The sequence below is a fragment of the Paludibacterium purpuratum genome (genome assembly GCF_004363805.1).
In the GTDB taxonomy this organism is placed as follows: domain Bacteria; phylum Pseudomonadota; class Gammaproteobacteria; order Burkholderiales; family Chromobacteriaceae; genus Paludibacterium; species Paludibacterium purpuratum.
This window is the reverse complement of record NZ_SNZP01000019.1, coordinates 1-57,671: the sequence shown is the minus strand read 5'-3', so window position 1 is coordinate 57,671 and position 57,671 is coordinate 1. Positions and strand designations below refer to the sequence as shown.

The window sequence follows — 57,671 nt, the reverse complement described above, 5'->3', positions numbered from 1 at the left end:
TATGGCGACGAGGAGCTGACTTTCGGTCCGGAATACCTGATTCCCAAGCCATTCGACCCGCGCCTGATCGTCAAGATCGCCCCCGCCGTGGCACGCGCAGCCATGGCGTCCGGCGTCGCCACCCGGCCGATCGCCGACATGGAAGCCTACATCGACAAGCTGGCGCAATTCGTCTACAAGACCAACCTGTTCATGAAGCCCGTCTTCACGCAGGCACGCAAAGACCGCAAGCGTGTCGTGCTCTCCGAGGGTGAGGACGAACGCGTATTGCACGCCACCCAGGAAATCGTCGCGCAAGGTTTGGCCCAGCCGATATTGATCGGTCGTCGCAGCGTGGTGGAAAAGCGCATCGAAAAACTCGGTCTGAAGCTGACCATCGACCAGGACTTCGAACTGGTCGACAACGCCTCCGATCCGCGCTTCAACGACTACTGGAAAGAGTACTATCAGCTCATGCAGCGGCGCGGTATTTCGCAAGAGCAAGCGCGTCGCCGCATGATCGGCCAGACGACGCTGATCGGTGCGATGATGGTACGGCGCGGCGATGCCGACGCGCTGATCTGCGGCACCTTTGGCGCCTACCGCCACCACTTCGAGATCATCGAGGACGTACTGGGGTACAACAACCCGCAGAAGCTCGCCTGCGCGATGAATGCGTTGATGCTACCCAACGGCAACATTTTCATCACCGACACCTACGTCAACCCCTCGCCCAACGCCGAGCAACTGGCGGGCATCACCGAAATGGCCGCCCAGTCGATGAAGCGCTTCGGCATCGTGCCCAAGGTGGCCCTGCTGTCCAACTCCAGCTTCGGCACGGTCAACTGCCCGTCGGCGCAGAAGATGCGCGATGCACTGGCACTGATCCAGGCACACCACCCCGGCCTGGAAGTGGATGGCGAGATGCAGGGCGACGCGGCATTGGTCGAAAACATCCGCCAGCAAGCCATGCCGGAAAACAATCTAAAGGGATCGGCCAACCTGCTCGTCATGCCGAACATCGAATCGGCCAATATCTCCTACAACCTGCTCCGCGTCTCGGCGTCCGACGGCGTGACCATCGGCCCGATTCTGATGGGCGTCGCCAAACCGGTGCACATCCTGACGCCGATCTCATCGGCACGCCGCATCATCAACATGGTGGCGCTAGCCTGCGTGGACGCACAAACCGCCGGCTAACCCGCCGCGCCCCCACCCTACTGCAATGCAAAAAGGAGGCCTAGCCTCCTTTTTTTATTCCATCATGTTTACCACCGGCACATTCATTACAGTTGAGAATTATTTTCACCTGTCGCACTACTCTTAACAGATAATAAAAAATGCAAATAACATAAAGGTTACTCATGAATCATATACAGTCCAATCAGGATCAGCGTAAGCGCGTCCTGGCCATCCTCTCGGCGTCCTCGGGCAACTTCGTCGAATGGTTCGACTTCTATGTCTACGCCTTCTGTGCCATCTACTTCGCCCCGACCTTCTTCCCCGCAGCCAACCCGACGGTCCAATTGCTCAATACCGCGGGCGTCTTCGCCGTCGGCTTTCTGATGCGACCGATCGGCGGCTGGCTATTCGGTAGACTGGCCGACCGCCACGGCCGAAAAAAATCCTTGGTCGCCTCAATCCTCATGATGTGCATGGGATCGCTGGTGATTGCCTGCCTGCCAGGCTACGGCACCATCGGCATTTGGGCACCGATCTTGCTGCTGCTGGCCCGTCTATTGCAGGGACTATCCGTCGGTGGGGAATATGGCACCACGGCAACCTATATGAGCGAGGTCGCCGCAGCCGGTAGGCGGGGATTTTATTCTTCTTTCCAATACGTCACATTGATAGGCGGCCAACTGATGGCCGTACTAATCATCGTGATCCTGCAGCATCTGCTCAGCGAGCCGGCACTCAAAAGCTGGGGCTGGCGCATTCCCTTCGTGCTCGGCGCATTGACTGCCTTAGTGTCCCTCTGGCTGCGCCGCAGCCTGACGGAAACCGCAGCGCCCAACGCTAGCAACAACCGGGATGCCGGCAGCCTGCGCGTGCTACTGCGCGACCACAAAGGCGCATTCCTCACCGTCCTCGGCTTTACCGCTGGCGGTTCGCTCAGTTTCTACACCTTCACCACCTACATGCAGAAATACCTGGTCAATAGCGCGCACATGCCGATCGGCACCGCAAGCACCATCATGACCGTCTGCCTGCTGGTCTACATGTTGGCGCAACCGCTGTTCGGCGCACTGTCGGATCGCATTGGTCGCCGCGCCAGCATGCTACTGTTCGGCGGGCTGGGCGCACTACTGACCCTGCCCTTGCTGAGCGCCCTGCACCACATAACGAGCCCGCTTCTGGCCTTTTGTCTTATCACCCTGGCCCTGGGCATCATCAGCTTCTACACCTCGATTGCCGGCATCGTCAAAGCCGAGCTCTTTCCGGTCGAGGTACGGGCGCTGGGCGTCGGACTCTCCTACGCCATCGCCAATGCTTTATTCGGCGGTTCGGCGGAATTCGTCGCCCTAGGGCTAAAAACCGCGGGACGAGAGGAAGTTTTCTTCTGGTACGTCACCGCCATGCTGATCGTCAGCTTCCTGGCCAGTCTACGACTGCCCCGGAAACCGCCGCACCTCAATTAGGCCGACGCGCCCCAGACCGGAAAGCATCGAGCGCAGCGGGGAAACACGCCAGCGTGCGCTCGAGCACCCCCTGTACCTGCGAGATCGCCATGCCGTAATTGGTCATCGGCACATTCTGCCGTCCAGCCAGATACTGCCGGTGCAGAACCATCTTGCGCGTCACCATGCAGCCGCCGCACTGCACGACCAAGGCGTACGGCGACAAATCATCCGGGAAATCTTTTCCGGCAACGACGTCGGTCTGCAGATCGCCGCCGGCGAACTGACGCAGCCAGCGCGGAATTTTCACCCGGCCGATATCGTCGGCCAGCGAATGATGCGAGCACGACTCGGTGATCAAAACCCGATCCCCGGGACGCAGCGCATTGATCGCACCCGCACCGTGCGCCAGCCGAATCATATCGCCCTTGAAGCGAGACATCAGAATCGAGAAGGTCGTCAGCGGAATTTCCGGCGGCGTATCGGCCGAAGCCTTCAACACCACCTGCGAATCGCACACCACGATGCGCGGCCGTACCGTCATCTTCGAAAGCGTATCGGCCAATTCGCGTTCCTTGACCACCACGCAACTGGCATCGCTGTCGAGCACATCGCGGATCGTCTGCACTTGCGGCAGAATCAACCGCCCCTTGGGCGCCCCAAGATCGATCGGCACCACCAACACCACCGTATCGCCCGGCGACAGCAAATCGCCGATCAACCGCGGCTCGTCGACCGGATTTTCCGGCGCCAAGTGAAACAGCGCCTCCTTGATCTGATCCAGCGCCTGAGCCTCGGTCGCGCTGGCCCGCACATGCACGACCTTATCCCGATCGAGCTCGGCCAGGCACTCGGTCGGCGGCGCGCCCAGATCGCATTTATTGAACACCAGCAAAAACGGCGTCTTGCGCTCGGTCAACAGCGCCATCACATCGCGCTCGTAGTCGGTGAGCCCCTCGGGCGTCGCCACCACGATGCCTAGATCGACTCGATCCAGCACCTGCAGCGAACGTTGCTTGCGCATCTCGCCCACGGCGCCGACGTCGTCGAGCCCGGCGGTATCGACAAACACAATCGGCCCCAGGGGCGCCATCTCCAGTGTTTTTTCCACCGGGTCGGTGGTGGTGCCCGCCAGATCCGACACGATAGACACCGATTGGCCGACTAGCGCGTTCATCAATGAGGACTTACCGACATTGCGCCGGCCGAATAGTCCGATATGCAGTCGCAGTCCCTTGGGCGTATCTTGCATGATGTCACTCCTTATTTCGGCTCGCGCGGCTGGCCGCGAAAACCCAACGCGGTCATGGCCGCCGGCGACAAGGCCTGCGCCAGCGCCTCTTCCGACAACAACTGCCGTTCGCGCACCACCTCCGCAATCGAACGTCCCGTGTCCTGTGCGTGCTTGGCCAGTGCCGCGGCGGCTTCATAGCCGATCAACGGCACCAGCGCCGTGACCGTCGACAACGATGCATCGACATGTGCGCGGCAAGCCGCTTCATCCACCTGGATGCCCTCGATGCAACGCTGGCGGAACATCCGATTGGCGCGGCACAGTAACGACAGCGAGCCCAACAGCGCATGCGCCACCAGCGGCAGGAAGGCATTGAGCTCCAACTGCCCCGACTGCGCCGCTAGCGTAATGGCGGTATCGTTGGCGATCACCTGCATCGCCGCCTGCGCCGTCGCCTCGCAGATCACCGGATTGACCTTGCCCGGCATGATGCTCGATCCAACCTGCATCGCCGGCAACCTCAATTCGCCGAGACCGGCGCGCGGCCCGGAAGCCAGGAGCCGCAGATCCGCGGAGATCTTCAGCAGATTGACGGCGTGCGCTTTGAGAATGCCGGACACCTCGACGAACACGTCGGCGTTTTGCGTCGCGTCCACCAGATTTTCGGCACGGGCGAGGCCCATACCGGTCTCCTCGCGCAAACGCTCGACCACGGCGAAGATATACTCGCGCGGTGCGGTCATGCCGGTACCGATCGCCGTGCCTCCCAGGTTCACCACCCGCAGCCGTTCCTCGCACTTCGACACCCGCCAACGATCGCGCGATAAACCCTCGGCCCAGGCCGAGAACGCGGCAGCCATGCTCATCGGACAAGCATCCTGCAATTGCGTACGGCCGATCTTCACCACATGGGCGAATTCGCCCTCCTTGCGCTGAAACGCCATCTGCAATTCGGAAATATCGACGTGAAGCTGGCGCAGCAGGCCGATGGCCGCCACCTTGAGCGCGGTCGGATAGGTATCGTTGGTCGACTGGTGCAGGTTGACGTGATCGATCGGATGGGCCAATCGATACTCGCCGCGCCGGCCGCCAAGCAACTCCTCGGCGCGGTTGGCCAAGACCTCGTTGACGTTCATATTGAGCGAAGTGCCTGCCCCGCCCTGCAATGCGTCGACCACGATCGCTTCGCGCCATTGGCCGGCGGCCAGCTCGTGCGCCGCACGCACGACGGCATCGGCCACCTCGGGCGCCAGATAACCCAAAGCCGCGTTGGTACGCGCACAGGCGACTTTCACCTGGGCGAACGCGGACACCAGCTCCGCGGCAACGCCCTGCCCGCTGAGCTGGAAATTGTCGCGTGCCCGCGCGGCGTGCGCCCCGTAGAGCGCGTCGGCCGGCAATTCGACGCTTCCCAGCGAATCGCTTTCAACGCGCGTCGCCATGGTCGTCTCAGCAATAAATGTCGCGACGGCCGTTGCGGATCATATTCAGCATCTTCTCGGCGTTGCGGCGGGTTTTCGGATCCATCTTGTCCAGCGACTGCACGATGGCACTCTCGCCGGCGGCTTGCGTGGCCGGTTCGGCATAATCGCACAGGTACTCCTGCAGCGTGGTCACCGCGTTAGGATCGCACTTACGCTTGATCAAGCCCGGCTTGGCCAGATCCATGAAATCCTTGCCGGTGCGTCCCATGCGGTAGCAGGCGGTACAGAAAGACGGAATAAAGCCGGTCGAGGCCAATTCGCGCACAACCTCCTCCAACGAACGGTGATCGCCCAACTGGAACTGCTCGGTCGACGTGGCATCGGCGGCATAACCGCCCGGATTGGTACGGCTGCCGGCGGAAATTTGCGAAATACCGAGCGCGATGGCCTCGCGACGCATCTCGGCCGACTCGCGCGTAGACAGGATCAGACCGGTATACGGCACGGCCAGACGCAAGATGGCGACCAGCTTCTTGAAGTCCTCGTCCGTCACGGCATACGGCGGCGCGCTGGCGAAGTCGGAACCTTCAGCCGGCTCGATACGCGGCACACTGATGGTATGCGCGCCCACGCCGAAACGTTCCTCCAGATGCGCGATGTGCTGCATCAGGCTCATCAGTTCGAAACGCCAATCGTACAGGCCGAACAAGGCGCCCAGCCCCACATCGTCGATGCCGGCTTGCATGGCGCGATCCATCGCACTGGCACGCCAGTCGAAATCCGCCTTTTTGCCGCGCAGATGCACTTCGGCATAGGTCGGACGGTGATAGGTCTCCTGGAACAACTGGTAGGTGCCGATCTCGCGCGCCTTCAGCGCCTGGAACTCTTCGAGCGTGAGCGGCGCAACATTGACGTTCAAGCGACGGATATTCCCGTTCTTGTGTTCGACCGAATACACCGCATCGATGGCGTCGAGCACGTAGTTGAAACCGCCGTTGGCTGCCGAATAGCCCTCGCCGGCCACCAGCAGCACCCGCTTCTGGCCCTGGTCGATCAGGCACAATGCCTCTTGCTTGATCTCCTCCATATCCAACGCATGGCGCTGGATGGACTTGTTCGAGGCACGGAATGCGCAATAGCTGCATTCGTTGCCGCAGACATTGGAAATGTACAGCGGCGCGAACAACACCATGCGCTTGCCGTAGATTTCCTCTTTGACGTAGCGCGCGGTGCCATACAGTTCATCACGCAATGCGTCGTCATCGATGCAGGCGAGCGTCGCCACATCGTCGAAATTCAGCCCCTGCAATTCGCGGGCCTTGGCCAGCACCGCACGGACGTGCGCCGGGTCGCGATTGGGGTTCTTCAGGGCATTCTCGACCACTTCCGGGTCGAGCCAACTTGCCTGGGTATCGTGAATGTGCGTCATGTTTTACTCCAATATGATGATCTTCGAGAATCCCCGTCCAGCCGGGCCCTCGAGGCCCCGCGCCCTGACCGGGCGACGGGGCGGGCCTCTCATTACGTCGCCACGCGCTTAAACATCGGTCTCGCGCGGTTTAGCCTGGTAATGCGTATGCAGCAGATCGTGCGAAGCATGCGATAGCGGTTCGCCCAGGAAATCCTGGTACAGCTTCTGCACCTGCTGGTTATTGTGCGACTGGCGCGCGCCGGTCTTGCGGTCGATGGCATACAGCCCCTTGCGCCGCGCCTCGGCATGCTTCAGATAGCCCTTCTTGCTGCGTAGATGACCGCCGCCGTCGATACAACCGCCCGGGCAGGCCATGACCTCGATGAAGTCATACTTGACCGAACCGTCCAGCACGGCCTGCGCCACCTGCGCCGCCCCCTTCAGACCATGCACCATCGCCACGTTGAGCGTGCCGACCTGGCCGCCCACTTCGATGGTGGCTTCGCGTACACGGTCGAAGCCGCGCACGTCGTGCACTTCGATGCCGTCCAACTCCTTGCCGTTGGCCACAAAGTACAAGGTACGGATTGCCGCCTCCATCACACCGCCGGTGGTACCGAAAATCACCCCGGCGCCGGTGTACTCGCTCATCAACGGATCATCGAAAGCCGAAGGTTCGAGCTCGGCCAGATTGACGCCTTCGCGGCGCAACAACCGGGCGAATTCGCGAATGGTCAGCACGACATCGACGTCCGGCACGCCGTCCTTCGCCAACTCCGGCCGTGCCGCTTCCTGTTTCTTGGCGGTACAGGGCATGATCGATACCACACGGATGTGCTTGGCATCGATATCCATCTTCTTGGCCAGGTAAGTCTTGGCCAGCGAGCCCAGGCACTGCTGCGGCGAGCGGGTCGAAGACACCATCGGCAGGATGCCCGGGAAATGCTTCTCGGCGAAATCCACCCAGCCCGGACAACAGGAGGTGAACGTCGTGCCGCGGCCTTCCAGCACACGGCCCAGCACTTCGTTGCCCTCTTCCATGATGACCAGGTCGGCGGCGAAATTGGTGTCGAGAATCACATCGGCGCCGATGGCACGCAATGCCGACACCACTTGGCCTTCGACGTTGGTACCGGCCGGCAGACCGAACTCCTGACCGAAGCCGACGCGGATCGCCGGCGCGATCTGGAACACCGTCACGATTTCCGGATCGATCAGGTAATTCAGCACGGCCTGGGTCTGATCGTTTTCCGCCAAAGCGCCGGTCGGACACACCATCACGCACTGGCCGCAAGACACGCAGTCCGACTGACGACGACCTTCGCCGCCGTTAAGCACGATGGCCGTCTCGGCACCGCGCCCCACCAGACTCAATGCGTCCACGCCCTGGATATCGCGGCACATGGCCACGCAACGCATACAACGGATACAGCGGCTCGGGTCGAAACGGATCGCCTCGTCGGTGCCTTCGCACACCGAGGTCACACCAGGCTTGGCGATGGTACAAGCCGACTGGCGCACGCCGACCGCTTCGGCCACGTCCAACAATTCGCAATCGCCGTGGCGCGAACAGGCGGCACAATCCTGGTTGTGCTCGGCCATGATCAGCTCCACCTGCACACGGCGCATGTCCTGCACCGCCTGGGTGCGGGTCATCACTTGCAGACCGTCCTGCATCGGCGTATCGCATGCGGTGACGAACTCCGAGGTTGCCGAACCTTCGCGCTTCACTTCCACCAGACAGACGCGACAGGTTCCCGGGGCATGGCCCTGGTCATGCAACTCGCACAAAGTCGGGATGAACACGCCGTTCTTGCGCGCCACCTGCAGGATCGATTCCTGCGCTTCGAACGAACATTCCTTGTTATTGATCTGTGCTTTCATAATCTTTCAACCATTATGCGAATTCGACGGCGCAGGCGGTTTCGGCCAGCGGGTTCTCGGTCACCACCAGATAGTGGCGGTAACAACGCAGGCAGCGCTCGGCTTCCAGATAGGCGTCGCGTTGCGTCAGCGCGAGCTCCACCTCGGTGAAGTTGCCGATGCGGTCTTCGACCTCCTGCTCCGGCACCGGCTGGCGCCCCTTCGGCATCACATCGCGCTGCAGGCACTCGTTGTTGAGCAACTTATTGGCGGCGATCAACTGCTGCATGCGCTGCTCCGGCAATACCGACGGCTGCTGGCCCTGCAGATGCTGCAGGATGCTGATAGCGGCACGTTCGCCGTGCGCCATCGCCTGGATCAAGGTCTGTGGCCCGAGCACACAATCGCCGCCGGCGAACACGCCCGGACGCGAAGTAACCATCGTATCCTTGTCGGCCACAACGCATCCCCAGCGATCGGTCTCGATACCGTCGGCGTCAACGAGCGTCGCACGGTCCACTTGCTGGCCGATGGCGGCAATCACCACGTCGCAATTCAGTCGATGCTCGGAGCCTTCCACGGCTTCCACGCTGCGGCGGCCACGGGCGTCCACTTCGGTCTGACGCATGTCGACCACTTCCACGCCCACCACTTTGCCGTTATCCGAAATCAGCCGCGACGGGTTGGTCAGGCAATGGAACACCACGCCCTCCTTCTCGGACGCCTCGATTTCCTCGTGATCGGCCGGCATGTCGGCCACGGTTCGGCGATACACCAAATGCACCTTCTTGGCGCCCAAGCGCAGCGCCGAGCGTACACAGTCCATCGCCACGTTACCGCCGCCGACCACGATCACTTCGCCCTTCACTTCGAACGGCACACCGTCCTCGACACGATCGTGTACCGCCTTGAGGAAATCGATGCCGGAGAAATAGCCCTTGAGCGAGGGATCTTCATCCACGACGCCCAAAAGCGTGCCGCGGCTGGCGCCGTAACCCAGGAACACACTGTCGTAGCCCTGTGCGAACAGATCGTCGAGCGCGAAGTCGGTGCCCAACTTCTTGCCATAGACCATCTGGCCGCCCAGGCCGACGATGGCGCCCTCGGTTTCGGCCTTGAGAACATCCTTGGGCAGGCGGTAGCTGGGAATCCCCACCGAGGCCATGCCGCCCGCCTTGTGCTGCATGTCGATCACATCGACATCCACCCCGCGCTTGAGCAACTGGTAGGCACAGGTCACACCGGCCGGACCGGCACCGACCACCGCCACCTTCTTCTTGGTAGGCAACACCGGGGTGACGCGTTCTTTACCGAAAAACGGCTTGCCGGTGTCGTAGGCCTTGTCCGAGGCAAAGCGCTTAAGCATCTTGATTGCCAGCGCCCCTTCGGCATCCTGGCGCCGACAGGCCGATTCGCAGAAACGCACGCACACACGACCACAGGAAGCGGCCATCGGGTACTTTTCGAGGATGACCTCCATCGCCTGGGTATTGCGGCCGGCACGGATACCGTCGATATAACGCGGCACATCCAGGCGCGACGGACAGGCCTCGATACAGGGCGCCGTGGTGTAGATCACGCCGTTTTGCTCGCCCACGGGCGTCTTGGGCGTGAATTCGCTCGGGAAATGAGTCAACGCGTCAAGCAGTGCCCGTCCGGAGGATTGGCCCAGACCGCACAGCGACGTGGTGGCCAACAGATGCGCCAGCATGCGCAGATTATGCAGGCCGCCCGCAGGGGCCTCGCCGCGCCGCAAAACGTCGAGCTGGTCGCGCAGCTCCACCGTGCCGACCCGGCACGGCGTGCACTTGCCGCAAGATTCGTCGGCGGCGCGCGCCAGATATTGCCAGAAAGCACCGGCCAAATTGGCTTGTTCGTCGAACACCATGAAACCGCGGTCGGCGACAAAAACCTTAACCGGATTACCGGGGGCGAACGCCTCGAATCCGGTCAAACCCGGGATGGTCGCATCGTCAGAAACGGATTGTTTTCGCAAGTCGTAGACCTTGCCATCCCAAACCCCATACACCAAAGTTTCCAATTTTTCCTCCAGACCTGGATTGCTGTGCCCGGCACGCCGGGGCGATTTTTTAATGCACTAATCTCTTGGCAACCGCATCAATCCTGCTTCAGATGCAGTTGGATAATCTTGTCGGTGCGCACATTCGGATGGCGCGGCACGGCCGGTGCCTGGGGCGACTCGACCGGCAAATCGTTGCGACGGGCAAAGTGCACCGAATCGCCCCAATGGTGATAACGGATGAAGCGATTGACCGAAGCGATGCGGCCTTCCAAACAGGTGGCGCATTGGCCGGCGCTGTCTTCCAAACACGGCTTGCCGTCATACAAGGTGTACTGCTTGCGCACCGCCAGCGGTGTGACCTGCGGCATGATCACATTGGCGCCGAAACGCAGGCCGCGCTCTCGACCGACCGGGTCGAGCGCCTGCAGTGCGGTGGTGGCGGCGATATTCACATCGCCCAGCGTCAACCTGGCCAATGCGATCATCTTGAAAGCCAGATCCAAACGCTCGGCCACCGGCGCCACCGGCAACGACGCCGGCATGGCGGCAGCCCCATGCGGGATGTACGGCCCCATGCCGAGCATGTCGATATCCAGGGAACGGAAGAACAGCAAGTCATCGGCCAACTGCGTCAATGTCTGACCGGGAATGCCGATCATCACGCCGGTGCCGACCTGGAAGCCAACCTCGCGCAGCGTCTTCAGACATTGCAGGCGGGTTTCGAAGCGCTGTTGTGCCGGGTGGATCAGGGCGAACAACTCGGGCGAAGACGTTTCCATGCGCAGCAGATAGCGGTGAGCGCCGGCGTCGAACAACCGCTGATAGTCGTCGCGCGACTGTTCGCCGACGCACAAGGTGATGCCGACACCGTCCGGCTGTCGCGCCGAGCGCGTGGCTTGTTTGATGGCGCGCACATTGGCCGCCAGTCGGTCGATGAACTGTGCATCGCGCCGCTCGCCCGATTGCAACACCACCGAGCCATAGCCCATTTCGGCGCACCAGCGCGCCGAGGCGACGATCTCATCGTCGGTCAGGGTATAACGCTCGACTTTTCGGTTATGTTTACGGATGCCGCAGTACAGACAGTCGCTGATACAGACATTGGAGAATTCGATCAGGCCGCGCAGGCTGACACCGGCGCCGACCTTGTCGAGCAAGGTGGCCTCGGCCGCGGCGCGCAAGGTTTCCAACGCCTCGGCGTCTTGCGTGCCGAGCACGCGCACCAGGTCATCGCGTTGCCACTCGCCCGCCTGCACGATGCGCTCGATATCCGCCTTCAGTGCCGCCACCATGACTGTCCTTCCCTGCCTCGACCGAGGGATGCCGACGCCGCGAGGCCGAACGTGGCATGTTCGTTTGCGCGCATCAGTGCCTCCGCAGAGAGACGCGCAACGCGATTCATTCTGAACGGTAACGAGCCCTCAAGGGCCCGGTTTCAGACGTGATACCCGTTGAAACCGACAGAGCGCCGCTAGCGCGGCGATGAACAGAAAGGGCGAGACACGCAGAAAAGCCGCCAGCTCCGGCATCATGTTCGCTAACGAACATTGGCGAACATCGACGCCGATCTGACTTCATTATCGAACAGCCATTACGGCAACTCTTTGATCCTGATCATTCCTTGTATGCCAAATTCAAGGCATTTGGCATTGAATCCGAACCGTGGATTCGCTCCCGCACTCGACGCCTCAAACCGGTTGCAATCCGCCAAGGCAAGCAGCGCGTGCCATACACGGCAGAAGCCGCTACGGCGGCCCGATCGCACGCTGCGCTTGGCACATGAATCCATGCGCACAATGCATCAGCTGGCCAAAAAAAATGGAGTAGCCTAGCGGCATCGAAATTACGTCATGAGTCGGCCCGATTAAACCCATTGGCATAACAGCGGATTTCCCGGCCGACCGAATACATCATGATCAAGTTTGAGCGCGCAGCCCAATGTCCAGGCTGCAAGTATTTGCAGGCCGTCCAGTCCGACCCTCAGGCGCCGTGGCACACCGTTGCGCTGCTGGACGCCGACGCTCCACCGGTACTGCTATTCCCAGTGCCCGCGATCAAAAAAACCGATCCGGTGATTTTGCGCGAAAAACATATTCCATTCGCACCATCCATCCATACCTACATCAATTAAACGGAGACTCAAATGGGTTCCAAATTTCCGCCCGTGGACATGCCGATCGACGCCAAGGTCAAAACGCGCCTGACCGAACAAGACATCCTGGCCGACCCGCTGTTGAACAAGGGCACCGCTTTTACCGAAGAGGAACGCGCCGAGTTGGGTCTGCACGGCCTGTTGCCGCCGAATGTCATGACGCTGGAAGAACAGGTGTCGCGCCGCATGGAAGCCCTGCGCGGACTGCCGACGGACTTCGATCGCTATGTCATGCTGCGCGAACTGCAAGACAGCAACGAAACGCTGTACTACGCGGTCATCACCCAACACATCGAAGAAATGCTGCCGGTCATCTACACCCCGACCGTCGGCGCCGGTTGCCAGCGCTTCAGCCACATCTACCGCAAGCCGCGCGGCCTGTTCCTCAGCTACCCGCATAAGGGCCTGATCCGCAAGATCCTGGCCAACCCGCGCTTCGACAATATCGAAGCCATCGTCGTCACCGACGGCGAGCGCATTCTCGGCCTGGGCGACCAGGGCGCCGGCGGCATGGGCATCCCTATCGGCAAAATGGCGCTCTACACCGCCTGCGGCGGCCTGCACCCGGCCACGACCCTGCCGATCACGCTGGACGTCGGCACCGACAACCAGGAACTGCTGGCCGACCCGCTGTACATCGGCTGGCGCCACGCCCGCATCCGCGGCGCCGAGTACGATGAATTCATCGACGAGTTCGTCTCGGCGGTCAAGGAACGCTGGCCGCATGTCCTGCTCCAGTGGGAAGACTTCGCCAAGAATAATGCCAGCCGCCTGTTGGAGAAGTATCGCGACACGCTGTGCACCTTCAACGACGACGTACAAGGTACCGCCGCCGTGGCCAGCGGCACGCTGCTGGCCGCCATCAACGTCACCGGCGTGCCGGTGACCGAACAACGCGTAGTGATCCTGGGCGGCGGCTCGGCGGGCTGCGGTATCGCTTCGCTGATCCAGAACATCATGGTGGAAGCTGGATTGAGTGCCGAGGAAGCGGCAAGCCGCTTCTACGTGGTCGGCCGCGCCGGCCTGATGATCGAAGGCAAGACCGACCTGGCAAAGTTGGAGCCGTTCCAGCGCCGCTACGTGCAAAAAGCCACGGCGATCGAAGGCTGGGATAAGGAAAACGACCAGCCGTCGATGATGGATGTCATCAAGAACGCCAAGCCGACCGTGCTGATCGGCGTCTCCGGCCAAGCCGGCTCGTTCACCGAAGCCATGGTGCGCGAAATGGCCAAGCATGTGGCACGCCCGGTGATCTTCCCGCTGTCGAACCCGACCGCCAACAGCGAAGCCCGTCCGGCGGATCTCATGGCCTGGACCGAAGGCCGCGTGATCATCGGCACCGGCAGCCCGTTCCCGCCGATCGAGCGCAATGGCCGCGCGTTCAAGGTCGACCAGACCAACAACTCCTACATCTTCCCGGGTGTGGGTGCCGCCGCGCTGGCGCTGAAGATTCCGCGCATCACCGACCGCCTGTTCATGGCGGCAGCCAAATCGCTGGCCGAGCTGTCGCCGGCCCGCGCCGATGCCGAAGCCAACCTGCTGCCACCGGTATGCAAGCTGCGCGACGTGGCTCGCGCGGTAGCCATCGGCGTCGGCAAACAAGCCATCGCCGACGGCCAGATCGCCCCGATCTCCGACGCCGAGATGGCGGCCAAGATCGACGCTAAAATGTGGGAGCCGGTCTACCCGCACGTCTTCCTGGCCAAGTAAACCGGCCGGAGAAACGCAAAAACCCCGTCAAGCAGATGCTTGACGGGGTTTTTCAATGGCGAACGCTCACACCGCCTGCGGCACAGCCCGGCGCTGCTGCCCGGCCAGGTAATACAGCCCCGCCGGCACCAACCAACCCACCAACCACGAAATATCCGCACCACCCAATCGGGCCACCATCGGTCCGCTATAGAACGCGCTATCGATAAACGGCAGTTGCACCGCAATACCGATCAGGTAAACGATCAGGCCGGTCCAGGCGATACCGGCGTAGCGCCCGCGCGTATCCCCCAGCGCATCGACATCCACTCGGCCCGCACTGAGCAGATAAAAATCCACCAAATTGATGGCGCTCCATGGCGTAAAGAACGCCAACAGGAACAAGAGGAAGTGCTTGAACAGCGGGAGAAAGCTATGTTGCGCCGACACGGCGATCGACACCGAAATCAGCACCATGGCCAAGATGGTTAGCCAGCGGCGCAGCGGACGAATGGCGCGTTGGCCGCCAAAAGCGCTGGCGATGGTACTAAAGCACATGAAGCTGCCGTAGGCGTTCAGCGTGGAGATGGTGACTTTGCCGAAGGCCACGCAGAAAAACAGGATCGCGGCGATGGTGCCGGTCGCCCCTAACCCGACGAAGTAAGCCACCTCGTGACCGCGGAATGCCGCCCCGCCGATGGCCGCCACCAAGACCCCCAGCGACATGGCGATCTGCGAACCGATCACCGAGCCCAGACCGATGGCAAGCCCGGTGCGCCACGGCGACGTCTTCGACGGTAGATAGCGCGAATAATCGGACACGTAGGGCGTAAAGGCGATCTGCCACGAAGCCGATAGCGACACGGCGGTCAGGAAGGCCGCCGCATCGAAATGCGTGTGGGCCGCGACCAACGCCGCCAGATCCTCTCCTTGCAACAGGCGCACAAACAGATAAAGGAATGCCAGCACCCCCAGGATGCTGGCAAAGCGGCCGAGCCGATGGATCGCTTGGTACCCCAACGTCGCCGCCACCATCACCACTGCGGCGAAGATCAGGATGCCGGTCTGGTCGCTGGCGTGCAGCAACTGTCCGAGCGCCTGGCCGGACAGGATCATGCCGGTCGCGTTGAACCCCAGGTACATAACGCAGGCCAGCGCCAGCGGCAGTACCGCCCCGATCATGCCGAACTGCACCCGGCTACCGATCATCTGCGGCAGCCCAAGGCGCGGCCCTTGGGCACCATGCAGCGCCATGACCGCGCCGCCGATCAATTGGCCGATCAACAGGCCGACGATCGACCAGAAAATATCGCCGCCCAGTACGACCGCCAAGGCACCGGTAATCACCGCGGTGATCTGCAGATTGGCGGCCAGCCACAGCGTGAACTGGCTAAACACCTTGCCATGGCGTTCGGCCTCCGGGATGAAATCGATGGACCGACGCTCGATCAGTGTCGAGGCGGCCGTGTTGGCTGCTTGTTGCATATGATGGTCTCTCCTTTGTCGTGTGGTGCCGCCCTCCGTCTGATGCGGATTGAAAGCGACAAACATAGTTGTATATACAAATTCATAAAATGACAAGTGAAAGCCATGCCAACAACGCAAAATAGTCGTCCGTTTTTCGGTTGCGCCATGCGAGGGCTCGGCTCTAAGGTAGGCGCCTGCACAGGAGAATCCGCATGCGCATCACCGACCCCGCTCAGATCCAGCGCTACTACCAGGCGCTGCTCGACCGCTCCCCCGAGTACATCGGCACCTTCTACGTCGGCGTGCGCACCACGTCGGTGTTCTGCATCGCCACCTGCCGGGCGCGCAAGCCCAAGGCCGAGAATGTCGAATTTTTCAGCGATTTCAAAGACGCGCTGGACGCAGGCTATCGACCGTGCAAGATCTGCCGGCCGACCGAGCACGCGCACGACATGCCGCCGCCGGTCGCCTCTGCAATGGCGTTGTTGCGTGCCAACCCCAAGGAAAAAATCGGCGATGCGCGTTTACGGGCCGACGGCATCGGCCCCGAGGCGGTGCGGCGCTGGTTTCTCAAACACTACGGCATGACCTTTCAGGCCTACCAGCGCATGACGCGCATCAACCAGGCGATGGAAGAGCTGAAGACCGGCAAGCGCAGCATCGACACCGCGCTCGATCACGGCTACCAGTCGCTCAGCGGTTTCGGCTACACCTACCGCAAGCTCATCGGCGGCTCTCCGAGCGCCGCCGGACGCGACACGGTGATACTGATCAGCCGGCTGACCACGCCGATCGGCCCGATGTTCATCTGCGCCACCGAGCAAGGCGTATGCCTATTGGAGTTCGTCGACCGGCGCATGCTGGAGACCGAGTTCGAAGACCTACAGCGCCGCTTGCGTGCGCGCATCATCGCCGGCGAAAACGAGGCGATCCGACAAGCGCGACGCGAACTCGACGAGTATTTCGCCGGCACGCGCCCAACCTTCTCGGTTCCGCTCGACACGCCTGGCAGCGACTTCCAGCGCACCGTCTGGCAAGCGCTGCAATCGATTCCCTGCGGCCAAACCGCCAGCTACAAACAACAGGCCGAGCGCATCGGCCGCCCGCAGGCGGTACGCGCCGTGGCCGCCGCCAACGGCGCCAATCGCGTGTCTATCCTCATCCCCTGCCACCGGGTGATCGGCAGCAACGGCGACCTGACCGGCTACGGCGGCGGCCTGGCACGCAAACAATGGCTGTTGGCGCATGAGGCAAGCCTGGCTCGCCATACGGACAGCTGCGACGACAGCCGATAGGACGTATATAGGCTATTTGCCTGTCGATTGAGATTGTGGCCTGCTCGACCATTCCCGCTAGCGCCGAACCCGCACGCCGTGGCGTGCCGCGACGCCATTTCTGGCACCACATGCGCCAGTGCTGTGGACGTGCCGTCGCGCGCGGGCAAGTTTTCGTTTTGATACTGCGCCATGGTGCGATACAAGCGGACGAATCCCTGCTCAGCAGCGAAGAACGCCGGCGCGCACAGCGCTTTCTGCGACGCATCGACCGCGACAATCTGATACTCGGCCGTTGCATGATCCAGCATTTGGTTGCACCGGCTAGCCGGCCTCGGCCGGTTGACATCGCAGTCGGCACGCATGGTAAGCCTTACATCGACGGCGGGCATGCCTTCAACTTGGCACACTCGGATCGCTATGTCGCCTGCGCAGTCTGCGCCTCGCGACCGGTCGGCATCGATGTCGAGATCTTCAAACACGGCCAAACCAACGCAGAACTGCTGCCATTGATCGCCCATCCGTCTGAACGCCAACTCATCGAAGCCCAGTCCGGCACCAAGCGCGATGCCCTCTTCCTGCGATGCTGGACACGCAAAGAGGCACTACTCAAACAACGGGGCACCGGGCTTATCGATGACCTCTGCGATATCGATGTCATGCTCGATGTCCCTAGTCCGCTGTTACAATATCCGAACGCCATCCGGTTACTGGATATGGTCGCCCCTGTCCGAGGGCTGTACGCGGCGCTCGCCGTCGATGGCGCCATTCGGCAAGTCGTGTTGTGCTTCGCCGAGTTGGCTGCCGATACCGACCATCGCCCCACCACCGTCATCATTCTGTCCCAACAGCGGATTATCATCGACTCATGAAGTTGTATACAGAATGCATTATTCCATTCCAAAAAGTTAGCAAGAAAAATCAAGACATGCCTATGCAATAAACATGTAAAGTAGCGTCTTGTAGTATTCACAGAGGATAAGCGCCGGCACATCTGTCCGGCGAGGAGCGTGAAATGCTGGAAAAAACCGCTCGGCCCGGCACTCTACCGGGCCGTTTGTCGTGTCTGGCCGGCGTCATAGCCGGTCTCATGCTGGCCGGCTGTGCCGTCGGTCCGGACTTCGCTACACCGACGCCCCCGCCCCATGCCGACTATCGGCCGGGCAATGACAAATCGCTGCAAACCCGACCGATCGCCGCGCCGGATGCCGGCAATGCCGGCGTCCAACAGACGCTGAGTCAGGGCAGGGATTTGCCGGCCGACTGGTGGACACTCTTCCATTCGCCTGAGCTGGATACCATGATCCGCGAGGCGCTCGCCCACAGCCCGACCTTGGCGGCGGCTGAAGCCGCAGTACGCCAGGCGCAAGAAAACTACAATGCCGAGCTGGGCACGCTGGCTGTCCCTACGATCAACGCCCAGGGTAGCGCCGCGCGCCAGCGTCAGGTACAAGGCTCGCCGCCGCCCAAGGATTTCACGGTTTATAGCGGCGGCTTGACGGTGTCGTACTCGCTGGATGTATTCGGTGGCGGGCGGCGCGAGCTGGAGAGCCTGGCCGCCCAGATGGACTACCAGCGCTATCAGTTGGAAGCCGCGCGGCAGACGTTGATTTTCAATGTGGTCAGCACCGCGGTGCAGGAAGCTGCCACACGCGTCCAGGTCGACGCCACGCGCGCGACGCTGGCCGCCTTGACGGCGCAGCTCGGTATCGTCATCAAGCAACACCAGCTTGGCGCCCAGCCGCTAACCGCGGTTCTGCAGCAGCAGCAACAAGTGGCGCAAATCAACGCCTCGCTACCTGCGTTGGAAAAGTCCCAGGCACTTTACCGCAACCAATTGGCGACCTATCTGGGCCGCTACCCGAACGATCCGGACCTGCCGCAGATCGATCTGGATGCGTTGCGCCTGCCGCAGAACCTGCCGTTGTCGCTGCCATCCGAATTGGTGCGCCAGCGTCCGGACATCCAGGCCAGCGAAGCCTTGCTGCACCAGGCCAGCGCCGAAGTCGGCGTGGCCACGGCCAACCTCTATCCGCAAATTACGCTATCCGGCAGCTACGCCCGACAGCGCACGGACATGAACGGCGGCAGCAGCTACGCCTCGCTATGGAATATGGGCGCCGGCCTGGTAATGCCGCTGATCGATGGCGGCGCACTGCGAGCACATCGCCGCGCCGCTGTCGCCGCCTACGACCAGGCAGCCGCGCAATATCGCCAAACCGTGCTCTCGGCCTTCCAGAATGTGGCCAATACCCTGAACACCATCCAGGCAGATGCCGGCACGCTGGATGCCGAAGCGGATCAGGCAGAGGAAACGCGTCAGCTGCGCGATATCGCGCAGAAGCGCCATCAACTGGGCGCCATCAGCTACTTGACCGTTCTGGACGCGGAACGCGCCTATCAGCAAGCACGCTTGAATCTGGCTTCAAGCCAGGCAGCGCGTTTTGCCGACACCGCCATGCTGTACATGGCCTTGGGCGGCGGCTGGTGGAATCGCACCGACCCGACGCAGGCCGGCGGCAACCTGAAAATGGCGGCTGGCAACAACGATAACAACATTCGATAAAAAGGAATCGCAATCATGACCAAACGCATGTTGATCATGCTAGGGGGCGTGCTGCTGCTGATCATTCTGCTGGGTTTCGGGTTTTTCCTGCACATCCGCAGCCTGATCGCCAACTCGCCCAAGCCGGGCGCGCAAACCGTCACCTCGACCATCGTCCAAACGCAGGAGTGGCAGCTGCAACTCAACTCGGTCGGATCCCTATCGGCCGTCAGCGGGGTAGAAATCAGCAGTGAAGTCTCCGGCATGGTTCGAAGCGTGCGCTTCAAATCCGGCCAGGAGGTCAAAGCCGGCACGGTGCTGGTGGAACTGAACACCGACTCGGACGTCGCTCAGTTGCATGCGCTGCAGGCAAGCGCCGAACTGGCCGCGATCACGCTCAAGCGCGATCAGGCGCAACTGGCAGCACAAGGCGTGAGCCAGGCTCAGGTGGACAACGATGCCGCCGATCTGCGCGCCAAGACGGCGCAAGTCGAACAGCAGACGGCCCTGATCGCCAAAAAAGTGATCCGCGCGCCATTTTCCGGCCGCATCGGTATCAGCGCCATTAACCCCGGCCAGTATGTCAATCCCGGCGACAAGATCGTGACCTTGCAGGAAATCAATCCGATCCATCTTGATTTCAATATTCCGCAAAGCCGTCTGGCGCGCCTAGCGGTTGGCCAGCACGTCGACGTGGGCACCGACACTTTCCCGGGCCAGACCTTCGGCGGTCGTATCACCGCCATCAATCCCAAGGTGGATACCGCCACGCGCAACGTACAGGTCGAGGCACTGATCGACAACCCCGAGCGCAAATTGCTGCCCGGCATGTTCGCCAATGCCCATGTGTCGATCGGCCAGAAGCAGCGCTATCTGACCTTGCCGCAGACAGCCATTTCCTACAACGCCTACGGCTCCACGGCCTATGTCGTGGAACAGAGCGACAAGACGGTCGCCGGCAGCAACAAGGTGGTGCGACAGATATTTGTCACCACAGGGGAAACCCGTGGCGACCAAGTCGCGATACTCACCGGGCTCAAGTCTGGTCAGGAAGTGGTTACCAGCGGTCAACTCAAGCTGAAGAACGGCGCCCCGGTCGTAATCGACAACTCGGTACAACCGGCCAACGATGTCGCGCCGGCACCGCAGGAACACTGAGATAGACCATGAAATTTACCGACATATTCATCCGGCGACCGGTTCTGGCCACCACCATCAGCTTGCTCCTGGTGGTGCTGGGCCTGCGCTCGCTCTTTAGTCTGCCGGTCGAGCAATACCCGCGGACGCAAAATGCGGTGGTGACCATTTCCACCACCTACTACGGCGCCGACGCCAAGACCGTGGCCGGCTTCATTACCCAGCCGCTGGAAGCCGCCATCGCCCAGGCGCAGGGCATCGATTATCTGTCGTCCACCAGCTCGAGCGGCGTATCGACGATTACGGCCACCCTGCGCCTGAACTACGACGGCAACCGTGCCCTAACCGAAATCAACAACCAGGTTAATTCGGTCAAGAACCAGCTACCGGCCCAAGCGCAACAGCCGGTGCTGACAGTGCAAAGCGGCCAGACCACCGACGCGATGTACCTCGGCTTCTACAGCACGACGCTGCCGACCAACGGCGTCACCGACTATCTGCAGCGCGTGGTCAAGCCGAAACTGGATGCCATCGACGGGATTCAGACGGCGGAAATCCTCGGCGCGCGCCTGTTCGCGCTACGCGCCTGGCTCGATGCCGGCAAAATGGCGGCACATGGCGTGACTGCGGCCGATGTCTACGCCGCGCTCGGCAGCAACAACTATCTGGCGGCAGTCGGCAACACCAAGGGCCAGATGGTATCGGTGCCGTTAACCGCCGCGACCGACCTGCATACGGTGGACGAGTTCAAGCAGTTGGCGATCAAGCAAAGCGGCGATGCCATCGTACGCCTGGAGGATGTGGCAACCGTCACGTTGGGATCCGAGAACTACGACTTCAACGTCGCCTTCAGTGGCGAGCGGTCGGTCTTCATCGGTATCAAAGTGGCGCCGGACGCCAACATTCTGGACGTGGCCAAGCGCGTGCGCACCGCGTTCCCGGAATTGCAGAAGCAGCTACCGACCGGGCTGACCGGCAAGATCGTCTATGACTCAACCGACTTCATCAATACCTCGATCGACGAAGTGGTGAAGACGCTGGTCGAGGCGCTGGTGATCGTGACCGTCGTGATCTTCCTGTTCCTCGGCAGCCTGCGCGCGGTGCTGGTGCCGGTGATCGCCATGCCGCTCTCGCTTGTCGGCACCTTCTTCATGATGCTGATGCTGGGCTACTCGATCAACCTGCTGACCTTGTTGGCACTGGTGCTGGCCATCGGTCTGGTGGTCGACGACGCGATCATCGTGGTGGAAAGCGTCGACCGCCACATGCGCGAAGGCATGTCGCCGCTGGATGCCGCCATCGATGCGGCGCGTGCACTCGGCAGCCCGATTCTGGCCATGACCGTGGTGCTGGTGGCGGTGTACGTGCCGATCGGTTTCCAAGGTGGCCTGACCGGCGCTTTGTTCACCGAGTTCGCCTTCACCCTGGCCGCGGCGGTCACCGTGTCGGGCGTGGTGGCGTTGACCCTATCGCCGATGATGTGCTCGCGCTTCTTCAAGCCGGATCAGGACAGCGGCCGCTTCGTACAGTGGATCGACCACACCTTCGAACGAGTGCTGAACGGCTATAAGCGTCTGCTGGCCAACCTGCTGTCGACATGGCCGGTGTTGGTGGTGATGGGCGCCATCCTCATGTTGCTGCTGTTTGGCATGTCCAAGATGTCGCAGTCCGAACTGGCGCCGGAAGAAGATCAGGGCATCGTGCTGGGCCAAGTCGTCGGCGCCCCGAATGCCACCGCCAACCAGATGCTGACCTACGCCAACCTGATGTTCCAGGCCAGCCGGGCCATGCCGGAATATCAGCAGATGTTCCAGATCACCGGTACACCGACCGTCAACGCCGGGATCGGCGGGGTGCTGGTCAAACCCTGGAGCGAACGCAGCCGCAGTGCGCACCAAATCCAGATGGAACTGCAGCAACGCTGGAACAAGATCGCCGGCGCGCGCGTCGCGGCCTTCCAGTTCCCGCCGCTGCCCGGCTCCTCCGGTCTGCCGCTGCAATTCGTGATCAAGACCACCGAGCCGTTCCAAAACCTGAACCAGGTCTCGCAGCAGGTGATCGACAAGGTGCGCAGTTCCGGCAAATTCTACTTCGCCGACGTCGACCTGAAGGTCGATAAGCCGCAGGCCACCTTGGTCGTGGATCGTGACAAGGTAGCGGCGCTGGGCATGACGCAACAGGATGTCGGCAATGCGATGAGCGCGGCGATGGGGGGCGGCTACGTCAACTATTTCGCCATCGACGGCCGCTCGTACAAGGTGATTCCGCAGGTGCAGCAGAAGGATCGCCTCAATCCTGATCAGTTGCTGGATCTGTACATCCGCAGTCCGAACGGTGTCATTCCGGTCAGCACCATTGCTCACCTGAAGTACTCCATCGAACCGGAATCGATCACACGCTTCCAGCAACAGAACTCGGCGACGATTTCCGGCGTGCCGGGCGTGGCTCAGGGCGACGCGCTGCAGTTCCTGCGCGACACCGTGCAGGAAATCGCACCGTCCGGCTATAGCGTCGACTATGCGGGCCCGTCCCGGCAGTACATGCAGGAATCCGGCGGTTTCATCGTCACCATGCTGTTTGCCGTGATCATCGTGTTCCTGACGCTGGCCGCGCTGTTCGAGAGCTTCCGCGACCCGATGATCATCTTGGTGTCGGTGCCGCTGGCGCTGTTCGGCGCGATGATCTTCATCTTCCTCGGCTTCGCCTCGCTCAACATCTATACCGAGGTAGGCTTGGTAACGCTGATGGGGCTGATCAGTAAGCACGGCATTCTGATCGTGGAAGTCGCCAACGAGGAGCGCGCGCGCGGCGTGGGCAAGCTGGAGGCCATCCAACGCGCCGCCGCCATCCGGTTGCGGCCGATCTTGATGACCACCGCCGCTATGGTATTCGGCGTATTCCCACTGGTGATCGCCTCGGGCGCCGGCGCCGCCGGTCGCCACGCTATCGGTTTGGTGATCTTCAGCGGTCTATCGATCGGCACGTTGTTCACGCTGTTCGTGGTACCGGCCATGTATATGCTGCTGGCCTCGGATCACAAGGTGGAACAAGTTTCCGCCACCGACGGCGGCGATATCGTCTAACCGCCACTGCTTCATCCAACGGCCGGATGCCTGTCATCCGGCCGTTCTTTTTGGGGCCGCCGCCACGATCCTGCGCCTTTTTAACGCTGCCGTCACAGTTCGTCACATTCAGCACAATCCTTAACAGACTACCCCCCCGATTGCCCCGCTAACCCCCTAACATCCGGGGAAAAGGCCTCAAGCCACATTGGTATCTGGTCGATAAATAGAACATGTCGCGGGATGCGTGCCCGCTCGTCCGTTTCGGGGAATCATCATGTCAACACCCTCTATTTCCTCCGCCACCGGCCCGCTAGACGTACAGGGATTGGTCTCGCAGTTGATGACCGTGGCGCAGCAGCCGCTAAACCGGATGAACACGCAACTGCAAACCGACAACAGCCAGATTTCCGATTACGGAACGCTCAGTTCCGATCTGACTTCGCTGCAATCGACCTTGTCGGGCCTGTCTTCCGGCACGTTCATCAATACACTCAAGGCCGCCAGCAGCAACACCACCATCCTGTCCGCCACCGCCGACAACACGGCCAACGCGGGTAGCTACAACGTCACGGTCAACAATTTGGCGACCGCGCAGAACCTGGCCTACACCGGCCAAGCGAGCGAAACCGCCAGCCTGGGCAACACCGCCGACTCGCTGAACTTTACTTTCGGCAACGGTACGACCTCATCCGTCAGCATTGCCGCCAATAGCTCGCTGGATCAGATCGCCTCCTCGATCAACGCCGCAGGCATCGGCGTATCGGCCAGCGTGGTGAAGGCCGACAGCAGCGCGACCCCTTATCGCTTGGTACTGACCGGCAATACCGTCGGGGCGGGCCAGAGCTTCAGCACCGCCTCGGCCTCCGGCCAGGCCTCGCTCTCCTTCTTGAGCTTCGACGCCGCCTCCGCGGTCAACGGCAGCAATCAGATCACCGATAGCCGCCTGACCGCCCAAGCGCAGGACGCCAATCTGACGGTCAACGGGCTCACCATGACCAGCAGCAGCAATACCGTCACCACGGCGGTACTGGGCGTCAGCATGAATCTGACACAGACGGGTTCGACCGTGCTGAACGTGACCCGCGACAGCACGGCGATCCAGAACAAGGTGCAAAGCTTCGTCACCGCCTACAATAAGCTGCAAAGCGATTCGACCAGCCTGTACGGTGGAGACCTGCAAGGCGACTTCAATCTCGTCCAGTTGCAGAACACCTTCAACAGCCTGCTGCAGACCCCCATCTCCGGCGCCAACGGCACGACCGAAGTCGCCTATCTGGCGCAGGTCGGCGTCAGCATCCAAAAGGATGGCTCGCTGTCGCTGGATAGCACGGCACTGAACAGTGCCATCAGCAATAACGCCACCGCGGTCGCGAACGTATTCGGCAACAGCAACAATGACGGTTATGCCCAGCGCTTCAATACCCAGATCAACAATCTGCTCGGGCCGCAGGGGCTGATCACCACGAAAACCACGTCGCTCAACCAAATGGCCTCCGACGAGAAAACCCGGATAACCCAAGAACAAACCCGGCTCAGTACCGTTCAGGCAGGCTATCTCAGCCTGTATACCAATCTGAACTCGGCACTGATGCAGATGGAACAAACCAGTTCTTCGCTGGCGAAAATGATCTCGAGTACCTCCAGCGGTTGAGCCAGCGCGGATAAGACACCGATCCCCGCCCAATATGGCGGGGATTTTCATTTGTACGTTCGCTTACACAACGTCACGCATGCTTACCGCCTCATGCAGCTATCATGAAACTGCCTGCCGTTAAGTTGGTCTGACACATTTTAAGCGTCGATATAACATCGGCTCGAAGGGAGTCACAGATGAAACAATCCGTATTGATCGCCAGCGTCCTCGGTGGCGGGGTTGCGCTAGGCGCCGTCGGCGTGGCCGGTTACCAGGCGTTGTCGCACAAGGCAACCCCTGCCGCGCCGGTCGCCGCAGCCTCCCAGCCCGTTGCGGTAGCGCAAGTGGCCTCGGCGCCGACCCCGGCCGCCGCGTCCGTACCGACCCCCGCGCCGGTCGCCGCAGCCCAACCGGCGCCGGCGGCAAAGCCGGCCGCGCCGCAACACGCCAGCTACGCCAAAGTACTGAGTACCAAGCCGATCACCGAAACCGTCAACGGCACCAAGGTCGTATGCCACCAGGAACAAGTCGTGCGCCAAGCGCCGGTGCAAGACCAGAACCGCGTGGCCGGCACGCTGATCGGCGGCGTGGTGGGCGGCCTGCTGGGCAACCAGGTAGGCGGTGGCAACGGCAAGAAACTGGCCACGGTGGCCGGTGCGGTGGCCGGGGGCTATGCCGGCAACCAGGTTCAGGATCAGATGCAGAAACGGGATACCTACGCCGACACCGAGAATCGCTGCATGGAAGAGCCTTCGACCAGCCAGAAGGTCGTCGGTTACCAAGTACGCTATTCGCTCGATGGCAAAACCGGCACGGTGCGCATGGATCACAAGCCTGGCAAACGCATTCCGGCGCGCAACGGCCAATTGCTGGTGCCAACAGCGCAGTGATACCGAGGGCGCCGGCGGCCGACACCGGCCGGCGCCGCATTTTTTCGTAAGCCCTCTTGACTCGGAAAAAGCCTATCGGTATAGTTCCCTTCTCGGATGGCAGCGACCTACGCCACCGAACCTCATGTGGGGGTATAGCTCAGCTGGGAGAGCGCTTGCATGGCATGCAAGAGGTCAGCGGTTCGATCCCGCTTATCTCCACCACAAATTCAAAAGGCCGACTCGCCGAGTCGGCCTTTTTCATTCCCCCGCCCACGCCTCACAATTTACTCGTTCAGATTACTTGTATTGTCTTGTTTACTCATAACGACAATGCGCCGCCAGCAGATGAAGGAAATAGGGAAATTTTCTACACAAAGGGCGGCCACGTCTGACTTCCTTAATTTCACCGCTGGTTAAGATGCCTGAGCCGCGAGGTTTTCCAAGCCTCGCCGTGCAATCGCTCCGGCGGCGCAACGCGCCAACCGCCGGAATGCCCTCGAAATCCGCCTCCGGCGAAAGGATTCGGCCATGTCTCGACTAGACGGCGCAGACGACCATTCGGTCATGCGCGTTCCGCAATCGGCCCGCAAAAGCATGCTCACCATTTTGAGCATTCGCGTCGCCGCCTTTGCATGCATCTCGCAGGTGCTGATCGGCGCGACAATCGGATATGGCATGACATTCTGGCAGGCGGTGGCGGCAACATTCGCAGGCAGCATTATTCTGCAAGGCGTTTCCTGCGCATTGGGCATCATGGGCATGCGAGAAGGCCTCCCGACCGCACTACTCACGCAATGGACCGGCTTCGGCCGCTACGGCTCGTCAATGATCGGCGCCGTTTTCGCCATTTCCATGACCGGTTGGTTCGGGGTTCAAAATGCCGTATTCGCCGAAGGCGTGGTTCACATGAGCGATGGCAGCATTCCCTTCACCGTGGCTGCGATCATGACCGGCATGAGCACCACCCTGCTGGTCCTGTACGGCATGAATTGGTTGGCCAAGGTCGCCAACATTGCCGGCCCGCTCTTCCTGATTGCGATGGGGTATGCCGTTTACCTTGTATTAAAGGAGGAGAATTTGTCGGCGCTGATGCAGAGCCCGCCGCCCGGCCCTCCCCTGACGCTGGGCACCGCGGCGACCATCATCGCCAGCGGCTTTATTGTTGGCTGCGTTGTCGCACCGGACTTAAACAGATATTCGAGATCGGCCGCCGATGTTGTTTGGACCACCGTGGTCGGCACACTGATTGGCGAACTGGGCGTGAATCTGGTGGTCGTGCTGATGATTCACGCCACCGGCAACGCCGACATCATGGCGACCATATTCAAAACGACCGGCCTGACCGGCGGTTTGATCGTCATGCTGGCCACCGTCAAAGTGAATAACGTCAATATCTATAGCTCGTCGCTCGGCATGGGATCGCTGCTGAAAACACTGTTCAACATCCACATGAGCCGCGGTTTGCTGACGCTCGTGCTAGGCACTTTCGGCACGTTTTTGTCGGTCGCGGGGATTTACGATCAATTTACCGATTTTCTGATCCTGCTGGGCATTACCATCCCCCCCATCGCCGGCATCATGGTGGTCGATTACTACGTCTTGGGCACCTCGCGTGTCGCGCTCGATGCGAGTCGCGCCAGCGGCACACTGCCGACCGAGGTCGAAAAGCTCAACCCACATGCGTTGATCGCCTGGATCGGCGGCGCCCTGATCGGTCATTTCGATGCATGGGGCATCCCATCGCTCACCGCCATCGTCGCCAGCGCCGCGATCTATTATTTTTCCATGAAGGCCATGCGTCGCCCCGCAGCGTCGAACTCGGCATCGGCAAAACAATAGGCAAACGAAAGCGCCGACGGCTCTGCTCGTGCTCGTCGGCGCTCGATTTGTCTCGATTTGACTGGCCCCGTCAGGGCAACAGATGCCCCATTTTGTCGGCTTTGGTTTTCATGTAACGGTCATTATGCGGATTCTGCCCCACCAGCAGCGGCACCCGTTCAACCACATCGACCCCCAGCGCTGACAGCGTTTCGATTTTCTGAGGGTTATTGGTCATCACCCGCACCCGACGAATGCCGACCGCCGCCAACATGTCGCGTACCAGACTGAAGTCGCGCATATCGGCAGGGAAGCCGAGTTGCTCGTTGGCTTCGACGGTATCGGCCCCCTGGTCCTGCAGTTTGTAGGCGCGGATTTTGTTGATCAGACCGATACCGCGGCCTTCCTGGCGCAGATAGAGCAATGCACCGCGCCCGGCCTCGGCAATGGCGACCATGGCCGCTTCCAATTGAAAACCGCAGTCGCACTTAAGCGAAAACAACGCATCGCCGGTCAGGCACTCGGAATGCAGACGAATCAATACCGGCTCTTCGTCGGCGAACGTTCCCATGGTCAGCATGACGTGTTCTTTACCGCCATCCCCAGCGAAACCATGCAAGGTAAACACGCCCCATTGGGTTGGCAATTGGCAGGATGCGACCAAACTGACTGCAACATCCCCGACTTCATTCGACATGCAAACTCCCGCTATTCTCTTCTGACGCTCAGCCTACACGCACAACCCGACAAGAAACAGCCGATTATCGGTAATGAATTATTTACTCGGCCTCAACAAAAGGCAGAGACGCCAACGGTTTGGCCAGCACAACGGCCAAAGCAACCAGCCAGGCTTGGCGTGCCGGGTCGAAAAAACCACGTTCGCTTGCCTCGGCATCGATAATGCCGAGCACACGCCCAGTGTCATCCAACACCGGCAGGCACACCTCGCTGCGCACAGTCGGATCGCACTGGTAATAGCTGCCGCCCAAAGCACGCCACTCGGCCACATCCTCGATCACCACACCCCAGCCGCTCAAACCCACCCGACTGTTGTTACTCACGTCGGCAAAGGCTTCGGTCAACGGAAACTCGGCGCGACTAGGCCGACCGTGGTAGGCCATCTTGACCAACCTTGCCGACTCGCCCTCCCCGCGCACGACATAAATCCCGAGCCAATCTGCCCCAATCTGGCGATTAGTCGAATCGATCAACGCCACCAGCTCGGCCAGTGCGGCACGTGCCTCGTCGGTATCGCCACCAAACCAGACGCTTAGGTCGTAAGGCTCGTCGGACAGCTCATCCACCAGAGAGCAGGCACCGTTCTCGCCCAAAACCGGCACAGGAAAGCGGAATAAATCGCGCGCCGGGATCGGTTTTTGCGCCATCAGCACGGAAGCGAGCGTGATCGCCGCCACCTGAACCTCGGTCTGATCCAGTTCGAGCGACTGCTCCCTGAGATAGGCCTTCAGGACTTGGGCTGCAATCATCGACGACACTCCTTATATGCACCGGTCATTCCCCGGCGGTCGAATTCTTTATACACTTGGGTATCGAATATGGGGTCTGACTTAGAAATGACAATACAGAATGATGAGGAAGTTTTGACCATCCGCGCCGGCCGGCAAGCCCTGGCGCAACTGCGGCGCGAAGGCTTGCGCGCAGACCAGGTTGCCATCGTTCCCGGTGCGGCAGGCGGTCCAAAGGCCATCGGCCTGCTCGGCCTGGATCAAGCGATATTCCCTTGGTTGGAGGCCACGCCTAGGCCGAGAGAATTCATCGGCGCCTCAATCGGTGCTTGGCGTATAACCTGCGCACTCCAGGCAGATGCGCCTGTGCGACTGGCCCGCCTGGCCGAGCTGTATACCTGCACCACCTATCCTAGCCGCGATATTGGCGACATCACGCGCCAAACGCGCGATATGCTCGACGAACTATTCAGCCACGAAGATCTACGTGAAGCGCTCTCCCACCCCCACCACCGGCTGAACCTCCTGGTAGCGCAATCGCACGGCCTGCTCAACCGGGAAGCGCGTGCGCCGCTGTTGGCAGGCCTTGCGCTGGCGGCAACGCTCAACGCCTTGTCGCGACCGCTATTGCGCCATGTCTTCACCCGCGTCATCTGCCACGACGAGCGCAGTAGCCTGCCCTTCCTGCCCGTCGACGGCATCCCAACTCGGCGTCAGCCGCTTAACGACAGCAATTTGCAGCCGCTCTTGATGGCCACGGCATCCATTCCCGGCGTGATCGAGGGCATTCGGCTCGACAGTCTGCCCGGCAGCCTGCTGCGCGATGGCGGCCTGACCGACTACCACCTCGATCTACCTTTCGCCAATGCGCCTGGGCTGACGTTATTTCCGCATTTCACCGATCGCATCGTGCCGGGCTGGTTCGACAAATTTCTCCCTTGGCGCGATGCCGACCCGGCGCGTCAGGCCAATACCATCGTCGTCGCGCCGTCGCGCCGCTATCTGGCCAAGCTGCCGCAAGGCAAATTACCGGATCGGGGTGATTTCAAACGTTTCATCGGACAGGACGCAACGCGCCAGCACCTTTGGCGGCGCGCGGCGGCGGAAAGCCAGCGGCTGGGCGAGGCCTTTCTGTCGCTTTGCGACAGCGGCCGCATTGCCCAAGTCGCCCAGCCGTTATTCGAAGTTCAGTGACGTGGCTCGCGGGCAGCATCCATCACGTTCATCTGAAAGATCTCGTTGACCTCGTCCTCGTCGAAGACGTAGCGCTGATTGCAGAAGTCGCAGCCGATCTCCACACTGCCCTGTTCGTGCAAGATCGACGCGGCTTCCTGTGCCCCAACCATTTTCAGCATCTCCGACACGCGTTCGCGGCTGCAGGTGCAGGCGAACGCCAGCCGCTCGGCCTCGAACACGCGCACGGTCTCTTCGTGATAAAGGCGATGCAGAATATCCAGCGGCGCCAGGGTCAGCAGCTCTTCGGCCTTCAGCGTGTCGGCCAGCGTGCGCGCCCGCGTCCAACCGTCCGCATCGCCATGCCCGTCAGGCAGGCGCTGCAACAACATACCGCCGGCGCGGTTGCCATCGGCGGTCAGGATGAGACGGGTATCGAGCTGTTCGGATTGGCGCATATAGTTTTCCAGCATGGCCCCCACGCTCTCGCCCTCTAGCGCCACGATACCCTGCCAAGTCTGGGACTTGTCGACCTTGGGCTCCAGCGTCAGCACGAAGCGGCCACCGCTACCGAGCAGTTCGGGTAGCGATACGCTTAGTGGCGTTCCATCCCACTTGGCGGTCGCCCGTAGCGTGCGTTCGTGGGTGTACTCGACCACGGCCAGTCGCAGGGCGCCAGTACCGTGCATTTGCAACACCAGCGTGCCGTCGAACTTGAGATTGGCGCCCAAGAGTGCGGCGGCGGCCATCATTTCGCCCAGCACCTGACGCACCGGCGCCGGATACCCATGACGAGACAACACCTGGCGCCAGGTATCGTCCAGCGAAACCAGCGCGCCGCGCACCGGCGACTCGTCAAACAGAAAACGTTGCAGGCAATCAGTGTGACTCATGCTCTTTTTGATCCTTGATACAGTCCAGCGTATATACCGTCATCGGCATGGACGAATTGACATCGAACTCGCAACCGGCGCGCACGCCGATTTCCGCAATGGCACGGGCATCCAGATCCTGTTCATAAGCGACCTGCATCGCGCCCATGGCAAATTTGCGGCCGGAACCGATGGCCCAGAAGCGGGAAAATTGATAGACCTCACGCATCGGATAGACACCGAAAATACCGTGGGCGTTGGCCACCAGCACCATCATCTGACTGGATTCGTAGGGGTCTTCCTCGTCCTCTTCCGGCCGCAGGAAAAACTGATCCTTGAGTTTGGGATGCAGCTTGCGGAAGGTATCGAACAAGCCGGCGCGGCTGGTGAAGTTTTTCTTCTTCAGGCCGTCGAGCGCCGACTGCAGCACCAGGTCATGAGCCGCCGAGCCGGAGATCGCAAAGTAGCTGTCGGCCCGTTGGAAAATCTTATTGTGATAACAGTCATAGGCCGCCAGCAATTTATGGTCGTCGCCGAATGTGGTCTGACTGTCGGCGGCGATGGCGATCCGGTCGTCCTTCTGTACCACCACGATGGTCGTCATGGCATTGGTCCGTCGTAAACAAAAAAGGAAATTGGGGGCAAGTTGCCTATTCTCAAGTCAATGTAGTCTCGCACCGACGCCGATGATAGCCCCATTCAGCATCTGGCATGTAAGTGGCATTCCATGGAAGAATGAGGTTTGCGTCGCGTTTTCAACACAGGATCATCGCCATGTGCCAGTTATTGGGCATGAACTGCAACACCCCCACCGACATCGTGTTCTCGTTCGAGGGCTTCCACCGCCGCGGCGGGTTGACCGACCATCACGCCGACGGATGGGGCATCGCCTTTTTCGAGGACAGAGGCTGTCGGCTGTTTATCGACGATAGGCCGTCGGTCGACTCGCCGCTGGCCAAGTTGGTGCGCGACTACCCGCTCAAGTCGATGAACGTCATCGCCCATATCCGCAAAGCGACGCAAGGGGAAGTCCGTCTGGCCAACGCGCACCCCTTCATGCGCGAATTATGGGGGCGTTACTGGATTTTCGCGCACAACGGCGACCTGAAAGACTACCGGCCCGCAACAGGACAATATTACCGGCCGGTCGGCGACACGGACTCGGAACGCGCCTTCTGCGCGATTCTAGAGGCGCTACGGCAGCGCTGGGACGAGATGCCGGACGAGGATGCGCTGTTCGAGACATTGGCGCGATTGACTGCGGAAATCGCCAGCCATGGCGTGTTCAACTTCATGTTGTCCAACGGCGCATTCCTGGCGGCGCATTGCTCGACCAATCTGTATTACATCCTGCGTCAGTCGCCGTTCAACAAGGCGCACTTGGTCGATGACGATCTAACGGTCGATTTCGCTCAGATCACCACCCCCCATGACCGGGTGGCGGTGATCGCCACGCTACCGCTGACCGACAACGAGATTTGGACGCAGCTATCGCCCGGACAACTGATCCTGTTCAAGGACGGGATACCAGTACGGTAGGAGGGTGCGTTCGCGTAGGATGCGTTCGCGAAGCAACGCATCAACCTCCTGCACAAAAAAACCGGGAAGCCAAGCTTCCCGGAGTCCTCGTGTGCGGCAGGCCCTGCGCCCGCCGTTTGATGGCTAATACGACTGCTCGCCGTGAACCGGCTCGACCAGCGTGCCGGTGCACAGGGACAACATCAGCAAAGCCACGCGCTCATGTACGATAACCGTATGGGTGTTGCCGGAAAATTGCATAAAGCGACGCAGGTCTTCCCGCACCTTGGGCGAGCCGGTCATATCGATGATGATGTCGACCTTGGCACCCAGTTCGGCGATGTCCAGCCCGTTGTGGGTCACCAGCACGCCACGCGATTTCGCCAGCTGCATACCCTGCGTTTCCGCATTCAGATCGGCAACGCCGACCACTTCGACAAAAGGTGCATTCAACAGTTGTTTCAGCAATGGGGTGCCGGTTTCTCCGGCCCCGATAATCCCGATCTTGAACGACGCCATGCGCGCGATCCTCTAAGTGTTTTTAAAAGCTCGAAAACACTGTAGCAAGAAGGATCGTCATTGATATTTGCGCTAAATCAAGTCGCTGTCATATCAAATATTGACCAACTCCAACGGTATGGGGATGTATGTCTCCACCGGCGCTTTATCCAACACGCGGCATGCCGCCAACACCGCCTGGTGGCCGATCAGATCGGGGCGCTGGGCGATGGTTGCGGCCATCTTGCCGGCACGGATCGCCGCCAGCCCTTCGGCGGAGGCATCGAAACCGACGATTAGCGTCCGGTTCTGGCCTGCTGCTCGCAACGCACGTTCGGCGCCAAGCGCCATTTCATCGTTCAACGCAAATACCGCATCGATCTCGCCATATCGCGCAATGATTTTCGCCATCATCGCCTCGGCCTTGGCGCGGTCGAAATTTGCCGACTCGCGAGCCAGCAGATGCAGCCCTTTGGCCCCGTTCAACACCATGGCAAAACCTTGATCGCGTTCGATGGTCGACGATGCCCCACGCACGCCGAGCAGTTCGACGACCCGTCCCTTGCCACCCAGGCGATGCTTAATGTATTCGCCGGCCATGCGACCGCCGGCCATGTTGTCGGAAGAGATATGCGCGACGACATTGCCGGCGTCGACGGAGCGGTCGAGGGTAATCACCGGGATGCCCGCCCGATTGGCGGCGGCGACACTACCGACAAGCCGTTGCGAATCGGTCGGATTGACCAGCAAGACACGAACCTTCTGAGCGATCAGCGCCTTGATTTCCGCTTGTTGCGTCTCGGTATTGTCGCGTGCATCCACAACCTGCAGCCGTAGACCGCACTCGCGAGCCCCTTGCTCCGCGCCTTGCTTGAGTATTTTGAAAAATGGGTTGCCGATATTGGAAATCGCCAGTCCGACTGTCGGCGTCTCCCCTACCGTCTGGACCGTCGCACTCACCGTATGGCGGCTGCGTTCGCCACTGGGACAGCCGGATAAGCACAGCACGGCCACAGCCAGCCATAACATCCGCCCCCCCATGCCTAGTCGCATTGTTTTCTCCGCCATCGTTTCTGTTGCTATTTATACACCAATATTACATATGAATTTAATGACCCCTCATTGATCGCGCCGCTGCCCTACTAATTTCACTTAAAGTGAAATTACTTCCGATAGCGTTTGACATACTGGTTCGTGCGACAAAGAATACCGCAAACGATTGCGCAATCGTTTTCGCAACATCACACAGCGCATTTCAACCTCGTTATCGATGGAGAAAAACACGATGAAATCCGGTCGTCTCTTCAAGTCCCTGACCATGATGCTCGTCATGGCCGCCATCCCGATGCAGTACGCCTCCGCCGCCGAGAAGCCCAAGGTGGCCCTGGTCATGAAGTCGCTGGCCAATGAGTTCTTCCGCACCATGGAAGACGGCGCCAAGGCACATCAGAAACAGCACGCCGGCCAATACACCTTGATCGCCAACGGCATCAAGGATGAAACCGACACCGCCAACCAAATCCGCATCGTCGAACAGATGATCGTCGAGCATGCCAATGCGATCGTGTTGGCGCCGGCCGACTCCAAGGCGCTGGTGCCGGTGGTCAAAAAGGCCGTCGATGCAGGGATCCTGGTCGTCAATATCGACAACCGCCTCGACCCCGCCACGCTGAAGAGCAAGGGTCTCAACGTACCGTTCGTCGGCCCGGACAACCGTAAGGGCGCCCGCCTGGTCGGCGACTACCTGGCCCGTCAACTCAAGGGCGGTGACAAGGTTGGCATCTTGGAAGGCGTGTCCACCACCACCAATGCACAACAGCGCACTGCCGGCTTCCAAGATGCCATGAAGGCTAAGGGCGTCACTGTTGTCGGCGTACAGTCCGGCGACTGGGAAATCGACAAGGGCAACACCGTGGCGTCCGCCATGCTGCGCGAACATCCGGATATGAAGGCGCTGCTGTGCGGCAACGACAACATGGCGCTTGGCGCCGTCGCCGCCATCAAGACCGCCGGCATGGCTGGCAAGGTCAAGGTCGTCGGCTACGACAATATCGCCGCCATCAAGCCGATGCTGGCTGACGGCCGCGTGCTCGGCACCGTCGACCAATACGCAGCCAAGCAAGCGGTGTTTGGCATCGAACTGGCACTGAAGGCGATCAAGGCCAAGACGCCGCAAAGCCAACTGCCGGCCGTTTACGAAACGCCGATTACGCTGGTAACGCGCTAAGCGTTCAATGCGCATCCGCCGGCCGTCTCGCGGCCGGCGGCCACATGGAGACGCTGCATGAGTGTTCAAGCACCGATCCTGCGCTTACGCGGCATAGGCAAGACCTATGCCACGCCGGTGCTATCGGATATCGATCTGGCGCTGTATCCCGGCGAAACCCTGGCGCTGACCGGCGAGAACGGCGCAGGAAAGAGCACGCTATCCAAGATCGTCGCCGGGCTGATTCCAGCCTCGCAAGGCGAAATGCTGCTGGGCGACACCCCCTATGCGCCGACTTCGCGTAGCCATGCCGAAGCGCTCGGCATCCGCATGGTGATGCAAGAACTCAGCCTGGTACCGACGCTAACCGTGGCGGAAAACCTGTTTCTCGGCCAGCTACCGCAACGCGGCGGCTTTATCCGTCGCCATTCGCTGTTCGAACAAGCGGCCGCCCATATGAAGGCCATCGGTCTGGATCGGATCGACCCGCACCAGTTGGTCGGCGAGCTCGGCATTGGCCACCAGCAGATGGTGGAAATTGCCCGCAGTCTACTCGGCCCCTGCCGCCTGCTGATTCTGGACGAGCCGACCGCCATGCTGACGCGGCACGAAATCGACCATCTGTTCCGCCAGATGGCGCGACTGAAAGCCGAGGGCGTCAGCATCGTTTATATTTCCCATCGCCTCGACGAGGTTGAACAGATCGCCGATCGCGTCACGGTCTTGCGCGATGGCCGCCATGTCGCGACTCACCCGATGTCGTCAATGACGCAAGAGGAGATCGTACGGCTGATGGTCGGTCACGACGTCGCGGAAAGCGAAGCGCGGCCTCCGCGACCGGCAGCCACGCCGATGCTGCGACTGGAGGGTCTGGGACGCGGCACGCAAGTGCAGGACGTCAGCCTCAGCGTGCAACCCGGCGAAATCTACGGTATCGCCGGCCTGGTCGGCTCGGGCCGTACCGAGTTGTTGCGGCTGATCTTCGGCGCCGACCGCAAGGATCGAGGCAATATATTCCTCAACGGCAACCCGCAGCCCGCTCGCATCGATTCGCCGATGAGCGCAGTGCGCCAGGGCATCGGCCTGATCCCGGAAGACCGTAAATCGCAGGGACTGCTGCTCGACAAATCGATCACCCTCAACACCACACTGGCGCGGCTAGGTCGTTTCGCACGTCGCGGCTGGCTGAATTTGACCGCGGAGCGTCAGTCGTCTGGCGAATACGTCCAATTGCTCGGTATCCGCTGTCACTCGTCCGAACAAGCCGCACGCGAGCTGTCCGGCGGCAATCAACAGAAAGTCGTGTTCGCCCGCTGGATGCTGCGCGACTGCGACATCCTGCTGTTGGACGAGCCAACGCGCGGCGTCGACATTGGCGCCCGTGCCGACATCTATACCCAGATGCGCGCGATGGCGGACGCCGGCAAGGCGTTGCTGGTCGTCTCGAGCGATCTGCGCGAGTTGATGGAGATCTGCGACCGTATCGGCGTGATGAGCGCCGGCTGCTTAGCAGGCAGTTACCAGCGTGGCCAATGGGATCAGCAAACGCTATTGGAGGCGGCCTTCAGCGGCTACAGCACCCGGCCCCAAGAAGCAAATCAAGGACAATCATGACGACACACACCCCTTCCCGACGCTGGTACACCGGCGTCGCCGGCACCTATATCGGCCTGGCGATCGCCCTGTTGGCCATGGTGCTGTTCTTCGGCTCGATGAGCGAATACTTCCTCTCCGCCAACACCTTCATCACCATCGCCAACGACATCCCGGCACTGACGGTACTGGCAGTCGGCATGACCTATGTGCTGATCATCGCCGGCATCGATCTGTCGGTCGGCTCGGTTATGGCCTTGTCGAGTGCCTTGTGTTCGCTGGCCATGCTGCGCTGGGGCTGGGGCCTGGCACCGGCGCTGCTGCTCGGGCTTGTTAGCGGTGCGGCTTGCGGTTTCCTGACCGGCTTCGTCTCGGTGCAATGGCAATTACCGTCGTTCATCGTCTCGCTCGGCATGCTGGAAATCGCCCGCGGCGCGGCCTATGTGGTCACCGACTCGCGCACTCAGTACATCGGCAGCGACGTCGACTGGCTGAGCTCCAACCTGATCGGCGGCATTTCGCCGGCATTCGTCATTGCGTTGGCCGTTATCGTCATCGGTCAACTGGTACTGACGCGCAGCGTATTCGGCCGCTACATGATCGGTATCGGCACCAATGAGGAAGCCATGCGGCTCGCCGGCGTCGACCCGCGCCCGATCAAGGTGGCGGTGTTCACACTGATCGGCCTATTGGCGAGCGTGGCCGGTTTGATGCAGACTTCGCGCCTTGAAGCCGCCGACCCCAACACCGGGATCGGCATGGAGCTGCAGGTGATCGCCGCCGTGGTCATTGGCGGCACCAGCCTCATGGGTGGACGGGGATCGGTCATCAGTACCTTCTTCGGGGTGTTGATCATCGCCGTACTGGAAGCCGGCATGGCGCAGATCGGCGCCTCCGACCCGACCAAGCGCATCATCACCGGGCTGGTCATTATCGCCGCCGTGATGCTGGATAAATATCGCGACCTGCGCAAACAGGGACGTCAGGCAGGATAAACAATGGCAACGATGAAACAGGTAGCCCAGCGCGCCGGGGTTTCGGTCAGTAGCGTGTCGCACGTACTCAACCGCACACGCTACGTCAGCGAAGACGTCAAGACGCGCATCGAGGATGCCATGCGCGAGCTTGCCTACGTGCCAAGCGCCGTGGCGCGAAGCCTAAAGCACAACGTCACACGCACGCTGGGCATCATGCTGCCCAACAACAGCAACCCCTACTTCGCCGAGTTGATCCGCAGCATCGAGGATCGTTGCTACAGCGCCGGTTACAACGTGGTGCTATGCAACTCCGACGACGACCCGGTCAAGCAGAGCGTCTATCTGCGGGTGCTGATGGAGAAGCGTGTCGATGGGTTGATCGTCATGTCCTCGGGCGACAGCCCCGATCTGCCCGGCCTGCTGGCCACCCTGAAGGTGCCGCTGGTATTGGTCGACCGCCAGTGGAAGTCGCTCGAGTGCGACACGGTCACCACCGACCATCGCATGGGCGCCTACTTGGCAACCCGGCACCTTATCGAGCTGGGGCACCGCCACATCGCCTGCATCTCCGGTCCAGAACACCTCGCCCCTAGCCGACTGCGCATCGCGGGCTGGCGCGAGGCGCTTACCGAGGCGGGCTTGGCGGACGACACGCTGCTACTCGGCGACTTCACAAGCCAAGGCGGCCACGATGTCACCTGCCATTTGCTGCAGGCATCCAACCGCCCGCACGCTATCTTCGCCTGCAACGACCTGATGGCGATCGGTGCGCTGTGTGCAGCCCACAAGGCGGGGCTCTCGGTGCCCGACGATTTGTCGGTCGTCGGCTTCGACGACATCGAGCTGGCAGCCTTCATGAGCCCGCCGCTCACCACGGTCGCACAACCCAAGCAATTGATCGGGGAAGTAGCGACCGAACTGCTGTTCGAGCGGCTGCATCACGATCGCACCGCCCCCTGCAAAATCGCCTTGCAACCCGAACTGTTGGTACGGGCCTCCTCCGCGCCGCCCCGCTCCGTATAGGAAAGCCGAAATGCCTTCGACTCGCTTCCCCTCCCCCCATATCGCCGTCGTCGGCAGCCTGAATATGGATCTGGTGCTGCGCGTGTCGCGCTGCCCAGCCCCTGGCGAAACCCTGCTGGGCCACGACTTCGCGCAACATCCCGGCGGCAAGGGCGCCAACCAGGCTGTCGCCTGCGCCCGACTCGGCGCGCAGGTACGCATGATCGGCAAGCTCGGTAACGACGCCTTCGCTGCGCCATTGCGCGCCACGCTCGATGCCGCCGGCGTCGACCACCGACATGTGTCGACCGATACAGGCGCCAGCGGCATTGCCATGATCGTCGTGGAGGACAATGGCCAGAATCGCATCATGCTGGCACCGGGGGCCAATGGCGCGCTGACCCAGGCCGATGTACGGCTGGCCGCGGACGATATTCACTCGGCGGCACTGCTTCTTTGTCAATTGGAAGTGCCGACCGACTGCGTGCGCATCGCTTTTGCCGAGGCGCGCGGCGCTGGCGTGCCGATCTTGTTCAATCCGGCACCGGCCATACCGCTCGACTCGGATCTGCTGGCCGTCGACTACCTGGTCGTCAACGAAACCGAGGCCGCGCTGATTTCCGGACTGCCGGTTACGACGCGTGCGGAAGCGATGGCGGCGGCCCGTCGACTGCTACGCGGCGGAGCCGGGGCCATCCTACTGACCCTTGGCGCCGATGGCGCACTCATCGCCGATACCAACGGCGTGCGCCACTACCCGGCGCAACCAGCCCAGGTCGTGGACACCACCGCCGCAGGCGACACCTTCATCGGCGGCATGGCGGCCGGCCTGCTCGAAGGCATGGTCATCGACGATGCCGTACAGCTCGGCATGCGCGCCGCCGCGCTGTGCATCGGCAGACCCGGCGCCCAACCTTCGATTCCCTTCCGCCATGAACTGGATGACTTGACGCCGGGCGATCCAAAGCCCGACACAACGAGAAAATCATGAAAAAAACCGTGCTACTGAATAGTGCCTTATCCGAAGTCATCGCCCGACTCGGGCATGGCGACATGCTGGTGATCGGTGACGCGGGTCTGCCGATTCCGGCCGGCCCGCAGCGCATCGACCTGGCGGTCTGCCGCGGCACGCCCGGCATGTTGGCCGTTCTGGAAGCGGTAGCGAGCGAAATGCAGATCGAGTCTGCCATCGTTGCCAGCGAACTCTCCGAGCGCAATCCGTCGTTATTGGCGGCAATGCAAGGTCACGTTGGTTCGGCGCAAGTCGAAACGATGGATCACGAAGCCTTCAAGCAAATGACGGCCGGCGCCGTGGCGATGGTACGCACCGGCGAATGCACGCCCTACGCTAACATCATTCTTCGTGCAGGCGTGGTGTTTTAAGCGCCCCCCTGTCGAGCGGGTCAAAGCACGCCCGCGGCAGAGCCGCGGACGCGCGACGTCTTAGTGCAGACTTTGGCGCGACAGAAAGCGCAAGTAGCCGAGACCTTCCAGCCAAAAACCGCCATCGGCCAGCGGCGTGGCCTCTTCCAACTCTGCCACGGTCAAGATCAAGTCGTGGCCATCGACTCTGGCGGCCAGTGCGACATCGTCGTCATCGGAGAACTCTTCGGAGACGGTGTGGTGCTCCGGTTTGATGAACTGGTTGTTGACCTGGATGTATTCCGACTCATTAAGCAAGCGCAGGATGTTCATGATGAGCTCCTTGTGATGCGTGAAAGAATCGATTGCGACAGTTAACAACCGGTCGACTTCGGCAGATGCGCACCGTCTTTACACGCATCCCCCCGCCTGCACTCCCTTTCTAGCAGTATCCTCGCGCAGCCAGGGAAACGGTCTGTTGGCGAGTGACGATCACATGATCCAGTAACCTTATATCGACCTCTCTCAGCAGTCGCTGAAGGGCCTCGGTCACCAGCAAATCCGGCATGGAAGGCTCGGGCTCCCCCGATGGATGGTTATGCGCCAGGATCAATGCCGCCGCGTTGTGACGCAACGCCAAGCGGACGATCTCGCGCGGATACACCCGGGTTTCGGTCAATGTACCTCGAAACAGTTCCTGTGCCGTTAATATATGATTGCGCACAGAGAGGAAAATAACCATAAAAACTTCCACTTCGTGCCCCCCCATCAACAGACGCAAGTAATCGGACACCCGCTCGGGCGAATCGAGGATATTCGTTGCGGCCATCTCCTCGCGCAGTGCCCGGTGAGCCAGTTCCCGCACCGCCAGCAGTTGAGCGACCTTGCTCGGCCCAAGGCCCGGGAGGGCCGTCACGTCCTGTTCCTGGGCGCATAGCAAACCGGATAGCGAACCAAACCGGCGGATCAGGTCGCGCCCCAGATCCACCGCACTATGCCCGCGGATACCGGTACGGAGGAAAATCGCCAATAACTCCGCATCGCTCAAGACGCTGGCGCCGCGCTCAAGCAGCTTCTCTCGCGGGCGCTCGGCAACTGGCCAGTGTGCAATCGACATGCTCGTCCTCCTGTCGGCGAAAGATCTATTTGTAGCATTACCTCGCCGAGCAGACGCGTTTGCGCGGTCATGTCAGGGCAGCGCAAGATAAAATCCGTTAAACTTCTGGGATGAATTCCGCCAAAGGCATCATGCAAATGTCGTCAAAACGCATCCTTCTCGGCATCACCGGCGGCATCGCCGCCTACAAAGCGGCCGAGCTGACCCGTCTGTTAATCAAGGCCGGCCACCGCGTCGAAGTCGTCATGACCGCAGGCGCCACGCACTTCGTCGCGCCGTTGACCTTCCAAGCGCTGTCGGGCAATCCGGTTTACACCGATCAATGGGACGACCGGCCGGCCAACGGCATGGCTCATATCGATCTGTCGCGCCGCGCCGATGCATTTCTGATCGCCCCGGCCAGTGCGAATACCCTGGCCAAGCTTGCCCACGGCCAGTGCGACGATCTGCTCACCACGCTGGCGGCGGCACGCACCTGTCCGTTGATCGTGGCGCCGGCCATGAACCGCCAGATGTGGGAAAACCCGCCCAACCAGCGCAATATCGCCACACTCGGCGCCGACGGCGTCACGATTTTCGGTCCGGATCGCGGCGAGCAGGCCTGCGGCGAAACCGGCGAAGGCCGCATGATGGAACCGGAGGCCATCGCCGAACTGCTCCACGGCTTCTTCCGCCCCAAATCGTTGGCGGGTCGCCGCGTACTGCTGACCGCCGGCCCGACTTTCGAGGCCATCGACCCGGTGCGCGGCATCACCAACATCAGCTCCGGAAAAATGGGCTATGCACTGGCGCGCGCCTGCCGCGACGCCGGCGCCGAGGTGACGCTGATTTCCGGACCGACCGCGCTGCCGGCACCGGTCGGCCTGACCCGCATCGACGTGCAAAGCGCCGACGAGATGCAACAAGCGGTGCTCGGCCAGGTCGGGACCTGCGACACCTTCATCGCGGTGGCCGCCGTGGCCGACTATCGCGTCAAGAACCGTACGGAGCACAAGCACAAGAAGCATGAAGGGCCGCTCGACATCCAGCTGGAGGAAAATCCCGACATACTGCGCACAGTGGCCGCCCTGCCGGCGGCGCCGTTCTGCGTCGGCTTCGCCGCCGAGAGCCGCGACCTGCTCGAACATGCCGAGCGCAAGCGCCGCGACAAGAAGCTGCCGCTGCTGGTTGCCAATCTGGTGCAAACCGCCATGGGGGCTGACGACAACCAAGTCGTCCTGCTCGACGATCACGGTGCGCACGCACTGCCCGCAATGCCCAAACAGGCGGTGGCAGAAGCCATCGTCGACCATCTGGCCGCTCTATTGGCCAATAGACTACCCAATTAAGCGCGAGGACCACATGAAACCCGTTATCGACGTCAAAATTCTCGACCCGAGGCTAAACGACAATCTACCCGGCTATGCGACGCCTGGCTCGGCCGGCCTGGATCTGCGCGCCGCCATCGATCAGGATATCCAGATCCACCCGGGCGAAACCCATCTGGTGCCGACCGGCATGGCCATCCACATCGGCGACCCGGGCTTTGCCGCCATGATCCTGCCGCGCTCCGGACTGGGGCATAAGCACGGTATCGTGCTGGGCAACCTGGTCGGCCTGATCGACTCCGACTACCAGGGACAATTGTTCGTCTCGGTTTGGAATCGTGGCGGCGAGTCGTTCCGTCTGACGCCGCTCGAGCGCATCGCCCAACTGATCGTGGTGCCGGTGGCCCAGGTCGAATTCAATATCGTCGACGATTTCGCGACATCCGAGCGCGGTGCCGGCGGATTCGGCAGCACGGGAAGAGGCTGAGCCATGCAGGAAGCCGGTCTGTACACTCTGCTGGCCGAGTTGAGCATCACCTTTGAGAAAGTCGAGCACCCGCCCTTCGGCTCGGTCTCCGACTATCACCGCGAAGGCATCACTTTTCCCGGCCAGAACGTCAAGAATCTGTTCCTGAAAAACCGCAAGGGCAATCGTTACTATCTGCTGGTGCTGGACGAATTGAAAACCGCCGACCTGGCGTCGGTTGCAGCGCAAATCGACGAAGCCCGGCTGTCGTTTGCCTCGGAAGAGCGCCTGCAGGAATATCTGCACCTGTCGGCAGGCTCGGTCACGCCGTTCGGCCTGGCCAACGATGCCGAGCACCGTGTGACGGTATTGCTCGATAACGACATCGACCCGGAACGGTTGATCGGCTTCCACCCGATGGTCAACCACTCGACGCTGTGCATCAGCGTGCCGGACTTTCTGCGTTTTCTGCGCCATACCGGACACGAGCCTCGCGGCGTCAACGTCTAGTCGCACACGAACCGGCGCCCCACCACGGGGCGCCACCCCAAACGACGATCTGCTCAAGGAGAACCAACATGTCCATCGCCTTCGCGTGGCGGCAACTTATGCCGCTCATTGGGTTTTGTGTCATCGCTCCACTGGCGCAGGCCGACATCGTCCCCTTATCCGAGTTGCAATGCGAAGCCATGCGCACCGCCGGCGTCATCTCCGACACCGCGCCGGTCGGTTGCGAGCGCTTGCGCCAAGTCACTTTCCGCCACGTCGATTTCGCCGGGCGCACACGTATCGGCGACATTGTGGTACTGGACGCGGTGGCGCCACATGTGCAGGCAATTTTCGACGCGCTTTACGCACGCCGCTTCCCGCTTGCCAAGGCGCAACCGATGGAGCTCTATCGCGGCGACGACCAGGCGGCGATGGCCGACAACAACACTTCGGCCTTCAACGCCAGGCCGATCACCGGCGGCACGCGCTGGTCGTTGCATGCCTATGGCGTAGCCATCGACCTCAACCCATGGCAAAACCCTTACTTGTCGTTCGACGACACAGGCACGGCGCGCGTACAGCCGGCCGCGGCTGCACAAGCCGGGATCAATCGGCTCGACAGCCGGCCGAACAAGCCAACGCGTGCCGGCATGGCGGAAGACGTCGTCGATCTATTCGCCGAACAGGGTTTTCTCGGCTGGGGCGGGTATTGGGACTCCCCGATCGACTACCAGCATTTCGAGCCCGGCTCGCGTAGCCTGGTCGAACAAATGGCTCGCGCGACACCGGAGCAGGCAAGCCGGTTGTTCGACACGTACATTGCCGGTTACACGGCCTGCATGGCTCGGGCCAAGACCGGATCGCACGCGGCCCGGCGCGCATCCTGCGTCGCCCAATCAACACGCTAACCGAGTCCGGCTGGCGGCATCATGCCGCCTCGCGTCGGATCGCGCTACGCAGCAATAGGACTTTCAGGTGTTCGCTGATACGGTCGACCCGGTCGTGGAAGTGATTCAGGAACACCAGCCCGATCAACGCCACCGTAATCCCCATGGCGGTAGCCAAGAGCGCCGTACCGATGCCGGCCGACACCCCCTTGGGATCGGAAATGCCGTGCTCGGCCAAGGTGGTGAAGGTCTCGATAATACCGAGGATCGTACCGAGCAAACCCAACAGCGGCGCTGCCGTCACGATGGTATCCAACACCCAGAGATTCTTCTGCAGTCGCGATTTGGTCGACAAGAACACCGCGCTCGACAAGTGCTGCAAATCTTCCGGCGAACGGGTATTGGGAATATCGGCCATCATGGTGCGTAGCGCCTGTGCCGGCAGGCTGTCGCGCTCGGTCAACTCGCGCGGCAGCAGGTGCAACTCGCCGGCGTGGCCGGTCACCGCCCCTTCCAGTTCGCGGGCGTGCTTCTGCGTCTGTACGTAATAGATCAGCCGCTCGACGCAGACGAAGATAGCCAATGCCAGGCAGGCGTACATCAGGTAGAAAGTTGCGGTATGAAGACTGGTGTAATCGATGGTCATGCTCATTGCCCTCCATGGCCGGGGCTTCCCACCCCGGCCGATTGCCAAATGCGTTACAGGTCGGTTTGCAAGGTCAACGCCACGCCGCGCGGCGCGCCCAGGTAATAGCGCACGGGATTGCTACTATCCGCAGCCGTCGGTTGCAGACCGCTCGGTACGCGATAGCTGGTATTGAAGATGTTCGACAGGTTGAACTTGATGGTCGGGTTCTTCAGCCACCCCATATTCGGGAAACGATACCCGGCATCGAAATCGACCAAGGTGTACTCGGGCACCACTTCGTCGTTCACCAGCGTGGCGAACTGCTTGCCGGTGTGTTTGACGTTGGTCCGCGCGTAGAACGGCCCTTGCGCATACTGCAGCGACAGCGCCGCCATCCAACGCGGCGTCAATGGAAATTCCTTGCCTTGCGTTGCGAGCGTGGTGCTGGCAGCCGTTTGCAGATTGCTCTTGATTTCGCTGCGGTTGATCGTGAACGAGGTATAGACGCTCCAGCCGGCCACCGGCGTGGTACCCAACTCAAGCTCCGTGCCCCAGTTGTGAACATCGCCGGCGTTGGTGTAAACGCTCTTCTGGGTCACCGGGTCGTAGGCGTTGGCCTGACGATCCTTGTACTCCACGTCGAACAGCGTGCCGCTGAACGTGAAGGCCGTGCCTTGGTAGCGGTAGCCGACATCGGTATTGATCGCGGTCTCGGCCTTGACGTTGGAGGACAATACCACCTGACCGTTGACGACGCTGACGTTGTTGCCGGTCGGCGCGAAAGCGAAGTTCGGCGGCGCGCGGAAATTCTTCGTCACATTGGCGAAAACCTGATGCGCCGGGGTGAAGTTGTAGCGGAAACCCACGCTCGGCAATACGTCGCTGTACGTCTGCTTGAGGTGGTAGCCGACATTGGAAATGCCCGAGCCTTCGCTGGCGTTGTTGGTGAAGTCGCGTGTCACCGATGGCGTGCGCAGCCCCGCCGTCACGTTCAAGTCGTCCTTCAATAGGTTGATCGAGTCCTGGGCGAAGAACTGCCAGGCGGTGCTGATCGTATCCCAATCGCGCCCCTGGTAGAGCGAGCCGTCCGGTCGCGTGATCAGGTTGCTGTCGAGCCATTGGCTCGCCGGGTTGCCGTTCTGATCGACGGAGGTGGCCGGCTTGGTCTGGCGGTGCTCGGCGCGCTCGAACCAAACCCCGGTGTCGATTTGATGGTTGTCGAGGGTTTTGCTCACCGCCAGCGTAATGCCCGGCCGGTTGGTTTTGGTCAACGAACTGGACGCGACCAGGATCTTGTCCAGCGTGTCGCCATCGCCGTTCAGATCCTTGGTGCCGTTGAGCGCGCCGGTGGCGGCGTTGTAGAACCCGTTTTCCTTCAACGTGGTCTGCTGGGTGCCGCCGGTACCGTAGCCATACCAGTAATACGGCTGAATCTTCAGCTTGGTGCTGTCGCTGAGCTGGAAGATGCCATCCACTTTGAAAATGGCATTTTCGAACGGGTTAATCGCCAGTTGGTAATAGGCCGGATTCGGACCCGATTCGTTCTGAGCGGTGCCATTGACCGGCGGCAGATGCCCTGGGGTGAATGTCGGCGAATAATCGGCGTTATACCCGTTCGCGTTCAACTGCGCCAAGGTCGGGTTGAGGAAATTGTTGGCGACTTCGCGGCTATAGAGCAGCGACGCATTGATATAGCTGCCCGTCGAGAGGTCATAGCGCATACCGGTATCGATATGGTCGCGCACCGCCGCGCCCGGCCCTTTCCATTTCTCCACCCGGGAGTGGGAGTATGACAGGAAGGCCTTGGCCTTATCGTCGGCAAAGCGCCCGGTATCGCCGCGCAAATAGGTGCGGCTCAATTCATTGCTGCCGACCGTCTGAGCAAAACGCACGCGGCGTTGATTCTCCGGATCGCAAGTAACAAAGCCGATATTGCCGCCTGTCGCGCCGACATGCGGTGCATCGGTATCGGTCGACCCTTGGGTGACGAAAGCCTGGCAAAGGTTTTCATTCTCGACGTATTCCTGCGGATAAACGGAGAAACTGCCGGAGTCGTTGACCGGCACACCGTTGATCGTCACCCCCAATTGATCCGAGTTGAAGCCACGCACCGTCAGAGCGCCACCGAACATACCCGTTGCATCGTAGCTGGAGGCATTCACGCCCGGCAGCATATTCAGATCCTGGTAGATATTGCTGGTCGGACTGGATTTTTCCAGCGAGGCACGCGTAACGTTACTGCGCGATTTGACGCTGTCTTCCGGCTGAATATAGCCCGCGCCCAGCTTGTCCCCTTCGCCGGTAATCACCACGGTGCCCAGCTCGGTACGGTCGTCGGCATGCGCAAGCGGACTGGACAATGCCGCGAGCACGGCCAGTACCACCGGCCGTATAGGTTGGTTTCTCATTGCGATCTCTACACAAGTGAATTAAAGGTCAGTTGGAAGGCGGCTCGTACTTGAGCCGGGTACAAAACACATGGCTGGCGGCCCCCGCATAGACCGCCTCCGGGAAGGCCGGATAGGACAGAGTGTTCATCAAGCGCTTGGCGGCCTGATCCAACAGCCCGGCACCGGCACTTTCTTGAATACTCACCGAACGCACGGCGCCGTCTCGCGAAATATCGACACAGGCATGCACGATGCCGGCCGGCTTTTCGATCGCGGCCTGGCGGCCGGTCGGATAGGTTTTCTGTTGTTCGATCAGGGCGCGGATGCGCGCTTCGAACTCGCGATCCGCACTGACATTGACACGCGGTGCGGGCGGCGCAACGGGTGCCGGTGTCGCCTCCGCCTTGGCGGGAGCACTTGGCATCGGCGTTGCACTCACCGGCGCGGCAGCCAGCGGGCGCGCACTAGGTGCCGGCGTGGGCATTGGTGTAGGCGATGGCGTGGCGTGGGATTGTGGTTGCGATTTGGCAAGCACCGGACGAGGCCGCGGCGGTTGCAGCGGCGTCGCGACCGGTTCTGGCGGCACCGGCAGCACTTGCAGCACCACCGGCGGTTTCTCGTGGTGGAAGCGCGGCATGGGCGAAAGGTGCCCCACGGCATACAAGCCCAGCATCGCAGCGGCGGCGGCGACTGCCGCGACCGCGTCGCGGCGTTGATCGGCATTGGGCGGCACCAGCTTCAGCACGCTCATGCTTTCTTCTTCGCCGCAATGGAGATCTGGTTAATGCCGCTGTCGCGGATCAGATCCATGACGTCGACCATACGCTGCACTTGGGCCGCGCCGTCGCTCTTGACGATCACCGATAACGGATTGCCCGGCTGCTGCAACGCTTTCAGTTCGGCAGGCAAGACACTGGCGGCCACATCGCGACCATTGAGCTGTAGCGTGCCATTGGCGGTCAGCGTGACGATGACGGGCTTGTTGGGCGTCTGCTGCGCAGCATTGCGCGATGTCGGCAATTGCGTCGGCAAGCCCGTCGCGGGAATGACATTCAGACTGATCAGCACAAAGAAGACCAACAGGAACATCATGACGTCGATCATCGGAATGATCTCGATCCGCGCTTTCTTGCGCGGCTCTTCATCCAAGAAATACATGACACTTCACCTCGAAAACACTGTTTTGGTTTCGGATGAAGATACATGGACGGGCTTACGGTTATGCTAAATGTATATTATTTTATTATTTCTATTAACATTTATCACCAACCGTCACAAAGGCGATAAAAACCATCGAACGCGGACGAAGCCAGCAACAAACGGTGCCAACAATACATTGATTTAAATAATTATATTTAAAAAAACATCGAGTAGCGCCAGTCTCCACTCGACTAAACGCCCACACCCAACCAATGACAAATGCGTTAATTTAAAAAAACTAGAAATATCAGTTAAATTTTTTAATTTCTAGCCATCCAAAAAACCATAGACATCGACAAATAAAAAAGCGCGCCCTCTCGGACGCGCTTTACGCCATCAACCATCTCGATCATGCCAGCATATGATTGCTCAGCTCGCGCATACCGGCAGACAGCATGGCTAGATCCAGCGTCTCGAAGGCTTGCAACTCGGCGAACATCTGCTGGCAGATATCGACATGCTGCGCGCGCTTGGCAAGCCACTGCTCGGCAAATACCCGATTGTCGCCGGCATCGTGTAGCGCCAGGCCAGTGAGCGAACGCTGCATGCGGTACAGGTCGTCACGCAATGCAGAGCGCGCCAGCGACTGCCAGCGGTTGTCGCGCGGCAAGCCGGTAATGGCATCGCGCAGCCAATCGAGCTGCAGATCGGCCGACAGCCGGTAGTAGTTGCGCGCCACGACTTCCGGCTCCGCGTTGCCGGTTTCCGCCAGCTCCAAGATATCCATCAGCGGCACAGCGAACTCTAGTCGCGCCAAAACGCGCGCCAGATCCTGCGGTACATTCGGCAGATTCAACCGGGCTTCCCCGTCTGCCACCGAAGGGTATTGCTGCGAGCCGACCAACTCCGGCAGCTTGGCCAGCAAGGCACGCACCTTATCGGTGTATTGGGCGAGCTGTTTGTCGACCGACCCGATCGGACGCTTATTGCGCAACACCCAGCGCGTTACGCGTTCGACCAGCGTGCGCACCAGCACCATCATGACCATCTGACGGTCGGCCGGCACGCGACTGTCCAACGCCTCGATACGCTGCCACAGCGACTCGGCATCGAAGACCCGGCTCGCCACCCACCAGGCACGCGCGATTTCCGCGGCCGAAAACGGCGACTCTTCCTGCAACCGGAACACGAAGGTGGTGCCCATGCGGTTGACGATCTGGTTCGCCAGTTGATTGGAGATGATCTCGCGCTTGAGGTGATGGCGTTCCATTTGGCCGCGGAATTTCTTCTGCAATGCCTTGGGAAAGTAATTGACCAGCACAGGCAGGAAATCGGGATCGTCCGGCAGATCGCTGGCCAACAGCGCCTGATCGAGCGAAATCTTGCTATAGGCCAGCAGCACGCCGACCTCAGGCGAGGTCAGCCCCTGGCGAGCCAAGCGGCGCTCGTTGACCTGCGTATCGCTAGGCAGAAACTCCAACTCGCGATTAAGTTCGCCGCTCTTTTCCAGATGGTGGATCAACCGCGCATGCGTCGACAACATCGACGCAGCCTCCTGGCGCTTGATGGCCAGCAGTTCGGTCTGCAGGTAGTTGTTGCGCAGAACCAGGTCGCCGACTTCCTCGGTCATCTCGGCCAGCAGTTCGTTACGCTGCTTGAGCGTCATGTCGCCGGCCTGGATGACCGCACCGAGCAGGATCTTGATGTTGACCTCATGGTCGGAGCAGTCGACCCCGGCCGAATTGTCGATCGCATCGGAGCAATTGAGCCCCCCCTTGAGCGCGAACTCGATCCGTCCGCGCTGCGTGCAGCCCAGGTTACCGCCCTCGGCCAATACCTTGACCCTGAGGTCGCCGGCATTCACGCGCAACGCATCGTTGGCACGGTCGTGCGCGTCGGCGTGGCTTTCGCTGCTGGCCTTGAAATAAGTCCCGATACCGCCGTTGTATAACAAGTCGGCTTCGGCCATCAGAATGGCTCGGATCAGCTCGTTGGGCGCCAGATGTTCATCCTCGACGCCGAGCCAAGCGCGAACTTCGGGCGATAGCGGAATCGACTTGGCCGAGCGCTCGAACACGCCGCCGCCCGCCGAAATCAGCTTCGGGTTGTAGTCGGTCCAACTCGAACGCGGCAATTCGAATAAACGCTGGCGCTCGTCGAAACTGCTCTCGGCATCCGGGCTCGGGTCGAGAAAGATATGCAGATGATTGAATGCCGCCTTCAGTCGGATGTGACGCGATAGCAACATGCCATTGCCGAATACGTCGCCGGCCATATCGCCGATGCCGATCACGCTAAAGTCCTGCTCCTGGGTGTTGAGGCCCAAGTGGCGGAAATGACGCTTGACCGACTCCCAGGCGCCGCGCGCAGTGATGCCCATCTTCTTGTGGTCGTAACCGGCCGACCCACCCGAAGCGAAGGCATCGCCCAACCAGAAACCATAGGCCTGCGACACGCTATTGGCGATGTCGGAGAAAGTGGCCGTGCCCTTGTCGGCGGCCACGACCAGGTAGGGGTCGTCGCCATCCAGACGACGCACATCGACCGGCGGCACGATGGCGCCGCTCACCAGGTTGTCGGTCAGATCGAGCAACGCCGAAATGAAGATGCGATAGCAAGCGATGCCCTCTGCCATCCATGCCTCGCGGTCGGTGGCCGGCGGCAGTTGCTTGCAAACGAAACCGCCCTTCGAGCCCATCGGAACGATAACCGAATTTTTGACCTGCTGCGCCTTGACCAGCCCAAGTACCTCAGTGCGAAAGTCTTCCATACGATCGGACCAGCGCAAGCCGCCGCGCGCCACCTTCGAACCGCGCAAATGCACCCCCTCGACTCTTGGGCTATAAACCCAGATTTCGAACAGCGGCCGCGGTTGCGGCAGGAAGGGAATCGCGCCGGATTGCAGCTTGAACGAGATATAGGGTTTCGGCAGACCGTCGCCGTCGCGTTGCCAGAAGTTGGTGCGGCGCGTTGCCAGAATCACCGTCAACAGGCCATTGAGGATACGATCCTCATCCAGATTGGCCACCAGATCCAAGCGCTCGTGCAAGCGCTCTTCCAGTTCGGCGGCCAGCTTCAGGTCGGCTGTATTCGGATCGAGGCGCACAGCGAACAATTGCACCAGGTCGCGACTGATCTCGGGATAGTTGGTCACGCACTGCTCGATGTAGGCCTGGCTAAAGGTCAATCCGGCCTGACGCAGATATTTGGCCAGTGCGCGCACCAGCGAGATCTCGCGCCAGTCGAGGCCGGCTACCAATGCCAGACGGTTAAAGCCATCGTTTTCGCAGCGTTTGCTGAATACCTGACTCAACAATTCCTGAAAATCCTGCTGCACCTCGTCGTTCAGCATTTGTTCGAAGGTGCCACCCAGATCCAGGCCGAAGTCGCTGATCCAGATCGTGCCGCCGTCGGCGCGGCGCACACAATACGGATGTTCGTCACGAACCTTGACGCCCATGTTCTCCAGGATCGGCAGACTGGCCGACAGCCCCAGCGCTTCGCCGAAACTAAACAATTTCAGATTGAAATCCTCGGCATTGCGGTGGAACGGCCGATATAACTTCATCGCCAGCGGTTGTTCGGCGCAAACACCCTCCAGATGCTGGATATCGAGCACGGCATTGCGCACGGCGAATTCTTCGCGGTAGGCCACCGGGAATGCCTGCTTATAGCCGTTGAACAGGCGATTACCCTCCTCTTCGCCATGCGCCTCGATTAATTGTTGATGCAACTCCTCGGTCCAACCGCGAACCAGACGCTCGATTTCGGTTTCGATATCGCTTTCGCGGAAAGTCGGCAACTTGGCCGCATTGGTACGAATAATGTAATGCACACGCGCCAACATAGCGTCGCCGATCTGAACGCTGAACTCGGTCGAATTACCCTGGAAGGCGTTAAGCAAGACGCGTTCGATCTTCAGCCGCACTTCTGTGCTAAAGCTGTCGCGCGGCACATAGACTAGGCAACTGACATAACGGTGGTAGCGGTCGGTACGCACGAACAGCCGCACGCGCGGCCGCTCTTGCAGATTGACGATGCCTTCGGCGATCGGCGCCAGGGTTTCGGCCGGAATCTCGAACAATTCGTCGCGCGGATAGCTCTCCAGCACGAAGTTGAGCGTCTTGGCCTTGTAGCTGTTGTCCACGTAATCGCAGCTCTTGATCACGCTTTCGACCTTGCGGCGCAGGATCGGGATGTTCTTGGGCGAGACCTGGTAGGCACGTGCGGTATACAGGCCGAGAAAGCGCCTTTCGCCGATCACCGCGCCCTTGGCATCGAAGCGCTTGATGCCGACGAAATCGACATAAGCCGAGCGATGGATGATGGAGCGAGTCTGCGACTTATTGAGGATAATCAGTTGCGGCAAGTGCGCCAATTCGCGCAGCTCCTGCGGCAATTGCTCGAAACTGGCCGAATACTCCTTATCGCCCTGATCCTGAAGAATCCCCAGCCCGGATCCCTTGACGATCTTCAGGCTGTCCTTGCCGTCGCGCTTGACCAGATCGTAGTCGCAATACCCCATGAACAGGAAATGATTGTCGGCCGTCCACTGCAGAAACTCGATGGCTTCCTTGGCCTCGGTCGCACGCGCACCTTTGATCTTCGCCAGATCCTTGCCGATTTCGGTCAATGCCGCGCGCATCTTCGGCTCATCGCTGACCACCAGACGGATATCGGCAATCACCCGGTGAAGTTCATCTTGTAAGCCTTGCATGACGGATTGGTCGCTGACGCGGTCGATCTGCACATGAATGTAAGACTCGCGCAGTACATCGCCGTCACCTGTGCGCTGGATGTCTTGCAGGTTGCCGGCCGAGTCGCGCTTGACCGCCAGAACCGGGTGCACCAGCAGATGCAGATTCAGATTATTACGCCCCAGGAACAACGCCAATGAATCGATCAGGAACGGCATGTCATCCGTCACCATCTCGATCACCGAGTGAGTCGACTGCCAGCCGTCACGTTCAAAATCGGGATTGTAGATGCGAATTTTATGTTGACCGACGGCGCGCTTACGGCCGAAGTCATAGTGCGCCATCGCGGCGCCAAATAAATCCAACGACGAGAAGCGGCTTAAATCGCCATGCTCGGCGCCTTCGAAATAGACCGGAAAAAAGGCCACATGCTTCTCGGCCTCCACGGCCGACAGCTTGCTTTTGGCAACGGACTGAATATCCGAGATCAGACTAGCCAATTCGGTTTTATTGGTCAGGGACATAGGTTTCTCTTGTTGTTAGCGTGTAGATGCCCGAAACAATGGCCGGCGGCTCTCTATGAAGTCCTGTCTCGCATTGCTCGTGGTTGGCGGGCACCGCCAAAACCGCCGCAGATCGCCAAACCAATATAGCCGTATACACTTCGAAAAATCCAAATGCATAGCAAGAAATATCGTCAGACAATACAGCGGTTTCTCCACGCATTTAATACCTTTTCCTAAGACTAGAGCAAGCTGATAAACTGTTGGCATCCTGCAATAGCTGCCTCGGTCGGAATCTGGATCATGCGATTGAACGTACTGTGGCTTGCCGCCCTATGTTTTCCCGCCCTGCTTCATGCCGAAACCCTGCGCTTCGGCATGGATCTCAACTATCCGCCGTTCTCTTGGCAAGATAGCAATGGTCAGCCACAAGGCTTCGACGCCGACATCGCGCGCGCCTTATGTCAGGACATGCAGGTCGACTGTCGGATCGTACCCCAGGACTGGGATGGCCTGATCAAGGCGCTAAACTTAGGCAAGTTCGACGCCATCCTTTCGTCGATGCAGATCACCCCGCAGCGGCGACAAGAACTGGATTTCACTCGACGCTACTACCACATCGCCAGCCGCATCGTGACGCGCACCGGAACCGACGTCGGTCGCCACGGTTTCGACGGACAGTCGATCGGGGTGCTGCGCGGCTCGACGCAGGCAAGCTTTGCCCATGACTACTGGGGCAAGGCCGGTGCCCACATCGTGGCATACGACAAAGTACCGGCGGCGTTTACCGACTTGATGCGAGGAAAGCTCGCGGCAGTATTCGTGGACAATGTGGTCGGCAGCAATAGCTTTCTCTGCAAGCCGCAGGGCAAGGGGTATGCTTTTATCGGGCCGAAATTCGACGATCCGCATTATTTCGGCGAGGGTGCCGGCATTGCGGTCAAAAAGGGAGACGACGCACTGAGACAGCGTCTCGATCAGGCTATTGCTCATCTGCGTCAGAACGGCGTTTACCAACAAATCGAGCGCAAGTATTTCAACTTCGACATTTACGGCAGTGCACCATAAATAAAGGCCTTCCGATTTGCCGTTCGAGGGTACTAATCTTGCTCACCGAACCGCAAATAATCGTACAATACATACCTAGCGTCATTAATGCGGCATACCAGCTAAACGTCATTGCGTGACAGCGGGCCGTTTACTTACTTACGGAAGCTATGGGTCTCCAACCGCAAGCAGTCAAACCTCTCCGCTATGGCATGCTCTTGCTGCCGCATGCCTCGATGGCAGACTTCGCCATGGCATGCGAAGTGCTGGCACGAGCCAATCAACTGGCCGAACGCAAGATCTATGAATTTCTGACGCTGTCGCTTGACGGCACCCCAGTCGCGCTTAGCAATGGGCTGCAGTACGCGGTAGATCTCCCCCTCGGCTACAGCCCGCGCCTAGACGGCCTGCTGATCTTTGCCGGAGACATTTCCAGCGACATCAATATCGACGAGTTGTCACGCGGCATCCATGCCCAGAACATGGAAAAAATGCAGTTGGCCGGCATCGGTTGCGCCAGCTATTGGCTGGCGCGCACCGGCATGCTGCATCAACACCGCGCCACCATTCACTGGCAAGACATCAACCAGTTTACCGAGGACTTCCCCGAAGTCGTGGTGTCCTCCAATCTGTACGAAGCCGACAGCAACGTCATGACCTGCGCAGGCGGCGCGGCCACAATGGACTTCGTGCTGTCGCTGGTTGCCGGCCAGCAAGGCCACGAATTCGCCTCGCGACTATCCGAAGTGTTCATTATGGAGCGCACGCGGCCAGGCAACGAGCGGCAGCGCATTCCGTTGGCCACCCGCATTGGCGGCAGCCAGCCAAAGCTGACCGAAGCGGTCAGCCTGATGGAAGCCAATATCGAGGAACCGCTCTCCACCGACGACATCGCCTACTACGTCGGGGTCTCGCGTCGACAACTGGAACGCTTGTTCAAGCAATACTTGAGTACGGTGCCCTCCAAGTACTACTTGGAACTGCGCCTCAACCGTGCGCGCCAATTGTTGCAGCAGACTTCAAAGTCCATCGTGCAAATCAGCCTGGCCTGCGGCTTCTCCAGCGGCCCGCACTTCTCCAGCACCTATCGAAACCATTTCGGCATCACCCCGCGCGAAGAACGCGCGCAGCGCACTCAACCACAATCGCAGGCTTGACGACAAGACCAGCCTAATGGCACAAAAACAGCCCTAATCATATGTTTTAGGGTGTTGTCATGCCAGAAATTCATCAGGCCGCGTCATGCGGTTTTGGCCAAGGCGCCGACATCTACGAACGCGGCCGCCCCGATTATCCAGATGCTTTGCATGCATGGTTACACGATCGTCTAAGCATCGCACCGGGCAAGCAAGTACTCGAACTCGGTGCGGGCACTGGAAAATTCACCAAGCTGCTCCATGGCACCGAGGCCACCGTACAGGCGTTGGAACCAGTCGCCGCCATGCGCGCTCAACTGAAACAACAGCTGCCGAATATCGCGACATTGGACGGGCGCGCGGAAGCGATCCCCCTACCCGATCAAACCGTGGACGTCGTCGTATGCGCCCAGGCCTTCCATTGGTTTGCCAATGTCGACGCATTACATGAGATTCGGCGCGTACTCAAGCCCAGCGGACGACTGGGATTGATCTGGAACGTGCGCGACGAACAGTGCGACTGGGTACGGGAAATCACGGCATTGATCACCCCCTTCGAAGTGGGCGTACCGCGTTTCCATACCGGCGAGTGGCGACAACCTTTTACCCAAGGCATTTTCAGCCTACCCGAACCCGACTGTTTCACCCACGCCCATACCGGCTCGCCGGAGCAAGTGATCGTCGATCGCACGATGTCCGTCAGCTTCATCGCCGCACTACCGCAAGCTCAACGCGAACAGGTGCGGCGACAGCTCCACGAATTGATCGAGCGCCATCCCCATCTAGCGGGTCGGACCTCTATTTCTTTCCCCTATCGAACCGAAGCCTACTGCTGCGAGGCGCGCCACTCGGCGCAAAGCCCCTCATCCCGATAAGCGCCGCGCAAAGCCAAAGCAAAAGCAAAAAGCCCAGACCTAATGGTCTGGGCTTTTCTCAAGAGGCGTCTGGCAGTGTCCTACTTTCACACGGCGAATGCCGCACTATCATCGG

Annotated in this window: 47 protein-coding genes and 1 tRNA gene (1 of these 48 running past the window's edge); 28 read left to right on the top strand and 20 right to left on the bottom strand. The window is 60.6% G+C overall.

Features of this window, described 5'->3' with window-relative positions:
• Together DFP86_RS18225 and DFP86_RS18220 are read left to right on the top strand one after the other, a co-directional pair.
• On the top strand, positions 1-1,179 hold the 3' portion of the coding sequence (locus DFP86_RS18225; protein ID WP_133683962.1) for an NADP-dependent malic enzyme. 1,098 nt of this gene lie to the left of the window's left edge; 1,179 of the gene's 2,277 nt are visible here — the last part of the coding sequence; the start codon falls outside the window, past its left edge; its stop codon occupies positions 1,177-1,179.
• Positions 1,180-1,343: 164 nt separating this feature from the next.
• Positions 1,344-2,621, top strand: coding sequence for an MFS family transporter (locus tag DFP86_RS18220; protein WP_133683960.1), 1,278 nt, complete (start codon positions 1,344-1,346; stop codon positions 2,619-2,621).
• Here DFP86_RS18220 and hydF read toward each other — a convergent pair.
• The 6 genes from hydF to hydE form a co-directional block, all read right to left on the bottom strand.
• The gene (gene hydF, locus DFP86_RS18215) at positions 2,614-3,852 is read right to left on the bottom strand and encodes a [FeFe] hydrogenase H-cluster maturation GTPase HydF (RefSeq protein ID WP_133683958.1); all 1,239 of its coding nucleotides are present in this window, start codon (positions 3,850-3,852) and stop codon (positions 2,614-2,616) included. The two genes, DFP86_RS18220 and hydF, sit on opposite strands and share 8 nt — an antisense overlap.
• Before the next feature lie 11 nt (positions 3,853-3,863).
• The gene (locus tag DFP86_RS18210; protein ID WP_133683956.1) at positions 3,864-5,276 is read right to left on the bottom strand and encodes an aspartate ammonia-lyase; all 1,413 of its coding nucleotides are present in this window, start codon (positions 5,274-5,276) and stop codon (positions 3,864-3,866) included.
• A 7-nt stretch (positions 5,277-5,283) separates the two neighbouring features.
• A complete protein-coding gene (gene hydG / locus DFP86_RS18205; RefSeq protein ID WP_133683954.1) occupies positions 5,284-6,687 on the bottom strand; it encodes a [FeFe] hydrogenase H-cluster radical SAM maturase HydG in 1,404 nt (467 codons plus the stop codon).
• A gap of 108 nt (positions 6,688-6,795) precedes the next feature.
• Entirely contained in the window at positions 6,796-8,553 is a 1,758-nt protein-coding gene (locus DFP86_RS18200; RefSeq protein WP_133683952.1) for a [FeFe] hydrogenase, group A, read from the bottom strand.
• Between the two features lie 13 nt (positions 8,554-8,566).
• Positions 8,567-10,573 carry an FAD-dependent oxidoreductase gene (locus DFP86_RS18195; protein WP_133683950.1) on the bottom strand — a complete coding sequence of 669 codons (2,007 nt, stop codon included), beginning with the start codon at positions 10,571-10,573 and terminating at the stop codon, positions 8,567-8,569.
• A 77-nt stretch (positions 10,574-10,650) separates the two neighbouring features.
• Positions 10,651-11,847: a [FeFe] hydrogenase H-cluster radical SAM maturase HydE gene (gene hydE, locus DFP86_RS18190; protein WP_133683948.1), complete on the bottom strand. Its 1,197-nt coding sequence runs from the start codon at positions 11,845-11,847 to the stop codon at positions 10,651-10,653.
• 620 nt (positions 11,848-12,467) lie between these two features.
• Between hydE and DFP86_RS18185 the strand changes: the two genes are divergently transcribed.
• Together DFP86_RS18185 and DFP86_RS18180 are read left to right on the top strand one after the other, a co-directional pair.
• Positions 12,468-12,686, top strand: coding sequence for a hypothetical protein (locus DFP86_RS18185; RefSeq protein WP_133683946.1), 219 nt, complete (start codon positions 12,468-12,470; stop codon positions 12,684-12,686).
• 12 nt (positions 12,687-12,698) lie between these two features.
• Positions 12,699-14,417, top strand: a complete 1,719-nt coding sequence (locus DFP86_RS18180; protein WP_133683944.1) for an NAD-dependent malic enzyme — start codon at positions 12,699-12,701, stop codon at positions 14,415-14,417.
• A gap of 66 nt (positions 14,418-14,483) precedes the next feature.
• Here the strand turns inward: DFP86_RS18180 and DFP86_RS18175 are convergent, their stop codons facing one another.
• Positions 14,484-15,881, bottom strand: coding sequence for a purine-cytosine permease family protein (locus DFP86_RS18175; RefSeq protein WP_133683942.1), 1,398 nt, complete (start codon positions 15,879-15,881; stop codon positions 14,484-14,486).
• A gap of 194 nt (positions 15,882-16,075) precedes the next feature.
• On the opposite strand from DFP86_RS18175, the gene DFP86_RS18170 reads away from it, so the two are divergent.
• The 9 genes from DFP86_RS18170 (at position 16,076) to DFP86_RS18130 (ending at position 28,228) form a co-directional block, all read left to right on the top strand.
• A complete protein-coding gene (locus DFP86_RS18170; protein WP_133683940.1) occupies positions 16,076-17,158 on the top strand; it encodes a bifunctional transcriptional activator/DNA repair enzyme AdaA in 1,083 nt (360 codons plus the stop codon).
• 35 nt (positions 17,159-17,193) lie between these two features.
• Positions 17,194-18,009 carry a 4'-phosphopantetheinyl transferase family protein gene (locus DFP86_RS18165; protein WP_133683938.1) on the top strand — a complete coding sequence of 272 codons (816 nt, stop codon included), beginning with the start codon at positions 17,194-17,196 and terminating at the stop codon, positions 18,007-18,009.
• Positions 18,010-18,152: 143 nt separating this feature from the next.
• Positions 18,153-19,703: an efflux transporter outer membrane subunit gene (locus DFP86_RS18160; RefSeq protein WP_133683936.1), complete on the top strand. Its 1,551-nt coding sequence runs from the start codon at positions 18,153-18,155 to the stop codon at positions 19,701-19,703.
• 15 nt (positions 19,704-19,718) lie between these two features.
• A complete protein-coding gene (locus DFP86_RS18155; protein ID WP_133683935.1) occupies positions 19,719-20,840 on the top strand; it encodes an efflux RND transporter periplasmic adaptor subunit in 1,122 nt (373 codons plus the stop codon).
• A gap of 8 nt (positions 20,841-20,848) precedes the next feature.
• Positions 20,849-23,902: an efflux RND transporter permease subunit gene (locus tag DFP86_RS18150; RefSeq protein WP_133683933.1), complete on the top strand. Its 3,054-nt coding sequence runs from the start codon at positions 20,849-20,851 to the stop codon at positions 23,900-23,902.
• Positions 23,903-24,158: 256 nt separating this feature from the next.
• A complete protein-coding gene (fliD, locus tag DFP86_RS18145) occupies positions 24,159-25,535 on the top strand; it encodes a flagellar filament capping protein FliD (protein ID WP_133683931.1) in 1,377 nt (458 codons plus the stop codon).
• A 179-nt stretch (positions 25,536-25,714) separates the two neighbouring features.
• On the top strand, positions 25,715-26,407 hold the full coding sequence (locus tag DFP86_RS18140) for a glycine zipper 2TM domain-containing protein (RefSeq protein ID WP_208108392.1): 693 nt from the start codon (positions 25,715-25,717) through the stop codon (positions 26,405-26,407).
• 128 nt (positions 26,408-26,535) lie between these two features.
• A tRNA-Ala gene (locus DFP86_RS18135) sits at positions 26,536-26,611 on the top strand.
• A gap of 306 nt (positions 26,612-26,917) precedes the next feature.
• Positions 26,918-28,228, top strand: coding sequence for a cytosine permease (locus tag DFP86_RS18130; RefSeq protein ID WP_133683929.1), 1,311 nt, complete (start codon positions 26,918-26,920; stop codon positions 28,226-28,228).
• Between the two features lie 70 nt (positions 28,229-28,298).
• Here the strand turns inward: DFP86_RS18130 and ribA are convergent, their stop codons facing one another.
• Both ribA and DFP86_RS18120 read right to left on the bottom strand, forming a co-directional pair.
• Complete coding sequence (gene ribA, locus DFP86_RS18125) at positions 28,299-28,904, bottom strand: GTP cyclohydrolase II (protein WP_133683927.1); 606 nt, start codon at positions 28,902-28,904, stop codon at positions 28,299-28,301.
• Between the two features lie 82 nt (positions 28,905-28,986).
• On the bottom strand, positions 28,987-29,694 hold the full coding sequence (locus DFP86_RS18120) for a GAF domain-containing protein (RefSeq protein WP_133683925.1): 708 nt from the start codon (positions 29,692-29,694) through the stop codon (positions 28,987-28,989).
• Positions 29,695-29,781: 87 nt separating this feature from the next.
• On the opposite strand from DFP86_RS18120, the gene DFP86_RS18115 reads away from it, so the two are divergent.
• Positions 29,782-30,867, top strand: a complete 1,086-nt coding sequence (locus tag DFP86_RS18115) for a hypothetical protein (protein ID WP_133683923.1) — start codon at positions 29,782-29,784, stop codon at positions 30,865-30,867.
• Here the strand turns inward: DFP86_RS18115 and hslO are convergent.
• Together hslO and DFP86_RS18105 are read right to left on the bottom strand one after the other, a co-directional pair.
• Positions 30,861-31,739 carry an Hsp33 family molecular chaperone HslO gene (hslO, locus tag DFP86_RS18110; RefSeq protein WP_133683921.1) on the bottom strand — a complete coding sequence of 293 codons (879 nt, stop codon included), beginning with the start codon at positions 31,737-31,739 and terminating at the stop codon, positions 30,861-30,863. The two genes, DFP86_RS18115 and hslO, sit on opposite strands and share 7 nt — an antisense overlap.
• The gene (locus tag DFP86_RS18105) at positions 31,726-32,322 is read right to left on the bottom strand and encodes an Ntn hydrolase family protein (RefSeq protein ID WP_133683919.1); all 597 of its coding nucleotides are present in this window, start codon (positions 32,320-32,322) and stop codon (positions 31,726-31,728) included. Before DFP86_RS18105 ends, hslO begins: the two co-directional genes overlap by 14 nt.
• Positions 32,323-32,492: 170 nt before the next feature.
• Here DFP86_RS18105 and DFP86_RS18100 point away from each other — a divergent pair, with 170 nt between their 5' ends.
• Positions 32,493-33,257, top strand: coding sequence for a class II glutamine amidotransferase (locus tag DFP86_RS18100; protein WP_133683917.1), 765 nt, complete (start codon positions 32,493-32,495; stop codon positions 33,255-33,257).
• 123 nt (positions 33,258-33,380) lie between these two features.
• On the opposite strand, the gene DFP86_RS18095 is transcribed toward DFP86_RS18100, so the two are convergent.
• Both DFP86_RS18095 and DFP86_RS18090 read right to left on the bottom strand, forming a co-directional pair.
• On the bottom strand, positions 33,381-33,755 hold the full coding sequence (locus tag DFP86_RS18095; protein WP_133683915.1) for an oxidoreductase: 375 nt from the start codon (positions 33,753-33,755) through the stop codon (positions 33,381-33,383).
• A 93-nt stretch (positions 33,756-33,848) separates the two neighbouring features.
• Positions 33,849-34,763: a substrate-binding domain-containing protein gene (locus DFP86_RS18090; RefSeq protein ID WP_208108391.1), complete on the bottom strand. Its 915-nt coding sequence runs from the start codon at positions 34,761-34,763 to the stop codon at positions 33,849-33,851.
• Between the two features lie 256 nt (positions 34,764-35,019).
• On the opposite strand from DFP86_RS18090, the gene DFP86_RS18085 reads away from it, so the two are divergent.
• Genes DFP86_RS18085 through rbsD form a run of 6 tightly spaced genes read left to right on the top strand, consistent with a single transcriptional unit; the run spans position 35,020 to position 40,895 of the window.
• Positions 35,020-35,961, top strand: a complete 942-nt coding sequence (locus tag DFP86_RS18085; RefSeq protein ID WP_133683911.1) for a sugar ABC transporter substrate-binding protein — start codon at positions 35,020-35,022, stop codon at positions 35,959-35,961.
• Positions 35,962-36,018: 57 nt separating this feature from the next.
• Positions 36,019-37,554: a sugar ABC transporter ATP-binding protein gene (locus DFP86_RS18080; protein ID WP_133683909.1), complete on the top strand. Its 1,536-nt coding sequence runs from the start codon at positions 36,019-36,021 to the stop codon at positions 37,552-37,554.
• Entirely contained in the window at positions 37,551-38,528 is a 978-nt protein-coding gene (locus tag DFP86_RS18075) for an ABC transporter permease (RefSeq protein ID WP_133683907.1), read from the top strand. The genes DFP86_RS18080 and DFP86_RS18075 overlap by 4 nt, the downstream gene beginning before the upstream one ends.
• A gap of 3 nt (positions 38,529-38,531) precedes the next feature.
• Entirely contained in the window at positions 38,532-39,533 is a 1,002-nt protein-coding gene (locus tag DFP86_RS18070; protein ID WP_133683905.1) for a LacI family DNA-binding transcriptional regulator, read from the top strand.
• A 10-nt stretch (positions 39,534-39,543) separates the two neighbouring features.
• Positions 39,544-40,503, top strand: coding sequence for a ribokinase (rbsK, locus tag DFP86_RS18065; RefSeq protein WP_133683903.1), 960 nt, complete (start codon positions 39,544-39,546; stop codon positions 40,501-40,503).
• Positions 40,500-40,895: a D-ribose pyranase gene (gene rbsD / locus DFP86_RS18060; protein WP_133683902.1), complete on the top strand. Its 396-nt coding sequence runs from the start codon at positions 40,500-40,502 to the stop codon at positions 40,893-40,895. Before rbsK ends, rbsD begins: the two co-directional genes overlap by 4 nt.
• A gap of 60 nt (positions 40,896-40,955) precedes the next feature.
• Here rbsD and DFP86_RS18055 read toward each other — a convergent pair whose 3' ends face one another.
• Together DFP86_RS18055 and radC are read right to left on the bottom strand one after the other, a co-directional pair.
• The gene (locus tag DFP86_RS18055) at positions 40,956-41,207 is read right to left on the bottom strand and encodes a hypothetical protein (protein ID WP_133683900.1); all 252 of its coding nucleotides are present in this window, start codon (positions 41,205-41,207) and stop codon (positions 40,956-40,958) included.
• Between the two features lie 109 nt (positions 41,208-41,316).
• Positions 41,317-41,991 (bottom strand): RadC family protein, encoded by a 675-nt coding sequence (radC, locus tag DFP86_RS18050; RefSeq protein ID WP_133683898.1) that lies wholly within the window; start codon positions 41,989-41,991, stop codon positions 41,317-41,319.
• A 137-nt stretch (positions 41,992-42,128) separates the two neighbouring features.
• Between radC and coaBC the strand changes: the two genes are divergently transcribed.
• The 4 genes from coaBC to DFP86_RS18030 all read left to right on the top strand — a co-directional run bounded on the left by coaBC (position 42,129) and on the right by DFP86_RS18030 (position 45,161).
• Positions 42,129-43,319 (top strand): bifunctional phosphopantothenoylcysteine decarboxylase/phosphopantothenate--cysteine ligase CoaBC, encoded by a 1,191-nt coding sequence (gene coaBC, locus DFP86_RS18045; protein ID WP_133683896.1) that lies wholly within the window; start codon positions 42,129-42,131, stop codon positions 43,317-43,319.
• A gap of 13 nt (positions 43,320-43,332) precedes the next feature.
• Positions 43,333-43,785, top strand: coding sequence for a dUTP diphosphatase (dut, locus tag DFP86_RS18040; RefSeq protein ID WP_133683894.1), 453 nt, complete (start codon positions 43,333-43,335; stop codon positions 43,783-43,785).
• A 3-nt stretch (positions 43,786-43,788) separates the two neighbouring features.
• The gene (locus DFP86_RS18035; protein ID WP_133683892.1) at positions 43,789-44,274 is read left to right on the top strand and encodes a prolyl-tRNA synthetase associated domain-containing protein; all 486 of its coding nucleotides are present in this window, start codon (positions 43,789-43,791) and stop codon (positions 44,272-44,274) included.
• A gap of 68 nt (positions 44,275-44,342) precedes the next feature.
• On the top strand, positions 44,343-45,161 hold the full coding sequence (locus tag DFP86_RS18030; RefSeq protein ID WP_133683890.1) for a M15 family metallopeptidase: 819 nt from the start codon (positions 44,343-44,345) through the stop codon (positions 45,159-45,161).
• A gap of 19 nt (positions 45,162-45,180) precedes the next feature.
• On the opposite strand, the gene DFP86_RS18025 is transcribed toward DFP86_RS18030, so the two are convergent.
• From DFP86_RS18025 to DFP86_RS18005, 5 genes are all read right to left on the bottom strand, one after another.
• Positions 45,181-45,792, bottom strand: a complete 612-nt coding sequence (locus tag DFP86_RS18025; protein ID WP_208108390.1) for a MotA/TolQ/ExbB proton channel family protein — start codon at positions 45,790-45,792, stop codon at positions 45,181-45,183.
• A gap of 47 nt (positions 45,793-45,839) precedes the next feature.
• Positions 45,840-48,176: a TonB-dependent receptor gene (locus DFP86_RS18020; RefSeq protein ID WP_133683888.1), complete on the bottom strand. Its 2,337-nt coding sequence runs from the start codon at positions 48,174-48,176 to the stop codon at positions 45,840-45,842.
• A gap of 28 nt (positions 48,177-48,204) precedes the next feature.
• Positions 48,205-48,909, bottom strand: coding sequence for an energy transducer TonB (locus tag DFP86_RS18015; RefSeq protein ID WP_133683886.1), 705 nt, complete (start codon positions 48,907-48,909; stop codon positions 48,205-48,207).
• Positions 48,906-49,316, bottom strand: coding sequence for an ExbD/TolR family protein (locus DFP86_RS18010; RefSeq protein ID WP_133683884.1), 411 nt, complete (start codon positions 49,314-49,316; stop codon positions 48,906-48,908). Before DFP86_RS18010 ends, DFP86_RS18015 begins: the two co-directional genes overlap by 4 nt.
• 391 nt (positions 49,317-49,707) lie before the next feature.
• Complete coding sequence (locus DFP86_RS18005; RefSeq protein ID WP_133683882.1) at positions 49,708-54,519, bottom strand: NAD-glutamate dehydrogenase; 4,812 nt, start codon at positions 54,517-54,519, stop codon at positions 49,708-49,710.
• Between the two features lie 282 nt (positions 54,520-54,801).
• On the opposite strand from DFP86_RS18005, the gene DFP86_RS17995 reads away from it, so the two are divergent.
• The 3 genes from DFP86_RS17995 to DFP86_RS17985 all read left to right on the top strand — a co-directional run bounded on the left by DFP86_RS17995 (position 54,802) and on the right by DFP86_RS17985 (position 57,556).
• Positions 54,802-55,566: a transporter substrate-binding domain-containing protein gene (locus DFP86_RS17995; protein ID WP_133683878.1), complete on the top strand. Its 765-nt coding sequence runs from the start codon at positions 54,802-54,804 to the stop codon at positions 55,564-55,566.
• A 149-nt stretch (positions 55,567-55,715) separates the two neighbouring features.
• Complete coding sequence (locus tag DFP86_RS17990) at positions 55,716-56,702, top strand: GlxA family transcriptional regulator (protein WP_133683876.1); 987 nt, start codon at positions 55,716-55,718, stop codon at positions 56,700-56,702.
• 59 nt (positions 56,703-56,761) lie between these two features.
• The gene (locus DFP86_RS17985; protein ID WP_133683874.1) at positions 56,762-57,556 is read left to right on the top strand and encodes a class I SAM-dependent methyltransferase; all 795 of its coding nucleotides are present in this window, start codon (positions 56,762-56,764) and stop codon (positions 57,554-57,556) included.
• The last annotated feature ends 115 nt before the right edge of the window (positions 57,557-57,671 follow it).

Coding starts and splice junctions, on each gene's coding strand:
- DFP86_RS18220 (WP_133683960.1), top strand. CDS start 1,344: ATGAATCATATACAGTCCAATCAGGATCAGCGTAAGCGCGTCCTGGCC.
- hydF (WP_133683958.1), bottom strand. CDS start 3,852: ATGCAAGATACGCCCAAGGGACTGCGACTGCATATCGGACTATTCGGC.
- DFP86_RS18210 (WP_133683956.1), bottom strand. CDS start 5,276: ATGGCGACGCGCGTTGAAAGCGATTCGCTGGGAAGCGTCGAATTGCCG.
- hydG (WP_133683954.1), bottom strand. CDS start 6,687: ATGACGCACATTCACGATACCCAGGCAAGTTGGCTCGACCCGGAAGTG.
- DFP86_RS18200 (WP_133683952.1), bottom strand. CDS start 8,553: ATGAAAGCACAGATCAATAACAAGGAATGTTCGTTCGAAGCGCAGGAA.
- hydE (WP_133683948.1), bottom strand. CDS start 11,847: ATGGTGGCGGCACTGAAGGCGGATATCGAGCGCATCGTGCAGGCGGGC.
- DFP86_RS18185 (WP_133683946.1), top strand. CDS start 12,468: ATGATCAAGTTTGAGCGCGCAGCCCAATGTCCAGGCTGCAAGTATTTG.
- DFP86_RS18180 (WP_133683944.1), top strand. CDS start 12,699: ATGGGTTCCAAATTTCCGCCCGTGGACATGCCGATCGACGCCAAGGTC.
- DFP86_RS18175 (WP_133683942.1), bottom strand. CDS start 15,881: ATGCAACAAGCAGCCAACACGGCCGCCTCGACACTGATCGAGCGTCGG.
- DFP86_RS18170 (WP_133683940.1), top strand. CDS start 16,076: ATGCGCATCACCGACCCCGCTCAGATCCAGCGCTACTACCAGGCGCTG.
- DFP86_RS18160 (WP_133683936.1), top strand. CDS start 18,153: ATGCTGGAAAAAACCGCTCGGCCCGGCACTCTACCGGGCCGTTTGTCG.
- DFP86_RS18155 (WP_133683935.1), top strand. CDS start 19,719: ATGACCAAACGCATGTTGATCATGCTAGGGGGCGTGCTGCTGCTGATC.
- DFP86_RS18150 (WP_133683933.1), top strand. CDS start 20,849: ATGAAATTTACCGACATATTCATCCGGCGACCGGTTCTGGCCACCACC.
- fliD (WP_133683931.1), top strand. CDS start 24,159: ATGTCAACACCCTCTATTTCCTCCGCCACCGGCCCGCTAGACGTACAG.
- DFP86_RS18140 (WP_208108392.1), top strand. CDS start 25,715: ATGAAACAATCCGTATTGATCGCCAGCGTCCTCGGTGGCGGGGTTGCG.
- DFP86_RS18130 (WP_133683929.1), top strand. CDS start 26,918: ATGTCTCGACTAGACGGCGCAGACGACCATTCGGTCATGCGCGTTCCG.
- ribA (WP_133683927.1), bottom strand. CDS start 28,904: ATGTCGAATGAAGTCGGGGATGTTGCAGTCAGTTTGGTCGCATCCTGC.
- DFP86_RS18120 (WP_133683925.1), bottom strand. CDS start 29,694: ATGATTGCAGCCCAAGTCCTGAAGGCCTATCTCAGGGAGCAGTCGCTC.
- DFP86_RS18115 (WP_133683923.1), top strand. CDS start 29,782: ATGACAATACAGAATGATGAGGAAGTTTTGACCATCCGCGCCGGCCGG.
- hslO (WP_133683921.1), bottom strand. CDS start 31,739: ATGAGTCACACTGATTGCCTGCAACGTTTTCTGTTTGACGAGTCGCCG.
- DFP86_RS18105 (WP_133683919.1), bottom strand. CDS start 32,322: ATGACGACCATCGTGGTGGTACAGAAGGACGACCGGATCGCCATCGCC.
- DFP86_RS18100 (WP_133683917.1), top strand. CDS start 32,493: ATGTGCCAGTTATTGGGCATGAACTGCAACACCCCCACCGACATCGTG.
- DFP86_RS18095 (WP_133683915.1), bottom strand. CDS start 33,755: ATGGCGTCGTTCAAGATCGGGATTATCGGGGCCGGAGAAACCGGCACC.
- DFP86_RS18090 (WP_208108391.1), bottom strand. CDS start 34,763: ATGTTATGGCTGGCTGTGGCCGTGCTGTGCTTATCCGGCTGTCCCAGT.
- DFP86_RS18085 (WP_133683911.1), top strand. CDS start 35,020: ATGAAATCCGGTCGTCTCTTCAAGTCCCTGACCATGATGCTCGTCATG.
- DFP86_RS18080 (WP_133683909.1), top strand. CDS start 36,019: ATGAGTGTTCAAGCACCGATCCTGCGCTTACGCGGCATAGGCAAGACC.
- DFP86_RS18075 (WP_133683907.1), top strand. CDS start 37,551: ATGACGACACACACCCCTTCCCGACGCTGGTACACCGGCGTCGCCGGC.
- DFP86_RS18070 (WP_133683905.1), top strand. CDS start 38,532: ATGGCAACGATGAAACAGGTAGCCCAGCGCGCCGGGGTTTCGGTCAGT.
- rbsK (WP_133683903.1), top strand. CDS start 39,544: ATGCCTTCGACTCGCTTCCCCTCCCCCCATATCGCCGTCGTCGGCAGC.
- rbsD (WP_133683902.1), top strand. CDS start 40,500: ATGAAAAAAACCGTGCTACTGAATAGTGCCTTATCCGAAGTCATCGCC.
- DFP86_RS18055 (WP_133683900.1), bottom strand. CDS start 41,207: ATGAACATCCTGCGCTTGCTTAATGAGTCGGAATACATCCAGGTCAAC.
- radC (WP_133683898.1), bottom strand. CDS start 41,991: ATGTCGATTGCACACTGGCCAGTTGCCGAGCGCCCGCGAGAGAAGCTG.
- coaBC (WP_133683896.1), top strand. CDS start 42,129: ATGTCGTCAAAACGCATCCTTCTCGGCATCACCGGCGGCATCGCCGCC.
- dut (WP_133683894.1), top strand. CDS start 43,333: ATGAAACCCGTTATCGACGTCAAAATTCTCGACCCGAGGCTAAACGAC.
- DFP86_RS18035 (WP_133683892.1), top strand. CDS start 43,789: ATGCAGGAAGCCGGTCTGTACACTCTGCTGGCCGAGTTGAGCATCACC.
- DFP86_RS18030 (WP_133683890.1), top strand. CDS start 44,343: ATGTCCATCGCCTTCGCGTGGCGGCAACTTATGCCGCTCATTGGGTTT.
- DFP86_RS18025 (WP_208108390.1), bottom strand. CDS start 45,792: ATGAGCATGACCATCGATTACACCAGTCTTCATACCGCAACTTTCTAC.
- DFP86_RS18020 (WP_133683888.1), bottom strand. CDS start 48,176: ATGAGAAACCAACCTATACGGCCGGTGGTACTGGCCGTGCTCGCGGCA.
- DFP86_RS18015 (WP_133683886.1), bottom strand. CDS start 48,909: ATGAGCGTGCTGAAGCTGGTGCCGCCCAATGCCGATCAACGCCGCGAC.
- DFP86_RS18010 (WP_133683884.1), bottom strand. CDS start 49,316: ATGTATTTCTTGGATGAAGAGCCGCGCAAGAAAGCGCGGATCGAGATC.
- DFP86_RS18005 (WP_133683882.1), bottom strand. CDS start 54,519: ATGTCCCTGACCAATAAAACCGAATTGGCTAGTCTGATCTCGGATATT.
- DFP86_RS17995 (WP_133683878.1), top strand. CDS start 54,802: ATGCGATTGAACGTACTGTGGCTTGCCGCCCTATGTTTTCCCGCCCTG.
- DFP86_RS17990 (WP_133683876.1), top strand. CDS start 55,716: ATGGGTCTCCAACCGCAAGCAGTCAAACCTCTCCGCTATGGCATGCTC.
- DFP86_RS17985 (WP_133683874.1), top strand. CDS start 56,762: ATGCCAGAAATTCATCAGGCCGCGTCATGCGGTTTTGGCCAAGGCGCC.